Origin of the sequence: Leptospira ognonensis, from assembly GCF_004770745.1 — a bacterium.
Lineage (GTDB): Bacteria > Spirochaetota > Leptospiria > Leptospirales > Leptospiraceae > Leptospira_A > Leptospira_A ognonensis.
In genome coordinates, this window is the sequence record NZ_RQGD01000020.1 from 1 (window position 1) to 57,671 (window position 57,671).

The window sequence follows — 57,671 nt, forward strand, 5'->3', positions numbered from 1 at the left end:
GTTCCCTTCCGGGCCTGTTACAATTACCGTTTTTCCATCATTGGGAATGTACCCGCACTGTCAATCCTTTTTTATCATTATTAACCCGTTTTTATCACAAGAAATACCATTCCGGATGTTGGCAGAAGGCGAAAGATTTGAATAGGAAGGAAAAGAGAACGAAACAAAATTCAAACCAAACAAATTTCCTTAAAGAGTCCCCTCGCCCTAAAATATCTCACCGTTAGGTTAATCGAGTTGACCTTAACGCAGAAACATTTTACGCATGTTTTATGAACGTAAAAGTTATGCGAAGTTTCACTTTTTTCCTTTTCATTTTTCTTGGATGCAAAAACGCCTCCGGAAATTCAAAATCCATATTGCTCGCGCTTGGTGGGGCAGTCATTGCGACAACAACAGCCAGTCCCTCTGGCACGAATAACGGAGAAGGACAAAATTCCGATTTACCTCAAAGTTCTTCAGGTTCCACCTCCTCTACAAATTCTAATTCAAGCAACCAAACATCGAATGCAAGCACCACTACTGATAGTTCCACAGTAAATGGGAGCAGTTCAGATAATTGTGTAACTTCCACCAATGTTTTGTATGTAAATGGGGATACTGGAAACAATTCTAATGCAGGAACAAAAGATTTACCATTATTAACCATCCAAAGAGCCACGAATGTCGCCACATCGGGACAAACGATTTGCATCATTTCAAGGGCAGGAAACGCAAGCTATAATGAATCAGCCCAAATCCTTGTCTTACCATCAGGTGTGAATCTAAAGGGCGGTTATTCCTCAAGCCTTGTCCGCGACCTAACTGCAAATCTCTCGAAGATCACCTCAAATCGTATCGGAATCCAGATTAATAATTTAAATGCTGCTGTCGAAATCTCTGGCATAGACCTGATTACGACTCCACCTGGAGACGCAGCAAACTCAACTATCGGCATACTGGTATTAAATGGAACCTCCTCACTCACTTTGAAAAGCAGTAAGATTGAATCAACATCCGTTCCTGCGACACTAAGCGCAACACCTGGTTCCAGTTATGGACTTGTTGCCTACCAACTCAACCAATTGTCGATCCTATCTTCTCATATAAAGGCAGGAGACGGCGGAAACGGAGCCGATGGTGCCAATGGGACAAACGGCGTCTCGGGAGGAGATGGTAGCCCGGGAGCACCGGGTCGCATTGATGATGAATCCCAGACCGTATTAGGTGGTAATGGAGGTGTGAATGCCTCCTTTTCCTCCTTGAATGGTTTTCGCGGGGGGAATGGAGACCAAGGCAATACTGCCACGGTCGGTCAAGCCGGTAGTGGACCATGTGGTGGTTCGGCGGGTACGAATGCGGATCCGGGTAACCCAGGATCCAATGCCACATGCACTGGTACTGATGGAAGCAACGGAACACCAGGTGCCAAAACAGGAAATTCGTTTGGCACAGTGAATATGTATTATTATCCCGCAAATGGAAGCGACGGAACTGATGGAATTTCGGATGGAACTCCTGGGAGTGGTGGTGGTGGAGGCGGCGGCCAAACGAGCACTTTTGTTATCGATGGAACCGGAAACGGTGGGGGTGGAGGTGGTGCCGCCGGATCAAAAGCGACAAAAGGCTTCAAACCAAGTGGGGGTGGCGCAAGCGTTGCGGTCTTTGTTTCTGAAATTACCAGCTTGTCTTTAGATTCCAATCACCTTCAATCAGGCAAGGGTGGGAATTCTGGAAAGGGTGGAAAAGGTGGGGACGGTGGAGCCGCAGGTCAAGGAGGTGCCGGCGGAACGAATGGACTCTCAGAAATTGGCCAGGGTGGAAACGGGAGTCGCGGAGGCAAAGGCGGCGACGGTGGTGCCGCATCAGGTGGAGGCGGAGGACCAAGCATTGCTTTCTTCTATAAGAATGTTGCAAACATCCTGAAAATAGAAAACAATCAATTCACAACAGGGAACGGTGGTTCAGGTGGAGATTCTTATATAGCAGATCCAGGAAACGGCGGCCACTCTATGGGAATCTATAAGGATGGTGGCGGGGCCTCAGCTGGTACGCTTTCCACATTCAATTTAGGGAATGCAGGAACACAAGGCACGAGCACTGACACGGGAAGAACCGCGAGTACTGGCACGAGAGCAAATACAAATTGATCCAGTTCTCATCTTGCATTCGATCTCCTTTTTTCGACGTCAGGTTCTTTGTAGGGTAAATTGTTTTGAAAAATAGGCTCGATTTTATTGAGGACTTATCTTTACCTCACTAGGAATGAACTCCTTTTCCAGCTCGGAAATCATTAGATGGTGTTTCTTTCTTGTGCCAATCGCGTTGGGAGCTATCTTGCAGGGGCCAATCCTGTCCGAACCCACTCAACCTAGTTACTCATCGGAGAAGGAAAGATTCGGATTAGCCAACCAACGTAGCCCGATTGGACGTGAGTTTTTTTCTCTTTTGCCTGGGATTCAGTACCGATCGAGTAATTTAATTATAAATGCGCCTAACGGATCAAAGCTTCGTATGCCTGATGAGGAAATTAGCGAGACAAAATTCTTTATGGATATTAAATCAAGGGATTTTCATTTCGGTGAAGTATGGGGTGTATTTTTACTCTATCAAAATTTTGATTTTGATCTCACAAAACAATCGATAAATAAATCATACGGAGGTTTTCTATCTACTGGAACGAATGTCTATGCCTCGAGTAACCGGGTAAATGATGTTGGAACCGAAATGAAAGGGAATATAACAAGCCTTATGCCAATTTTTTATATCGGTGATAAGGAACGAGAATTTTTTCGGATCGGACTCGGATTGGGACCAAGCAAAGTCCACATGAAGGGAAATCCCGATTTTTATAATGGATGGAATGCCGAAGCACCTGTTCTCGCACTGATCGGAAATGGATTACTTTCTGACAAAATCGATCGATACGGAGATATCGCCTTATTACGAAATGGAAAACCAGAATCTGATCCGATTAACACCTACCTACTTTCAAACCTTTCGCAACCAGGAAATTTAGAACTATTCGGTCTCTACCAATATAGCAAAGGGAATTTAGACATTTCAAATATGAACGGTTATACTCTGTTACTTATCTCGCAATACGCAGAGGGAAATTTAAATCCACTTCAAATCCTTTCACTCGCCGCTGTCTCTAAAAGTGATTTTAAATTAAAAGAGAAGTATGTCTCTAGTTTTTACTTTTTTTTCGAAATACCCTTTTATGATGTTACCTTTCGTTTTGGTTACGGAGGACCCATCTATTATCAGGAGGATTACCGTCTCAGGTTTCATAACGTTGATCTATCGGTCTTCGTTCCGATAGATATTTAAAAATGACAGGATTGAAAAAATTTGGAATGAAGTTCTTATCTTTTTTTTGTTAGTTCCAAGATCACATCTGCATACCAGGCACAATTCAGATTCAGTCTGTCATCTTCTTGCTTATCGCGGGTGACCATATCCATTCGTGAGGTGTGAATGCCTATCAAGTGCCACTCCGAATCCACTCTGATGACAACGGGCGCCCCACTCGATCCACGATGCATCTGCGCATCTGTCAAAAAATAACCTAATCCTTGGAACCGAATTCCAAACGAAGAAGCAATGAGAGCGTTCCTTGCGACGGGGAGCTTATGTAAGGTATCATAAAAACCCAAGGGAAAACCGGCAATCACCGCGGAGGTGCCGACTTCAACATCATCGGTCGCAGTGACCAATTGATCTTCATGAAATGCTTCTAAAAAAACTTTATCACCCAACGCCTTACGATCTAACTCTATCGCACAAACGTCTACGAGACCCCCAGAATCATATGCTTCCATCCATAAGGGTCGATTCTCCCGATACAAGGGTATGGAATAATCTGTTGTGATCGTGATGTTTTCTTCATTGATGTGTAAGTTTATGATGAGGATATTCGGACGATGCTGTGTCCCTTCATCGAGAACAACATGCCTTGCAGTAATCAAATACAAACGGTTTTCTCTTTCGAAAAAGAAACCTGTAGCACTTGTTAATTGCTGGGTTCCAAATTTTGTGATTACAGAAGTTACGGATAATAAGAGTGGTTCAATCAATGTTTTCGCCTATGTGCCTATTTTAATTTCTACATTCCTTTTGGCAAGTATAGGATAGATTTCAAAAGTGAGCCTGCGCCACGGATCGCAGCATAAATCCCGCCCACCATTTCATAAACGACTTTATGGACGGCCTTTAGCGGATATCCGGGTCATTACCTAATAGAAGTTGACAACTAACAGAAAAGTGAGGCGCCAAAAAAAAGGACTTAGGCTTTTGATAAAACCAATTTTGTAATCTCCGAAGGTGCTCCGATGCGAAGGGGCGGACCCCAATAACCGGTTCCTCGACTAACGTATATTAGCATATCTTTATATGTATGTAAACCAGCGACAAATTTCTGGGCCAGGTAAATCAAGATATTACCCGGAAAGTATTGACCGCCATGAGTATGCCCAGAGAGTTGCAAGTCATAACCAAGACCGGCAGCCTCAAAAATACTATTTGGTTGATGAGCCAATAAGATTTTGAAATCTGAGTTTTCGCCACCTTGGATTGCTTGCAATGGATTTGTTGCATGTTCTCTAACAATTGACCCTGCTTTCAAATCAGTAACACCTGCTACGGTAACGGTCGCTCCCTGATGATGAAGAACTTTATTTTCATTTATTAAAACCTGGATGCCTAACTTTTTAATTTCTGAGATCCAAGCATGAACTCCTGAGTAGTATTCGTGGTTTCCTGTAATATAAAACGTACCATATTTTGACTTAAGATCACCTAATGGTAACAAATGTTGTTTAAGCCGACTGGCTGGTCCATCCACGAGATCGCCAGTAATGGCCACAAAGTCAGGATCTAGATGGTTGATTCTGGCTACGACTCTATTTAGAAATTTACCTTTGATTGTCGGTCCTATGTGGACATCGGAAATTTGTACGATGGTGAAACCTTCAAGATCGGCATGTAAGTCTTTGATGTGAATCTTTACTAGAACTGTCTTAAGCTTTTGGTGGGTCTGATAAAAACCATAAAGAGTCAAAAGGATGGCTACGCCAATCAGACCAAGGGAAATGCTAAACTTAAAATACGTCCCCTCACCTACCTGAGGTAACGTGAACCATAGCGAAAGTTGTGTGAGACGAAAAAGTAAAGTAGCAAGATCCTTAAGAATCACGAGAGAAAAAAGAATCGTGAAAAAGCCGAGACCTGTAAAGGCAAAATAAGAAAAAAAGGACTGCACCCATTCACTCGCCGTGACTTGACTGAGAAAATATGATACGGGGATGATTAGGATAAGAACTATGATGGCGCCCCAAAATAGGTAGACGGAAAGACCTGAAAGAGAGAGCCCTTCTACCAATCTAATTCCAGTATAGATATATGCGCTTCCAAGTATCGTTGTAAAGACAGTAAGAAATTTGAGAAATGAAGTCATGTTAGAAATTTTTTTCCTTTGCACTGATTAGACTGCTTAATTTATAGAATCCAGCATGCATCACGAACAAATCAAAACAAAATCTGACGTTATTCTCATCGGCGCCGGGATCATGAGCGCGACTCTAGGTATTTTTTTAAAAGAACTCGATCCTAGCCTAACAATCACAGTTCTCGAAAAATTAGATGCCGCAGCCAGAGAAAGCACAAATGCTTGGAATAATGCTGGAACCGGACATTCAGCTTTTTGCGAATTGAATTACACACTCGAAAAACCGGATGGTTCCATTGATATTCAAAAAGCTCTGCATATAGCAGAAAATTACGAAATATCTAAAGAGTTTTGGTCCTATTTGGTTTCAGAAAAACACATTCTTTCTTCAGACCAATTCATTCACTCCGTTCCTCACTTTAGTTTTGTCTGGGGAGAGGAAAATGTAAGTTTCCTAAAAAAAAGATATGAAAAATTAATCACTGACCCTCTATTTAGTAAACTAGAATATACGGAAGATCGATCCCTCTTAACGGAATGGATGCCTCTTGTAATGAAACATAGGGATCCCTACCAAAAAGTCGCTGGAACAAGAATGGAACTTGGAACAGATGTGGATTTCGGAAATCTAACAAGAGCTATGTTTAAGTATCTGGGAAGTCTGGGAGGTGTAACAATAAGCTATTATGAACATGTAAAGGATCTAGAGCGTGAGCCAAATGGACTCTGGAATCTCACTTCTACAAACTTGATGAGCCATGAAAAAGAACACCATGAAGCAAACTTCGTGTTCATAGGCGCAGGAGGAGGATCACTCCCTCTACTTGAAAAATCCGACATACCTGAAGCGGAAGGATTCGGTGGATTCCCAGTCAGCGGGCAATGGTTGCGATGCAAAAACCGTGAGGTGATAGAAGCTCATTTTGCAAAAGTATATGGAAAAGCATCAGTTGGCTCCCCACCTATGTCGGTTCCGCATCTTGACACAAGAATTATGGAAGGAAGAAAAGAATTATTATTTGGACCTTATGCTGGTTTTACGACAAAGTTCCTAAAGAAAGGATCCTACTTTGATCTAGCAAAATCTCTGGAACTTGGAAATATTTTTCCGATGTTATCCGCTGGTATGCACAACCTTCCTCTTACAAAATACTTAATCGGACAAGCGATGCAATCTCATGAAGATCGAATAGATGCTCTCCGCGAATATTTTCCAGACGTAAAAAGTGAAGACTGGGAACTCGTCATCGCAGGTCAAAGGGTGCAAGTTATCAAAGCAGACAAAGAGGAAGGCGGTGTTTTGGAATTCGGAACCGAAGTCGTCGCTGCCTCAGATGGGTCTCTTGCAGCACTTCTTGGAGCATCGCCTGGTGCTTCCACATCGGTGGCTATCATGCTTGAGGTGTTAGCTGACTGTTTTAAAGAGAAAATTAAAACTCCAGAATGGCAGAGCCGGTTAAAAACGATGATTCCTATTTATGGGGAGGCGCTGATAGGCAATGCTGCACTCTGCCAAGAAAGCCGAGCAAGGACCGCAAAAGCTCTGCATCTAAAATCTTAGCTTTCGAGCGATGGGTGACTTCATTTCTATCTAAATTTTTTCTTTTGAATTTTATAGAAATGAAGGATCAGAAAATGACAAACAGTGGAGATTGTTAAACAGATCCATATTTGAAAAAAACTTAGAACAGTTTCAGGGAAAAATAAAACAAAGATGAAAGTGACTCCACAGAAAAAGTGGATACGATTTTGAAGGATGATCAGTCGAAACTTACCCGCAAAGAACGAAAAAGGCAAAGACAAAAGCATACCGATCTGAAATGGTAAATACATGGGTCCAGGAAACAATCTCTGCAATAGAAAATAAGAAAAGTAGTATGGTAATAATTCCTGTAAGTACAGCCTTCTCCATGGGATTTTGTTTTTGATGAATTGAAAAAACAAGATACTGTAAAGAAGCGGATAACATAAGAAGACTAAATTGCTCTTAGAGGAGTTAAAACTCTCTGCCTCCTTTTCGGATTCGATTCGGTATCCTTCCGGCAAGGCGTAGGATTTTATATACTCCTCCACCTCGGATCTTAACCTTGAGGAATTTCCATCCAGCTTTACAGAAAAACCAAGCATGCGACTCCGATTTTTATGATAGTATTTTAAAGGGATTTTTCCCTCCTTTAACTCCACCAGCTCCGAGATAGGGACCATCTGACCTTTTGTATTTTTAATTCGTATATTATGAAAGTTTTGTTTTGAATTTCTATACTTTTCAGAATAACGAACACGAATATCAATCTCCTTTTCATCGGAAAGAAATTTAGATGCGATACCACCTTGCAAAGCCAGATGCAATTCATCACCAAACATTGGTACTGTTAGATCTGAAGTTTTCATAGATTCAGATTTTGGTATTAATTGCAATTCTTCCCTCGCTTGTTTGTATCTCAATACTGCTTCGGAAACTCCATCGTAATCTTTAATTTTCTCAGTTAATTCCTTAGTGATTTCCTCGAGGACTTCTTGCTCTGGACCAATGACTTCAAATAGAATTTCTTGGAAATAATTTGAATTTGGCTCCGAGGGAAAATACAAAAAGCCATCACTTGTATTTCCAATCTCCGCCTTCATGCGGAGTAAAAATTCCTGATATGGTAAAATTCCGTCTTCCAGTGTTAGGAGAAGGAGGGAATGAGATGGGTCTATTTTGCTAATGACTTGTTTCACTTCTTCCATTTCATTCAATTTCTTTTCTACCTGGAGAGTGATTTCACTGGTATGAGCGAAGGAGGTACCTGATGGAAATTCTAAAATGGCGAAGGTTTGTTTTGCATCTGATTGTATGTTGTCATAAAAATCAACCCGTGCTAAAGAATAAAAACTGAACAGGAGAATGGAGATCGAAGTTATAGGCAAAATCTTGCGATCCGATAATAAGGAATCCTCCCATTTCTTTAGAATGGAAATTTGTTTTCTTGAAAAGTAACTCAGAAGTCTACGTAAAGTGAAATAGAAAGCATCTGAATAGTTTTTTAAGCCTTGGAATTTAAAGCAGGAATGAGCAGAGAGGATTGGAAAATAATAATCCATGAAATAGAAAGTGAGGATCATTTGGACACAAAGCATAAAATAAAAACGGAATACTACCGATGATAGAAAATTGGAGATCAAAAGAGAGATAAAAACTGCGATCAGCCAATGCAGAGATTTCGTTTTTTCTCTATAAAGAATGTTAGTCTGGCTAATACTGATTTCTTTGTTTCGCAAGAGATACCATAGGCAAGCTCCAAGAACAAATCCATACATTCCTGATAGTGAGAGGGATTTTGAAACCATAGAATGCATAAAACAAAGAGAAAAAAAGGAAAAAAATAATGATAACAAAAATAGAAAAAAGGGAAATGATGCTTTGTAAAAAAAAGTATGATAAAAACATAGAACTGTTAAAAAAATGGCGACTAACTTTAATATACCAAATGTGGTATCTCTGATTAAAAGAGATTCATCTTGACTGAATTCAATTTGTATTTGAGAGATATTTTTCTTATGAAGAATTTTATAGATTTTATCGGTAATGACGATTGGATCACTCGCATCATTCTTGTAGAGGAATAGAGAGACTTTTTCTTGTGCGTTGATCCTTGCACCGATTTCCTCGTCTCTCGGCAAAAAATTCACTTCTGCAATGTCTTTGAGATATACGATGCCACCAGCTGAATCCAAGCGTATGGGCAAATCACGGATGAAATGCATCTGTTTCCATCTTGCTCTTGTTTGCACAAGATAATCCAGTTTTGTCTGCCTGATTTTTCCAAGAGAATCGTTTTGGTTTGTTTCAGATATCCGGTCGACAATATTCCGTAAACTTAGTGAATAAGCTTCTAACTGTTTGGCGTCGCAAGATATTTGTATTTCTCGGATTTTCCCTCCGGCAATGAGAACTTGGCTCACACCTTCAATGGATTCAAATTCTGATTTAAAAGATTTTTCCACTAAATCTCTAAGTTCGTTAGGATTCATATATTTCTTTGAAAAGGAAAGAACCATTAAAGGCGAATGAGAGGGATCGTAACGATAAACCTGAGGTCTGTGGATATTTTTAGGAAATAAGGTTAAGATGGTATCGATCTTCTCTCTAAACTCTAAGGACTTAGTTTTTAAATTTTGATTTGAATCTAGCTGTAATTGGATTTGAGAAATTCCATCCTCAGAAACGGATGTCATTTTTCTCACTCCTCCCACCTGCGAAATGACTCTCTCTATGGGCCTGGTAATCTCAGATTCTACTTTGCTTGCATCTAAACCTCGAGCTTCCGTCCTGATAGCAATGCCAGGAAAGTGTGCTTTTTCTTCTCTCACGAAAGGTAGTTCAAGAATCGTAAGCATGCCAAATAGAACCGGTATCATACCGACCATTAACGATAAAGTCGGGCGACAAATCGAAAATTGCAAAAACCTATGGAACAAAAGAACTCGATTTCCGTTTCTCAATTATTAGGAACAAAATCGGAATGACAAATAAACTCAAAATTACAGAAGTTAACAATCCGAAAACGACAACAATCCCTAAGGGTGCTTGGAATTCTGAGCCCTTCGAAATTGAAAATAGGATAGGCAACATTCCTAGAATAGTGGTCGAATTGTTCATTAGGATTGGTTTGAGAACCGTGCTAGTTGCTTTTAACAAGGCTTTCTCCGGATCAGTTGACTCTTTTAAGAAGAGATGAAAGTATTCGAAATAGAGGGTCGCATTATCCACGACAACTCCGAGTAACAATATAAATCCCATAAATGAACTGATATTTAGGCTTTTCCCGCTGATCAATAACGCTGGTATTGTGCCTATGAAAATGAGTGGAATGGTCGCAAGCATGACGAAGGAAGTCAGATAGGATTCGAACTGACCGGATAAAAGCATGAAGATCAAAAACAAGGCAAGAAGAAAAGATAACAAAACCTCCCGAAAAGAATCTCCTAATTTTTCGTTTTCATCCCCGCTTCTAATCTTGATCTCACTTTTTTCAGCATAACGATTTATCAGAGTTTGAATCTCCTTTTTTAGTTGATCCACTTCTTCATCAAATCCGATTCGAACGTGATTTACTCTTTGATTTGCGATTCGAAAAATATTTGTATCCACTGCTCGTTTTGAAATATTTATAAATTGTCCCAGATAAACAGATTCTCCGTTAGGTGCAACAAACTGTAAATTTTGAATCTTTTCGATCGAATCAGAGGATCCTTTCTGAATGCCCAAGCGAATGGCAATCGATGTTCCGTTAACTTGAAGATCTGAGGCGTGAAGTCCTTTCAAGGAAAGTTTAACAAATGTTGAAACTTGGGAATTCGAGATTCCGAAACGAGCCATCTTGGATTGGTCATAATTGATTTGGTATTCGCTTGCTTTCGTTTCACTACCGAGAGTAACCCAGAAAACACCAGATAGAGTTAAAAGCTTATCTTTCAACAAGGCTCCAGTTTCAGCAAGTTCAGCCAATTCGTCCGAAATGATATCAAAGACAAGAATCGATTTTTTTTCAGAAAGAAGTTCCCCCAAAACATTTTCCCTCGCCTCAAAAATCACTTTTACTCCTTCAAACTTAGAAAGCCGATTCCTGAATCTTTCCACTACTTCCTTTGTAGTTTCATTTCTGCTTTCTCGCAACTGCAGAATCATTTCGGCCTCATTTGATTCAGCAACCGCAGTCGGATTCAAACGCAAATTTTCCTCAGAACCGCCTAATGTTGTCAAAATGGACTCGATAGATCTATCCTGTAAGAGAGAGGTTTCCAGATACGCAACAAATTGAGATAAAGAATCTAAATCACTTCCTGGAGGCAATTCAATCTGGATTGATATAACTCCGGTATCAATACTTGGCATATATTCTTTTGTTAACCAAGGAATCAGCATGAGACTCAGAAAAAATAATAGGAGTAGCGTAGAAAGAAAAAGCGTTTTGGCTTTGATAAGCGAAGAGAGAAACCTGTGAAATATTTTTATAATTTTCTCCTCTTGGTAAATTTTAAAAATAAATATATTGGATGTCACCGTTTTCCTATACTTATAAAGATAACTCGCCAATAGAGGTATAAATAAAATTGCTGTCATGAGACTAAAAGTAAGTGTGATGATAATCGAGAGTGCCATCTCACGGAAGATAATCCCAAGTGTACTTTTTATAAAACCGATGGGCAAAAAGACTATGATCGTTGTTGTGGTCGCTGAGAAGACAGAAGGTAAAACTTCCATTGTCCCTGCCAATATAGAATCATTTAATTTACTTTTAGTTTTTAAATTACGTTCGATGCCACTCAATACGACATTGCTAGAATCAAAAAGCATACCAATTCCTAAGGCAAGTCCTCCAAGACTCATCATATTGAAACCAATACCGAGAGAACGAAAGACAAGGAAACTTGGAAGTAAGGTGACCGGTATCGTAAATAATAGAATGGATGGACTCTCGAAATTTTTTAGAATGATAAGCAATGCAAAATAGGCCAGTATTGCTCCAATCACTAAATTCAGATAGAGTCCGTTTAATGATTCCTTAATGAATATCGATTCATCGTAACTGATCACTCCTTTAATCTCTTTGGAATACGTGCGATTGATTTGATTGACGACCAAACCAACTTCCTCAGCGATTTTCACAGTATTTTTGCCGGGCTCACGATACAGAGAGAGAATGACGGCTTCTTTGCCGTTATATTTCGCAAAACCACTTCGAGTTTTATACGTTTCAGTAATTTTTGAAATGTCGCCAAGTTTTGTATAACTAGTTTCCTGGCTCTGTATGATCAAATTCTCCAGATGGTTTTTTGTTTTAAATTCACCTAACAGACGAACAGGTAAATCTTTGTTTCCAAATGGTAGGTGACCTGCTGGAAAATTTTTATTATTCGAACTGATGAGTTGAGGTAATTCGTTGGCTTGGATTTTATATGCACGCAGTCGTTTCGGATCAATCTCAACAAAAATTTCCTTTTCATGACCTCCTCTAATTTCAACGAGAGCAATTCCGTCAATCCGCTCAAAATAGAGTTTTATTTGCTCATTGATAAAGCCCCTTAAATTTTTCTCATCACCGAGTGCTTCAGAATTAAAAACAATTTCCAAAAATGCCTTTTTCGTAGGATCAAATTTTGAAACTAATGGTTTTGATGCTTCGTAAGGTAAAACATCCCGAATCAGATCCAGTTTTTCCCTTATTTCTAAGATCGCGTAACCCATATCAGTTCCATTTTTAAATCTGAGGTAAACAAACGAATTTCCTTCTTTGGAATTGGATTCTACTTTTTCTACACCTTGGATCGTACCTACTATTTGAGAAATTGGTTTCGTGATGATACTTTCAATCTCCTCTGCGGAGGCATTTGGAAATGAAGTAATTATGGTGAGCTGTGGAAATTCAATGTTTGGGAGTAGGCTTAAGGGAATATCTTTAAGAGCGATCAAACCAAATAAGCAGACTCCTAGATAAAACATCAAACTGGCAATGCGACGCTCTAATATCAGCTTAATGAGATCTGAAATCATTGAAATTTCGGAACTACTGTGATTCCATCATATAAGCGGCTTAATGGGCTGAGGATAACAACCTCTCCCTCACTTAATCCTTGTTTTATTTGAATTCGATCCTCCCTCTTTTCTCCAAATTTTACGCGCTGCTTTATGGCTTTGCGGTCCTTCATCACGTAAATATCTCCTTCCTCCTCTTCCAAGGATGCAATGGCAGATAAAGGAATGAAAATCACATTTTGAATTTCTCCAATCTTAACATCAGCGCGGACAAACATGCCCGGCTTTAAATCAACTTGCTTGCCTGAAAGTTCAAGCTTGGCATCAACCGTATGTGATTTTTGGTCAACAAGCGGGTTTATCTTTTTTAAAACTCCTTTATAGTTTTTATCTGGAAGAGAATCGACGGAAATATTTGCGATTTGACCTTGCTTAATTTTTCCGAGATCTCCTTCATTTACGGCAAAGGAAACGTAAAGTCCTTGGCTAGAAATTACCGTGATTATTGGTTGCTGGCCTCCTCCCGCATTAATGAGTTCACCGGTTGTTCTATGGATACGAGCGATCAAACCGTCTATGGGAGAATACAAAACTGCCTCTTTGATGAGCATCTCCGTTGTTCTTAAATTTACCTCACTCGCTTTTAAGTTGGTTGCGGCAACTTCCATTTCCGAATGTTCCAATCGAGTGCTAAGGGTCTTTAGAAGTTCGATCTTTTCTTTTTTTAAATTAGGAAGCGCATAACCGGCATCAGTAATATCTTCATCACGAATTCCGACAAGAATCATATCTAAATCCCTTCTGGCGTTGTTTGCAGCAACTTCTCTCGCATGCAATTCCAGCTTCAGATTTTCATATTCTTCTAAGGCTATCACACCTTCATTGAAGAGAATCTCTTTTTTCCGAACAATCTCCATAAGCCTGAGGTATTCTTCATTTGTTTTGTTATAGACTGCGTTTCTTTTATCCGCCTCACCCAATTTGATTTCTAAATTTTTCCTCGCTATCTCGTATTTATCCTTGGATAATTGATAAAGAGCCTTGGCGGAATCATGAGACGCTTTTTGTTTTGCTAAATCCAATTCGAATGTCAGACTATCAAGTTTTACGAGTGGACTCCCCTTTTTGATCCTCTCGCCCTCTTTAACGTATATTGTTTCGATACGACCGCTAACTTTGGAGTGTACCTCTACTCTTTCCAGTGGCTCCAAAACTGCAGAATAACTCATTATGGGAGTTATAGATTCCTCTTTGATTGTCTGCGTTTGAACGCTTAATCCTTCTGCACCTATTTGTGAACTCGCTTCATCTTTATTTTTTGTTAGATTGTCATAGTATGAACTTATTGAGAGATGTTTTGAATAAAAGATTCGATTGAAAAATGGTAACTTCGCACGAAGGCCAGACCAGGTCAAATTAGTATAAAGGATTGTAATGCCTAGATAGATAAGTGTACTCACCACTAGTTTCGAAACGAAGGGAATTTTAGTCAGAAAGATAAATTTTTCCCTTATCATCTTAGATTCCCGTGACAATTCCAAAAATGAAATAGACGATTAAACTAAAGGGAACCAACCAAGAAAATGCCCCTCTTCTCTTATTCTGTCCAAAATAGCTATACGACCCTTTCACAAATATCCGCGTGGAAAAAATAGTCCCAAGGATGAACATAAATATCCATATCGATACTAACAGACTAAAGACAAATATTGATGCATTTTCATTAAAGGGGAAGATCGTATTGGCAATGAAGACAATGTAGAGGCAAGCAAGCAGAATCGACATTCCATGTAGACACAAGCCCATATGGACACGAAAGCTTCGTTTCCCTTCCTCCAAAAATCGAGCAAAAGCATAACTTAAAATTGATGTAAGTAACAAGATGATACTAAAGGAAGCAAGCACATACAACACATTCCAGGGATAAGAATTTAAAACTAAACTGAAAGAACTGTATCCTTTTTTCTCAAAATCCAATCTTATCATTTCATTTAAATTTGCGAAATAAGGATATCCTAAAAGGTAAATGAAAATGTAGATACCGACATAGAGCAAATAGGTGTAGACAAATAATTTAAGACCGAAGAGGAAAATTTCCTTTTCCGTTTTGTTCCTTTCATATACAACACTAAAATTAGGCGTAAAAAGATTCTTACATTGCTCTATATGGTATCCAATGGATAATACTTGTTTCATCATTTTATTTCCTCTTTTTCTCTTCGTTAAAAAATGCTAATCTTGACTGGTGGAATTGAACTTTTTCTTCGATGCCTAAGCGTTGGTAGATCCGATGGAGTTCTTTATGCGAAAGTATGATCACATCGGTTTCTTGTACAATCCTCTCATAACATTGTATTGCTTCTGGAATTTTTCCTAACTCCTCATGCAATTTGGCAGAAAGGAGAAGCAATTCTAGATTCGAACTATCTTTGTTCAAGGCTGCCCCTACTTCCTCTAACATTTTTGATCGATCTTTTTGGTAAAAAAAATCAGATTTGATTTTTAAGAGGAAGGCCTGATAGCCATAGGTATCATCATCTAACAAAGAAGAGAATATCTGACTTGCTTTTAAAAAATGTCCTTGGTAAAATTCGATTTTGCCGAGATACAGTGAGACATCTTTGTAATTCGGTTCGTAGGAATTTACATTCGTGAACTTTTTTTTAGCGCCCTCAAGTCTCCCCTTTATATATTCCAGCTTTCCCAGCTCATATTCCTGTTTCAGATCCGTGTTGTGATCCGAGCACGAAGAAAGCATTACAATCAATACAAGAAGGGAAACTTTCATTTGTTTGGTACCTCACGTGTATTTTTCGCCAATGCGGCGGCCACTGTTCGCAATTGTTCCGATTCTTTTAAGGAATCACGAACAGACTGCGAATGGATCATCTTGAGGATATTGCCTTCGTGATCAAAAACGTTTAAAAAGATTAAGTGATTCTGCTTTTCAGGTGATACCATATCTCCCGCATGGATAGAGTATATGCCTTGGATAAAATAATCGAAATGGTTGCTCTCAAAGAGAGATTGAATATCTGCTTTTTCCAAAAGTCTTTCGGAGGCAAATTGGATCTGGTTACTCTCACCTGCACTGCTCCTAAGGCTCGAGGGTAGTGATGAACGTTCGTTTCTTATTTCCACCTCTCTTTTTACTGGTTGGCTCGAATGATTTATGATTGAAACTCCATTTTGCATCAGTTCGAAAATATAAAGCTCTCGAAAATCGAGAGCCACCGTTTTGGGAGTCCTGTAGTCCCGAGCAATGACAGGTCCTATCAAATATTTTTGATTCGATGCATTTAGATGTATCGCCGAACGAACATGATACCCTTGTCCGTAACAGGCCATCAGAAAGAAGGAACAAAAAATTGAAAATTTCATCTATTTTGCCTCCATACTAAAATGAAATGAGGAAGAAAGCGGAACTTGGAGAACATCCCTCGCAGTCGTATCGACTGTGATCATATAAAAAGGATAGCCCGATTGTGTATCGTCTGAGCGTAATAAATTGAAGTCTCCCAAGGTGGAAGCATTACCAAACGCCGACGAACCATTGCAAGATGCTTCAAGTTCTGAAAATATTAAATTGATCACCCTGCAACCGTAAGGATATGAGGATTGACAATCTTCCCAGTTCCAACTTGCAAGCTGAAGGATCGTACCGGGTGGGGAAAGGCGTCTTAGGCGGATCGCATTTACCGTCTGGTTTAGATCCATATAATTCGAGAATATGATTCGAAAATTATCCGTGTTACTGTCGGCGCAAGAAGCGGAAGAGCCAATCGAACCACTTCCGGAATCTCCTGCACGAAATTGATATGCTGATGCGGAAAGTAAAGGCAAGGTATGATCCCAGAAACAATGGCCAGAGAGCCAGTTCCCTCCTAGAGCGTTTCCAGTTCCAGGAAGTGAGGTCGCGCATCCTTGTGATGCAACTCCTATCGCTTGTACAGTCGGAGCCTCATTGGCTCGTCCACCCGCCGCAAAACTATAAATAGATGCCGCTTCCACGTAGACTCTATCGACTGTGACAGCACCCGTACCTACGCTTACTGTATACCGTGTCCCATAACTAAGTTTTACATCAGGAACAAATGTCAGGGAGCGATTGTCTGTCGACCAAGAATAGGTTCCAGTGAGATTGGGCGAAATTGTGATGCTTGCTTGCGTTTGTATCTGATTCATGGCTCTTGAAAAAGTGATACGAATCGGATTCGAAGTTGGATTTCCCAAACAAGCGTTTGCAATGGCAGTTGTTGTTAAGTCTGCACTGGCGGCCACTCCCTGCAAACAATTCGACAAGGTATCAGCCTTTAACGTAAGGCTCGAGATCACTGGTAATAAATTTCCTGTGCCCACGTAAAAACTACCCGAAACGGGAGCTTGGAGTTTGATACCTTGGACATCCGTGCTTTGAGTAGATAAATTAAAATGAATCCTAGTTTTATAGACAAAAGGAAAATCAGGTAACACCCGCAATACTGTATCGGAGATCCATGTGTAACTTCCCATTAAGGAGGGAGAAAAAACGAGCGCGGCCATCGTTGCCTGCTTATCCATAGGCCGTGAAAAACGAAATATGATAGTATTCCCAATTGGAGTTCCCATACAAACATTGGTTAGTGAATCAGAAAGGAGATTGCTTTGAGTGGGTGAATCTCCGTTGCATCCTTCCGTCGTTCCAGTATGTATTAAAACTTCGCTTAGCGCGGGATAGGATCCTGCGGTTCCCGCTTCTCCAATAGAAAAAGAGGCACTTTGGATTTCGCGCAAATCGCTCCCACTCTTGGATTCACAATTTTTTGTTAATGTATAAGTATAGGTTCCATAATTCCAACTTGTTGAGGGAGTGAAGGTTAAACTATAATCAGTAAGTTCAAAATATCCCTGGGTGTTCGGTGCTATGGAAAAACTTTGCACACATGAATTAACGTTCATGGGTTTATCAAATAGGATTACAATTTTTTGCGAGCGAGGCAGACCAGTATCACCCATTCCAGGTATGGCCGATAAGACCTTCGGAGATTCGTCATTGGGAAGGAGCGTAAGCATCTTTTCAGTATCAGAATTCAAATGTTTACAGGAAAAATAGATATGCGCACAAAAAATCATCAGAAGATAAGACACCGTATTATTCATGTTACTCTTCCAAAAAGAAAGGATATTCATATTTTTTCCTTACCGACTTCGATTCGATTTTCTGTTTGTATTCCAAATCATTTCCCGAATTATTAGATCGATTCTCATTCTTTAAGAGTTCAAAAAGAACAGAATTGCCCTTATCTTTTTTGATTTCAAAAAAATTAATTTCCTCCTTTGCAATGGAAGTCGCATAACAATATTCGATACCCGATTCCAAATAACTTGCGAGTGAGGAAGTGACTTCCTCCACAGATTTAATCAGCTCAGATTCTGCGCTAAGCAGATCGACTTCTTTTAGAAAGCCGATTGCGAACTTAGCTTGGACCGAATTCCAGGTACGCAAAGATAACAGAAATTTTGAATTCGCAAGAGAGAGGAGCTGCCAAGCTTCGATCCATTTTTCCTTGGATTTAAAGGCTTCCGCCTGCAATGAAATTTCAGTTAATTTACTTGTTCGAAGGGCATCCGAAAGTGCGATTTTACCTTCATAGATCTTTCTACTATAACTCAAATCATCAAAAAGATTTAGTGTATTGCTATTAAAAGCATTTTCGCCCCTCCCAACGAACTGAGGCCCAAAACCAGGAATTCTTTGGATGCCTGTTCCGTCGGTTTGAATCCCATAATTTGTACTCGTTTGGTTGGTAGAACTTCCCAATTGCGTTTGCACCGAAAAACTAAATCCATACACTTCATTTTTAACAGGAAGCGCTCCGTTCACATTCTCCCCATAATAACCACCTACCGAGATTTTCGGCTTCCAGTGATTATCCATAATTTCCGTTCTGGTTCTCAAATTCTCGATGGCAATTCTTGATTTTTTGATTTCTGGTTTATCGCTGATGATACGGAATTCATCACCAAAGCTGAGATTAGGTGGGAAGAAAACATAATCACGAACTAGGGAATCTTTGATGACAATCGGAGTGTCTAAGGGCAAATTTAGCAGTCTCTTGATCTCAATCTCATTCTGCAAATGTAAAGATTTTGCCTTAAGCAATTTTAATTCAAGTTCCTGGACTTTATTTGCGATTTCAATCTCTTGTAAATCAGTAAGAAAGCCCTCTCTTCTTTCTAATTTTGCGTCCTTTAATTGTCTGATTGTCCTTTCGTATGATTTCGTGTAAGCAAACGATTTTGTTTCGCTGGCGATTAACCTAACATAGGCTTTGCGAATCTCCAGTAGGAGTTTTTCCCTGGCAATTTTCCAGTCCTCGTGATTGAGAAGTTCCTGCAATTTTACAGATTCAATTTCAAGCGAGGTTTCTCCACCATCAAATAGCAGCTGGTTCAATTGGAGACGGATGTCATTGTATTGGCTGTCCGGTTGGTTTACGTTTGCGTTTTTTAGGCCAAAGTAACTGATTCCTACTCTAGGGAGAAAGTTTCTCCACTTTTCTGTAGCCAGCATTTTGAAAACTTCCCGTCTGTCTTTTAAGCTCGCAAGAATCACACTATTCGTCAGTCCCACTGCCTCCGCTCCTTCCATGTCCAAGGGCAGCGCACTCTCTCCCGATAGATCCAGAGCCAAGAGAGTGATAACGAGTAGGATGCATGTTAGGCTTTCCAGATTCATCTATCTAGAAGAGGGAAGGAAATTCGAATTATTCCAAATTATTGCCTTTTTTTTGAAAAAAATCTGCAAAGAAAGTGCGCACTTTTTGACTTGAAAGTCCTCCAAAGCTTTGCAATATCTTCTGTATGAAGTTCATCCTTGTTTCCTTATTTGCGAGTGCTTTCCTATTTCCACTTTTTTCCGAAGAAGTCGGTGTCGTCTCTTTCGTTCAAGGTAAAATCCTTTTAACGGGACCCAGAGCTAAAGCAGGTGGGGAAAGCGTGCGCATCAATCAAATCTTAAAAAAAGAGGATACCATAGAAACAAAAGATGGAGTCTGCGAAATCCAACTCGCAACCCAAGCGACGATCCGCATGGAAAAATTTTCGAAATTATCTCTTGTCAATCTTCTGGATCCTAAAACAAAACAGACTACCGTGAGAGCGTATTCGGGAAAGTTGTTTGTGAAAGCTCACAAACAAAGTTCCTCAGGACAAAATAAGTTAACGGTCACGAGTCCAAGTTTTGTCGCAGGAGTGCGCGGAACCGAATTCATCGTAGCCTTGCCCGATGCGGGCGGAGTGAACTCTGACTTAAAACTACCGGATGGAGTTTACGTCAATGAAGGTACAGTCGCGGTTCAAAAAGATGAAAAGAGCAAGGAAATTCTCGTTAAAGAAAATGAAGAGATTGTTGTCACAGGTAAGGAACTCATAAAACAAATGCTTGCCGATTATGCAAAAGAGAAAATGAAAATTTTTGAATCCTTAGATCAGATAAAAGAAGAAAACTATAAATTAATTCGGGATCAAGCATTGAAGAATGAAGAAACCATGAATCAGATGAAAGGGAAACAAAACGAATGAAAAAATATTTATGGACCTTTGCCATTCTTACAATTTCCACATTAGCCGATTCATCACCTAACGTAAAACCAGTTTATCGTTATGCTTTTTATACTCTATCTACTTCCGCAGAAAGTTTGGAACTTTTACAGCATATAAAAGCGCAGGTCATAGCAACAAATCGTGGCGATGCCATTTTACAAACTAATTGGACGTTACCATATGAATTAACAAGCAAAGAAAACGGAGAAATGAATTTAAATGAATTAAAAAAACTACATCCATTAGAAAATCCTGAAAAAATCATCATATCACAATCTAATAACGGAGTCACTCAGCTTCAAATGGTGGATATAGAATCATCAAAGATAGAATATAAAAATTCTCTCCCGGATTCTGTTTCTAAATCCTTGCTCCAGGACTTTTATGCATACCTGGATAAAAAAAATATCTACCTTGCCATTTCGGAAAGAAAGTCTTCTCCTTCTGCGCCCATAAAGTTTTCGCAACTGAAGGCAAAATATGTAGCAGGCGAGCCAATCCGATTTGAACTCGAGGCAACTGGGGACAGTTACGTCTATGTTGTATTTATACCTGAATCGAAAAGTGCCGAACCTTTATTACTTTTTCCGAATCCGAACCAATCGGTAAATTATTTGAAAAAAGGGGAGCGTATCATGATACCGGAAAATAATTTGCTTCTGAAAGCCTCGCCGCCTTATGGACATGATAAGATCAAAGTATTTGCTTCAAAAGAAGAATGGACAGATTTCCAATTTAAAAATCAAAAAGGAGAATCCTTTTTTAAACTTTTACCTCCCGCCCTTACGGGAACGAAATCGGTCTCCTTACCTGACCTTATGGCAAGAACCATTTTAAATACACAAGTGACCGAATGGGATTTAGAAATCTCACCTAACTAAATTAACATACTAGTTTTGATGATTACCAGCGGATTTCTTCAATAATGTTATAGGAAGCATTTGAATACTGACCACCTATGTAATAGGCTCTGTTTTCATTTGGTATTTTTGTGAGAGTGCCCGAAGACTTGGGATAATTTAATTTTCCAATTTGACGCGATTTGTTTTTTTCCCAATCAATTAACTCAATGCTGTCTGTGACATTGGCGCCAATGAGACCACCAATGATGATATCCTGCGTCTCGCCATATTCCAAATTCGAAAATCCTGAGCGCCCAGCCTGTTCCATTACAAATTCAGATGTTTTGGTATTTAAGGCCAGATTCCATTTTTGAGCACTATCCGATTGTCCCGCAAATCGAAAATCTTCCGAACCGATCTTACAAACTACATTTCCAATCGCATCTACAGAACTACTAACGGTTGCTATACCTGAACTCACATTAAAAGTTTCAATGGCATCTGTTCCCGTTGCGCCGCCAAAAACAGAAAAGGTGGAATCATTACTAGAACAAATGGAAGCTTTTGCTGTCCTTGATTTTTGCATATTGAAAGAGGCACTAAACGCATTAGAACTTTCAGAATATTTTTCTATTGAATTTGAACCGGTACCGGTGCCGCCAATTATATAATGGATAGAACCTATCGTATGCGTTAAGAAATCTCGCCTTTGCGCCGTTAGATTCGGTCCACTTGAAAAGGTTTCAGAAATTGGATCAAATAAAAAGGAAGTAGCTACATTCACACTCGATGCATTCACTCCGCCTACGATCAGAATTTTCTGATTCGAAAGTAAAACGGCCCGATGCAAAGAAAGAGCAGGCGCAATGCCTGCTGACCAAGAGATTAAATTTTCAATTTGAAGCGTTTCAGGGTTAAATATTTCAAGTGTATTTAATGCAGTGGTGGCACTGTTGGTAACCCGTCCTCCAAAGACATAAATCTTCCCATTAAAATAGACACTCGCATGATTCCTTCGTCCTTGGGATAAATTTGCTACGATTCTTGCTCCAATCATATTAATTTTTACAAGAGAGTCACTGAGTGTATTGCCCGACATATCCGTTATATTTCGTAAAGTTAAGGTAACCTCGCCTCCGTTTCGATTAACGTTTCCTAGAATAAAGATTCGGATTTTATTTCCATCTAACTTCGCAATTTCTGAAATGATTAAATCACCTCCTCCGATTCCCCCAAAAGAATAGTTCCCGACTGCCAAATGGTTTTTCATCGGCTCGGAATACTCTAATTCGATGAAACCTTTATCAAAATCACTTAAACCGACAAGACTCGTTCCGAATTCTGTTTTGACAGTGGGGTTGGTCTTATCTACCGTAATCTCATAGTTTGGTTCTGAAAGGGTTCTACCATTTGTGTCCAATAAAAAATCAAAATTGATTTGGATTTTTCCTTCCGTAACGGTTTCCAATGGCAGTAACTCTAGCTTAAAATTGTCCTTTCTAATCAAACTAAAATTCTTTTCCAATTCTGCGTGAGAATCGGTATTGATAGGTTGCAAAATTGTTTGGCATTCTATGACTATAGAACTTACGGTTTGGACGATCGCGCCATTCTCAGGTGAGAATTTACAATTTAAATTTCTAGGATTCAATAACAGCTGTGTCATTAAACTAACATTATTTGCTTCCATATCATTGGGACTCACAGATGGATTGATTTTACAATGATACATCAGGATGAAAACAAAGAGGATGAAAATCTTATTTCGTTTCATAAACCCAAACTGAATTGCTCGAAGGATTCGAAAGATTCAAACCACCAGCAATTTTAATGTATCCTGAAAAATTAGTCGCACCGCCAAAAATATAATGTTTGTTGCCTAGAGATACCGTCGCATTGCAAAATTTTGGTTCTGGAATTTGTATGCCTTGCTTAAAATTTTTATAATCCTTATTAAAATGTATTACTTTTTCCAAGGGTGCAGAACTACTATTGCCACTAATTCCAGATAGGATGCTGTGATAACGAGTGTCCGATGAAAAAACAGTTTGACCTAAGGATTTTTCCAATCCGCCGATTGTGCTAATAGCATTCGTCTCCTTATTGAAAATTTGTACGTTTAAAGAGCGTAAACCGGAACCCAAAAGGAAATTTTCTCCGGAGACCGCCACAAAACTTTCGACATAATTATTCTGAAGAGTTTTAAGTGTAACCACTGATTGGTTTGTTAAATCATAACTTAACAAAGAAAAGTTATAAGCAGTCGTTGCATCCAACCTATCAATCAGTCCACCGAAAACTAGAATTTTCCCATCGCTCGAACCAATGGCTGTATGCGAGTGAAGATTGGTAGGTAAGGTAGAGGTTGCCGTAGTAAAAGAGTTACTCTGCGGAGACAAGGTTTCAATGGCATTGGAAATTCGAATATCGGCAGTAATATTTGATACGACTGTCATACCGCCTGTAATAACGACTGTTCCATCTGAGAGCTGCACGCTGCCAAAATTAGTCCTCGGTTGGTTCAAGGATGACCCTACGCTCACGGTATCCGTCACGGGATCATAGAGATATGCATTAACACTGACAACTCCAAATTTACCAATCGCCGATGGAAAATACGAGTTCTCATATCCACCAACAAGAAGGATTTTACCATTTCTCAGTTTGAAGGATTTATGATAGAACAAAGGCTTGGTTAAGGTAGAATTTACCAATCGAAAAGATTCGGTTTTAGTATTAAACACTTCTAATGTATTCGAGATTACACTTGAGTTGATCCCTCCACTCAGTAAAATATTTTATTCATCTATGGCAATAGCAGAAAAATCGCACCGCCGTTCAATCATGTTGCCTACATTTCGAAAACCATAAACATTGATTATGATTTCCTCACTGGGTACCAAGATGCCCGCATAATCTCTTACACGTCGAGGGATCACTTTTATGATCATTGGTTTGTCTGTATAGGATTGAAAGAATAGACGATAGTTCATTTCATCCGATTTTAAAATTTTTAAAACCTGAATCTCACTTGGATCTGAAAAAATGAATTCATAATTTGATAAGTCCTCTGCACCAACGACAGCTTCCGAATAAGTGAGGATCACATTTCCCTCAGACAAATCGACCGAATGCACATTTTGCATCTTGCTTTCTGTTGTTATAGAAGGTACATTTTGATCCAAAACCCAAAATGCTTCGCTAGCAGGAGGAGTTAGGTTGTATTTAGTTTTGAGATTTACTAGATCAAGAGAAAATTTTCCTTCCTCTCCCTGAAACGAGATTTCGTAGGATTTGTTAGAAACTTTAACAAGCGTATAATCGATTCTAATTGCATTATTATAAAGAATCAAATCTTCTTTGGATAGATCCGAAACTTCATACTTTAACATAATTGCGATTTTTGACAAATCATTTGTCACTGTTCCCAATTGGGGAACAAAGGATATATCGGAAGAATTCTGAAAGATAAGCAAATTGGAAAAAAGGCTATTTGCTGAGGAAGGATCAATTCCATTTAATTTCGGATCTATCCTACAACTTAAGAGGAAAATAATCAAAGTAAATAATATCCGTTTACTCATTGTATTCAATGACCTCCATAGCAGGAGTGTCTCTGGAATTTGCACTGGATGTATTTCCTTGGCTGCCACCAACGATTAAAATTTTATTGGCAGAAAGAGGAATGGTGCAGTGACCATAACGTGCATTTTTTAAACTACCGATTCGTATGGATACGTTATTTACTGATCCAATCAAACGGATGTCACTTCTAGACTGCGATTCAATAGGACTATTTAAAAATCCTCCTATATCCAATATATGGTTCTCTCCCCATGTCACGGAACCTGCATAATGTGTTCCATTGTCCGCGACAGATAATGCTTCAAATTTGGAAGTGTTGGCTTTCCATTTTTCAGGAACAGCGATTCCATTTTTTCCACCAATCGCGAGCAATTCATTGCCAACATTTACAATCCGAAGAAGACTTCTTGCCACTGATAGCTTACCTTCTGTTCGTATCGAATAAGGAGATGTTAATGAAATCGTTTCAATAGAATCTGTGGGTAAATTATTGCTGATCTCACCCCCACCAATCCATAATTTGGATTGATATTTCGTAAACCCAAAACCTTCTCTTCCTAGAGCAAGGGAAGGTCCGACTGAGATCGTATTTAAGTTTGGATTGATGATACTAGTCGATGTGTGCTTGGATGCAGCAGCTGATTGTCCGCCAAATACGAGTATATTATTATCATCAGTTAATACCGAATCATGTGAATACCGAACAGCCGGCAGAGTAAAAGAGGCATTCGACGATAAAAAAGGGCTAACACGAATCCACTCTGCCGTATTCAAACGGTTAGTAGTGGTGTCTGATCCTTTTAATCCCCCCGCAACCAAAATACGGCCGTCCGTGGCAGCCGTGGCCGAGAAAAAGACTCTTGCTGTGTTTAAATTTCCTATTAGCGATGAACTGAAGTCTGTTAGATTCACCTTCTCTACGGTAGTCGAAGGAATTCCATTCTGCCAACCACCAATAACGAGCAATTCGGAACTATTGATTCTTACGCACTGACTAAAAGTTCTCGGAACCAAAAGATCGCCGATCTCTTTGATCACGGGGATCTTGAAGTTAAATGTAGACTGAATGAAATGATTATTCGTATCTTTTATATTTGCAACTTGCAAGGATAGATTGCTATAATTTGCATCTGGAATTCCAAGGAGGGAAAGTCGATATAACGTTTCGGAAATCTTTACTGATTTTACTATGACAAGAGTTCCTTTGGCACTTCCACTAAAGGTAAAGTTATTGGCATTCTCAGCGCCTAAAACCTTTTCACTGAAATTTACATCTATATATTTATCAAGAATGAATTTTGGATACTCACCAACCTGATTTAATACAGTTACTGATGGCTCACTGGAATCAACCAAATAGGTAAGACTGAGTGTATTGATAGGCAAATCAGCACTTACACCTTGAACTAAAAAAATTATCTTTAATTCGCCTTGCCAATCCTGACTTATAAAATTAATTTTAATACTTTGTCTGTCTATAAATTCAAAGGTAAAATCAGAGAATACGTTCTCATTTAAGCTCATTTCTATTTTCGTTTTCGATATGTCTCTATTTTCATTTAGCGATTTAAAAATGATGCTTGTCGGAACGGATGAGAGTGTCCCTTCTTTAGGATCCACATCATATGAAAATTGGTTTAGTAGAGTTGAGACTAAAGAAGCTGATATATAATCTTTGCTATTCGGATCTGTCAGTCGACTGACATCCTGAACGGAACATTGAAATAAAAAGAAGATTATAAATAGTAATTTAAAACGAAGTTTGAAAAAACACATACGTCTTATCCTCTATAAGATTAGCTGAGGAGCTAAGGATGCGCTCTCTGGAAAAGGTAGCACCAATCATTCTTTCCGTTGGATCTCTCTTTAAAAAATAAAAATCGATGATATTGTAAACTTGATAGATTAGAAAAAGATTTCCAACGGTTTCCATTTGTTTGATAGCAGATTGGTATTCTTCACGAGGTCTGGCGATAAGAGTTTCATTGATCAAATATGTCTCAAGGAGTTGGCTCGAAGGCGGAAGCCCAGGCGTTTCAAGATATTCTCTTTTCGTTTCCTGGAGATGAAAATAGCTATAAGTCATTAGACCGTACAGAAATCCACTCCCCCACATCATATATTTTCCCTTTGTCGTTTCCCCTCGAGAATACTGCCCCCAACCAGGAAATGCCAAGCTTTGGAGCAAGTAACGTGAGCTATATGGATCATTTATTTTTAAATCAGCAATACTAAACTCAGGATTACTTGCATGCGTTATGATTTGGTCATCCGATTTCTCACCAAAATACTTCACATAAGGCTTTTGATTCTTTTTGTTTTCACTTGACCAATCTTTAAGTGCATTCGTTACATAATCACTTAACTCAGTAAAGGTTATTTCTGCGTTAAAATTTGAATCGGCGCGTCCTTCCATTCCATATATCAAATATTTGGTAAAAACTCCATAGGCAGATTTGTCATCTTCATAACTAAAGTAACCAAGCTTCGTGGAATAGAAAACTGCTACTTGATCGACATCCGAAAAGGAAACATTGGATAAAAATTTCGGTCCAATCAGTTGTGTTGTTTTGTCAGGGTTACGGCAGGCATCCAAGATAAACAAAACTTTCTTTAAACCTTTCGCACGTGTCCTCGCGAGAAGATCATCCACAGAGATAGATGTTCCTATGATACTTTTTAAACTAGAGTCTGATGTAAGTAAGTAATTTTTCTCATCATAATCTGTCATACCATGGCCAGAAAAATAAAAGACCAAACTATCTCCTGATTCCATTTCATCAAGCATCCGGTCAAACTCAGCTTCAATCTCATACTTTGACTGCGATTGGGGGCTTTGTCCGATTGTTTGGATCTGTTTAAAATTACCATACTTGAGAAGGACTTTTGCTACGCCAGCCGCATCATTTTCTGCTTTATCTAAGTTTCCAATATTCGGATCATTATAATTATTGATTCCGATAACGAACGCAAATTTATTTCCTTCTTCTTTACGACGATTGTTATCTTCTGATATGCCTTTTTTTTTTGTCTGTGCATCCAAAGGATACTCGGTCAAAAAAAGAACCAGAAGTAAAAACAAAGGAGTGAGTCGATTCGAGAATGGCAGCATATAATTTTAAGGTAAATGACCCATCCGAATCATTTCATGTATATCCTATTGTATCTCGTTCGCTTGGTTCTTTGTCAAACTAGATTCCGAAAACGAAACCAAATTCAATTTCAAAATGTCAAACGAAACCAAATGATTTTGGTTGGAAAGAAAACTTGACATCTTATAAGAATTCAATCAAATTAATGAATTATGAAACGAATTTTCAGCATAACATTTATCATTCTTCTTTTTTCCGGGATAGCAGTTTGCAAGAAATCGAACCAGAACCAGGATAAAAATCCCCTTCTCCTCTTTGGACTTCTTCTCACCCAAAATTCATCTGCGTGTACTCCACAATCTGGCTTTACGATTTGTATTCCTAAGGGAATCGCGGAGTAAGTATGCGAAAGTTCCTCTATCTAATTTTGTTTTTGTCAATGACCTTTCGATTTTCCGATATTGGAATGTTTCCAAACAATTCTCCGCTCATTAATAATATAACAGATGCCATGCGATTCGACATAGGAACAGAGCCCCTGTTTGCAGACTCTAATTCCTGGGGATTCGTTAGGCAGTCGGCCACCTGGGCTCGAGGAAACTCAAATCTTATGGATCAGTTGATCGCCGGGCTCAAAAAAGCAGGATACTTTTCCAATTCTAATCCCGTTACACAAACCTTTACGAATGTCACACTTGATGGTTTGGGTTCGACCACGATCCGCATCAAACTTAACCAACAAGCATCGCCTATTTCAGGAATCACTTCCACGGCTTATACAGGCTCAAAGTCATTTAATCATTTTCTTGAGATTTCAAAAACCAGCAATACCACTCCAAGCTTGCAGTTATTTTTTGATGATCCAAATACCTTACTCGGAAATGATGGAGCACTCATTTACTATCGTATTGGAGATTGGAATTCCGCTCAATTTGCAAACGTGGGAAGCGTCATTACCGAGAGTTATACAGCTAATGAATCTAGTTACGGAACCAAATTCCAAGCCTACACCTGGAAAAATGGACCCGAAAACGCGAGCTGGCCTAGCGATATTGGGCGTGTGGTGTTAACTGAAGTTGATTCAGGAAAACAATTATGTTTTAGGTCCGTTGTGCGTTTCAAATTCAGTAAGTTAGCGGAGATTAGTCCAAGCCAGACCACTTCTCTAAATAACCTAAAGTCTGTTTGTGGGGGATCGGATCAAATCTATTACGGTCTTGCTTATATGCAAAAGTTCGATAGTCCTTTTTATACTACAGCAAAAGCAAGTATATCACCGCTCACTTCAAATGGTACGTTTCCTGAAACCATCTGCAATCTCTCATCCTCAATCACTGGTGCCAAACTTTCGTATGGAATTTTTGATGTAAATGGATTTGTGAAAGATAATCTCTCTGCCTCGGAAGTACCGAGCACTTACCCAAGTCCCACCGTTGGAGGAACCGATTTTATGTCAGTGGATGAGGCATTTAGCCGAACTGGTATCGATTCAACAAGTGTACTCGCCTCAGGTAAACCAGCGGCTAGACAGTATGAATATACAAGTAAAAATTATCTCGACAGCCTAACTGGCACAGAAGGTGAGAAGCTAGCATTTAAAACGGGTATTTAGTCTTTCGGATTTTCCGTTCGATAGATCGCATTCGACAGGATAGAACCCGTGAGTGCGATGATTTCCACACGGATGAAAGGATCCTCATTTGAGAATTGATAAAATGAAACATTGGTATCAGGATCTATTTTTTTCATTGCCCCATCTTTTCCGATCCAGCGAATTTCTAGATAACGCTCTTTCGAATCTAATTTTACAAACCCATTTGTATCAATCTTCATATTAGGAAGATTAGGATCCTCTGCTTCACGAAAATACTTTTTAACACAATAAAAAGACCCCGCACCTAGATCCTTGCGAACCGATTTCGGATTCGTCTCGCCCGATGCCGTTGCAATATAACGCTTCAAACTTTCTCCCTCTCTGCCCCTCTGGAGTAAGATTGTTTGTAATAAATCCTTCCACCATGGTTGTCCTAACGACTTTGTAATTGATTCAGGCAGATAATGGAGATCATCTGAGGCCATGCAATGAACTTCGCGTCCTTTAGAAAGGAGTGTATCTAAAATTTTGGAATCATCACCAAATGGAGAGTAAACTTCAACGGCATTATAATTTTGAATCTGAACTAAATCTTCCCTTGTAAAAGAATCATTTAGCTTTGGATGTGCAATGATTACATAGCCACCAGTTTCTTGCATCTCTCCAAATGTCCAACTTACGTTATCCCTACGTGCATAAATGGGAAACAAATCCGAAGTTGTTTTTTTACCACCAATCACAATGGCATGCCTTTTTCGTAGGTTTCTACCCCATTCAAATCCTGATAATTCAGTCTCGTCTGAAGCATCCTCTTGAATCTGATCATAATCAGTGAAGCTCAGAACAGAGAATCCGTTGTTTCTATAAACTGATTCTATATCCTGTTTGGAGTGTCTTTCCGGTGTATACCAGATACGATCTGAGTGAATGTGCAATGCCACTTTCTCAGAAGCATCTTTCCAATTTTGTTTTTGGTATGGGTTATAAAAATGGGAGCCTGAAAAATCCTTCGGTAAACTTTGAATCGGATCTCTCAAAAAGATAACAGTAGATAGTTGGTATAAAACAAAGAGAAAAACGAGGATACTCATCCCGTAGGCAATCAGCCTAAGTTTTGTCTGCCGCTCGCTTAATTTCGAAGTTTTCAAGTTTTTCGGGTCTGGAACCGTTAAAAGCATGTTTCAATGTGCCATTTTCTCATGCCAATTAGATTCCATTTTTATTACAAAATGAAGACAATCATGGATCCAAAAGTTTCTTGTTTTCAGAATCTTATGCCATTCGATCCATGACCTGTGAAATTACTTTCCAAAATACCACGCATTTATCTACTAACGGCTCTATTTTTTCTTTTTTTGCTCTCCTTTAATGATAGTCCTCTATATGACCAAGACGAAGCCGCGTATGCAGGATTTGCCAAACAGATGTTAATTACGGGCGATTTCGTGAAACAGGAATTTCCGTTTTCAGAACCACACAGAAAGCCGCCTCTTCACCTTTGGGTCACAGCTTCTGCCTTCCATCTTTTTGGGATCAGTGAATTTTCACTTCGTATTTTCCCATCGCTTTGGCTTGCTCTCACGTGTTTACTTACTTTCCAGATCGCAAAACATTTGTTTAACCAATCAGTCGGTGAGGTGAGTTTCCTTATACTTGCTACTTCTCTTTATTTTCCCTTAAATGGAAAAATTGGTCTCGTGGACGGTCTGTTAACTTTCACAGAAACATTAGGTCTATTTGCACTCGTGCAATTGCTCATCCCAAAATCTAAATCTTCGATTTATTGGGTCATTCTCTTTTGGATTGCGATTTGCCTAGGAGCCCTGACCAAAGGACCTCCGATTTTTATCTTCCTTGGCGGGATTTGTTTCCTATGTTTGTTCCATAAACAAACAAGAGCAAACGTTCTTCAATTGAGGCCTTGGCTGTTTTTACCACTCGCCATTGTTCCTCTAGTTTACTGGGGGTATTTGGCATGGCAGAGAACCAATGGAGAAATGATCCGATGGATGATAGACTGGTATATTCTAAGAAGGGCATCCGATTCTGTTTTTGGACAAAGTGGACCTCCAGGGACTTACTTCTTGTTATACTTTGTCACATTGTTGCCGTGGTCGATTTATCTACCTTCCGTTTTAAAGGCGATCTTTCGATATTTGGTCCAGATAAAGGATTCCTTTCGTAAAAAATCGGAATCTATTTCTGTAGAGGGCTTGATTTTAGTTTCGGGTTTATTTTTCGGTTGGGTCTTTTTTGAATTTTTAATGAGCAAACTTCCCTCTTACACTTTGGCCGCCTATCCTCTACTCTCGATCCTGATCGCAAAATCATACACTGATGCCAGTTCAGAATTCTTAAAAAAAACAGTCCTAGCATTTGCCATCCTCTTAACTGTAGCCCTGCATCTGTTTGTTAGCCCTCTAGTCAATACGTATCGAATGGATTCTAAGATCGTTGCAACCAAATGGAATCGATCCATTCCCAATCAGGAGCCATTTTATTCGCTAAAGAATTATGCCCTACCGAGTTTCGCTTTTTATTTGGACCATCCCATTATTGTAATGAAAGACATTCAGGATTTCAAGATTCTTCCTAATCGAAGTTATCTCTTGATCGATCCTGAGATGTTTATGATTCTAACTAACTTTGGCTTAAAAGCAGAAATCATTGCCGAGGAGGAATCCATTTTTGCCTATGATCGGAACAAGACCATTTCTCTGTTGATCATACAAATTAAAAATGAATCTAGCTTGGCTAAATAAGGCAGATCCTCTTTTTCCATTGCGAAGAGGATCCCTCCCAAAAACGATGTAGAAGCAAGTGGAATTCCACAAGTCTAACATCTGAGGTATTTATGTTCCCTGATTTTATTGAAGACAATTTATTGGAAAAAGAAATAGCCATCTTAGGTCAGATGGACGCAAATTTAAAAACCTTAGATTCTCTTTTAAAATTGCCAAACCTCACCTTCGCAAATTTTCTAAAACCATACCAATCCATCCAGACCAATCTCTCCGACCTGAGCACTGAAATTTCGCATCTCAATTCAGTAAAAAATAGCGAAGAATCCCAGGCCGTTTACGCCAGAATTCTGCCAAAACTCACCGAGTATTATACCAATTTAGGACAAAATGAAGCCATCTTTTCTGCTCTCTTAAAAATTGAATCCTTAGATCAAAATTTAACTTCTGAACAAAAACAGGTTTTAAAAAATGAAATTCGAGACTTTCGTCTTTCTGGAGTAGGACTCTCCGCCGAAAAAAAGGAAGCATTTAAACAAATCCAGATCAGGTTATCAGATCTTTCCAATCAGTTCTCACAAAACGTGCTCAATGCGACTAATTCCTTTGAGATGATTCTAGAGTCTGAAGATGTGATTGGTATGCCAGAAGGTGATCTTTTATCAGCAAAGACAGAAGATGGAAAATACAAATTTACCCTTCACTTCCCAAGTTATATTGCTTATATGACTTACGGACCAAATCGCGAAAAACGAGAAATCCTATACCGAGCCTCGACAACAAAGGCACCCGAAAATGGCAAAATTCTTGAAGAAATTTTAAGACTCAAGAAAGAGCAGGCTGAACTTTTAGGATATCCCTCGTATGCTCATCTAAGCCTTGCTACTAAAGTTGCGGAATCGCCGGAACAAGTTTTAGAATTCCTTCGAAAGTTAGCAGAAAAGTCAAAACCTATCGCCTTACATGAGTTTGAAATTCTTAAAAAATTTGCAGAGTCAGAAGGCTGCCCTGATCTTAAATCTCATGATGTGATATTCTACAGTGAGAAATTGAAGAAATCATCCTTTCAATATGAGGAAGAAAAATACCGACCTTACTTAGAAAAAGAATCCGTAGTTCGTGGGATGTTCCAATTTTTAGAGTCACTTTTAAGCATTCAGTTTCAAGAAATCAAAACAAGAGTTTGGCATCCGTCTGTTCTCTGTTATGAGATATTGACTCAAAACATGGTTCGTGCTAGGCTTTATCTCGATTTGGAAGCAAGAAGTGAGAAAAAGGGTGGAGCTTGGATGCATAATTGGAAGCCACATTTTATCGATGAGACTGGACAGGAAACTTTGCCCATTGCCTTTGTTGTCGGAAATTTTCCTGTTGCCTCCAAGGATCAGCCTTCCCTCTTAAAGCCCTCCGATGTTGTCACACTCTTCCATGAACTAGGACATGCGCTCCATCATCTCTTATCCCGAGTCAATGAAGCATTTGTAAGTGGAGTGAATGGCGTGGAATGGGATGCAGTAGAATTTCCCTCTCAATTCCTTGAAAATTTTGTATATGAACCCAAAGTTCTAGCATTGTTTGCAAAACATTATCTCACAGGGGAGACCATCCCACAAGAATACATTGATACCAAGGTCAAAGCTAAAAATTTTCAATCGGCACTGGGCGTTGTTCGCCAATTAGAATTTGCCATTTTTGATATGCTGATCCACGAAGGTAGTCCTTCAGAAGCAGAAGTACAAGAAATCTTAAACAAAGTTAGAGAGGAGGTAGCAGTCATCACACCGCCTAACTATAATAAATTTCAGAATTCCTTCTCTCATATTTTTTCTGGTGGATATGCAGCGGGCTATTATTCCTATAAATGGGCAGAACTTATGTCAGCAAATGCATTCTACAAATTTGTAGACCAAGGAATTTTTTCAGAAAGTCTTGCAAACCAATTTCGCCAAGACATTCTCGAAAAGGGTGGCTCAGAATCTGCCATGGTTCTTTTTAGAAGATTTTATGGAAAGGATCCTGAACTTGAAGCATTACTTCGCTTAAATGGAATCGCTGCTTAAAAGTTTAATCGTATCTGCAAAATGTTCCGCGGTATCTGTTGACTTTAGCAAAACTCTTGTTTTGCGATTTTTGTCGAGCACATAAACATATGTAGAATGATCGATGGTCGATCCGTCTTTGGTCTCTGCTACATAAGCCGCATACTGTTTTACGAGCTTCGCAGTAATTTCGCTTGGGAAGGAATATCCATTGGAAGAGTCTAAATAAAATTCTACATACTTTTGGACCACGTCACTTCCATCCCGAACAGGATCGATAGAAATAAAGATCGTCCGAAATGATTTTTTAGTTTCGGAAGGTAGATGTGACTGAGCAAGTTTTATTTTTGAGAGCATATTCGGGCAAAAATCGGGACATTGCGTATAACCAAAGAATACGAGAAGGACAGGTTCGGAAAAATCTTTAAGGCTGACCATTTTACCCGACTTGTCCGGATAGGAAAAGTCACCACCAATGGGGAGCGGTGCTCCCAAATCCAACTTCGGTTGGCAATAAGTTACGACCGAAATCAAAATCACTAGACTTAAAGCGCCTTTCATTCTGTTCATTTGACTACTCTAGCGTAAGATTCTTTTTTTGACAGGTCAGAAAAAGAAAAAGTAATACGCAAATTTTCTCCTTCTATGAGCTTCCTGGTTCTACCAAAAAGCATTAGGTGGCTTCCTCCTGGCTGAAACGAATACTTACGATCCGCAACGAGGTGGATTGGATAGGGAATTTGAATCATCCGCATGATTTGATTCTCATCAATCTTGGATTCGTGCCATTCGACACGTTCGAAACCATCACACTTGACTCCAATTAACGTCTGATTCACTTTAGAATCAATCAAAAGCGTGCCATAAGCAACTGAGGAATGCACATCCTCTGGGAGTAATTTGACCTCGAAACCATTTGGTGCACTTCTACACGAAAAAAACAAAACTACTTGAAATAGTAGCAGAATTGTCAAATTTGTTATATTTATCTTTCCCATAAAGAGAACTCACATGAAAATTCTTGGCAAGTGGCTTGTAGCCACACTACTCGTCCTACTTTCGTTCCTTGCATCTACCTACAAGTGGAAAGCACCTGAATATTCCTTCAACCAGGTTTCCACCTATGCCGATTTTGACGAGTATTACAACAAAGAGTTAGAAACAAGCAAGGCCGAAAAGACTCGCCCAGACAATGAGGAAAAGCTCATCCGGTATTCAAATGAAAAAACTCCCATTGCGATTCTCTACATTCATGGATTTGGTGCGAGCAGAATGGAAGGAGAAGAAGTCGTAAACCAAGTAGCAGATGCGTTTCAAGCAAACATCTATTATGTTCGACTTCCTGGCCATGGAACAAATGTCGAAGACCATAAAAATACACCTTTCACAAGCTATCTTCAGGATGCAGAAACTGCACTACTCATGTCTTCGGCCTTAGGAGAGAAAGTAGTTTTGATCGGAACAAGTATGGGTGGACTGATCTCAACATATTTAGCCGCAAAACATCCCGATAAAATAGCGGCAGTGATTCTAGCATCTCCCTTTTATGAATTTCCAGATCCAACTGCGAATGTTTTCAAATTTTCCTGGGGAAAAACTTTCATTCATTTAGTTATGGGCGAAATTCGAAAATCGGTTGAGCAAGATTCCAAAAATGATTCCTATAATTACTGGTATAAAGATCAGTATTATGATGCCATTCAAAACATTATGGATCTAAAAAGATTTGTAGAGAAAGAAAATTCTCTTTCGAAAATTGAAGCCCCTGTTTTACTGTTTTATTTTTACAAATCAGAAGCGATGCAAGATCGTTCGGCATCAGTGAAAGCGATGCTATCTGCTTTCGATACCATTCAAAATTCCCCTAAGCACAACCCATTAAATAAAGCGGTGAAAATCGAAGATGGAGATCATGTACTATTCTCAAAATTTGCTAAAGTAGATAAGCCACTTCTCCTTAGAGAAATGGTAACCTTCATCACCGCATCAACAGGCGTCGAAACTGCAAAACCTAACTCAAAGAAGCCCAAAAGATAAGAGTATCGATTCGTAAAGTTCATCTACAGATATTGGTTTTGATCGAACCAATATCCCTTCTTTTCCTAGAACATCTTCATCAAGTCCGTCTGTATTCCCAGTATAAAGAACTGCCACCAAATTTTCGTTAGAATCGCGAATCTTACGAATCAAATGGAGTCCATTCAGATCCTTCATGCGATAATCAGAAATTACGAAATCCGGTTTTTGAAATTTCAATTCCTGCAATGCGCTCGTCGAGGATTCAAACAAAGATGGCTTAATATTTTTTAAAGAGAGCACTAGTGCCAGGGACTCTCTCGCGGGTGCATCGTCTTCAATGATCCAAAAAACTAACTCTTTTAAACGATCCCAAACATTTTCATTTTTTAGAGTGGAATTTATAGACTTAGGAAGAATCCCCTCTGACTTTTCCTCTGCACATGGGAGGATCAGGGAAATTATGACCGAAGTTTCACCAAACTTTTCAATGTTGAGATCCCCTCCCCAATTGTTCACGTAACGTTTGATCAGATGGAGACCTGCCCAACGGGACTCATCTTCCTCAAAAAATGAACTTTCAAATTCTTGAAAAACCGAGGCATCTGCTGCATGTATTCCAATGATTTCTATTTGTACGAGTACCTTGGGACCATAATCAACGACTATCTGCTTCGTGTTGATTTCAACGGTTCCCACCATCGAAGTATCCCAGCTAAAAACAGATCCAGAAATGATTTCTCCTAAAATTTTTGAAATACGAACTGGGTCGAGTTTTACCAGCAATGGTTCTTCAGAAAAGAAAAATTCAAGTTCCACACTTTTTGGCGCTTCTGCTACTAAAATAGGAATACTTGATTGTATCACTGCAGATACATCTACGACTGAGATTACATCGGCTTCTGTACTTTTTGAAAATCTAAGAATTTTATGAATCATGGAACGAGCGCTATCTGCTGCCTGACCAATTTTCTTAAAATACTCTCCCATCCGATACTGATCCATAGATTGCTTTTGATCCGTGCCTAAAATTTCTTTACCAAGTTGTGAAAAAACATGGATCGGTTGGAGATAATTATTCAAATCATGTGCTAAGTTAGCGGCAAGATTCCCTATGGTTTCCATTTTTTGAGAATGTAAGATATAGGATTCTACACGTTTTTTTTCCGTGAGATCATCTAACAAAACGTAATAAAAATCGGGTTTTCCTTCAGCATTTCGAAAGGTGTTGGTTCGGCGATAGATATTAATCTTACGACCGTCCTTTCGTGTTAGTGTAGCCTCTCCAATCTCTAAACCGTCTCCAAGAATCGTAAAGTAAGCCAATTCATTTTCAGAAAGGATGTCTCCCTTCACTCGTTTTAAATTTAAATTTGTAAGTTCTTTAATCGTATAGCCAGTGATTTCCGTAAATCTTTGGTTGATACGAAAATACCCACCTTCCCAATCCTGCAATGCCATACCTACGGAAGCGTTTTCAAAGAGTCCCAGAAATAATCTGATTTGCTCCTGGACATTTTCTTCCGTGACCTTCTCGTTTGTCACATCATAGACAAAACCAATCACGAGGGGCTCCTCACTCAGAGAAGGAATTGAAATCAAATTCTCACTAAAATGAAACCACTTAACAAGCGATTGTTCTGGGAAAATAAATCTAAACGTAATCTCTCTTTTTTGATTCATTTTTAGATTTGAGACTTTTTCCATCTCAATATCCCATAATTTTAAATCATCAGGATGGACAGACGAAGATAGATCCGATGTAAAATATTCTGATTTTTGTTTCTCTCTAAAAAAAACAGTCTGAAAATATGGATTTGTATAGAGAAACTGATTCGTTTTCGAATGGAATAAATAGACGCCTCCGGAACAGACCTGCGGCAGGAGTTTAAAGAATTCTATCATTCCGCTTGCTTCCAGGTTCATCTGCATATATATTGTTCCAAAGGGGAAAATATGATCCAAATTCCAATCACTTTCATTCCGCCGCTCGCATTTTTCAATCTTGGTCCTTGGGAAATTGCTCTTATTGTTTTCTTAGCACTTTTGTTTTTTGGTGGCAAGCGCTTACCATCTCTTGCAAAAGATTTAGGCTCAGGCATAAAAGAATTTAGAAAATCATTGATGGGTTCACCTGAGGATGAAGTAACAAACGCTTTACCGAAAAACGAGCCTGTGGTAGAGAAAGAAGCTCCCAAATCCCGTAAAAAGAAAGCTTAATTTTCAGAATTGGCAGCGATCAAAAAACAAAAACCACTTCCACTTCCCGAGAACTCCGAAACTCGGGAAAAAATTATGACTCTCGGCGAGCATCTCGAAGAGCTCCGGCAAAGATTGATCTACTCTATCTTGGTAGTGTTCTCCTTTATGATTGTCACTCTATACTTTGGAAGTGAAATTCATTCTATTCTAATTTCTCCATATCGAAACGTACTCGGACCAGACGCACATTTTTTCCAAATTCAATTGATGGCGCCGTTTTTAATTTATTTAAAAACGTCCCTTCTATTATCAGTGTTAGTTGCGCTTCCGATACTTTTGTACATACTGTGGGGATTTATCGTGCCAGCGGTGGACCAAAAGACGGAACGTTGGGGCAAGTTCATCATCCTATTCTCCACATTGTTATTCTGGTCGGGACTCGCGCTTTGTTGGTTTACAGTGTTTGAAGGTTTTTTGCGTGTCTTTCTCGTGGTTCTCAGACCTGAGGGGATTGATCCTTACCTTCCTATCGATGAGTATTATGATTTGTTTTTCAATCTTCATCTTGTCTTTGGTGCCTCTTTTCAGCTTCCCATCGTACTCATTCTTTTAGGCAGACTTGGCGTGCTTTCATCAAAATTCCTTTTTTTCCGATGGAGAGAAAGCGTACTCATCATAGCCGTCATTTCCGCCGTATTATCGCCTGGCCCAGACGTTTTCTCGATGATGATGTTACTCCTACCATTAACATTTTTATTTTTTCTCTCCGCGATCATCATGATGTTAATGGAAAAAGCCGATTAAAATATATGAATATTCGGAATCTACGAATTAGAGTAAAAATCCCTATTCTCATCGGCCTACTTTCGTTCATTTTATTCCTGTTTCATTTTCTATTTACAGAATTTGCCTTTTCCCATTTTCAAAACCCTGCTGGCAAAAATACTCTTACATTCAAATTATTAGGTTTGTATCTCTCATTGGTATTTTCTGGGTTAATCGCTGGGTTCACCTACTACGTACTTGGTTATATCTATAATGTTTTCAAACACGCTGCCTCCGAAATACAGGACTTAGACATACATTCTGAACACGAATCCGATGGATCAGAAGAATCTGATTTCCTGAGAACCCTAAAGATTTCTCTCTTCCAAGCCCAAAACGCCACCTCATTTCCCGTCGAAGCTTCAAGAAGTCAGTGGGAGGAAGGACGCTCGCTTCATATCAGTAAGCTCATGCCCGACATGGAATTGAAAAAAATACCAGGCTGGGACATCTCCATCTTTCCTAGTTTGATTAGAAGTGCGAACAGTGATTACATTCACATCATCAGAACTAAGGATGGTTTTGTCGGTATTTTAGCAGGATTTGTCGAGACTGGCATTACGGAATCTGCACAGAAGCTTTTCATTCATGGCTTGATTTGTACCTTCGAAAATACGCAGGAAACTAGTACGAAGGTAATGGAGAAGATAGAAGGAGCACTTCACGGCCTCAATCTAAATAGTCTGAAACTGAGCATCTTTGGTCTCGGCGAAGATCGTGATAAACTTCACTTTCTACATTTCATGGACATGCCTATTTTTCAATTCTCAAACCATGGCATCCAAGTCATCGAAGGTAGTGGAGATGACAGTTGGCATGCCATGCATACGCACGAATTTGCAATCGCTGACGAAATCAACGTAGGTGATTACCTGGTTTGGGGAACCGACCGGGCACTAAAAGAATTCAGTCTAACATCATTCGAGATTATGGAAGAATTTGTGGATTATTTACTCGACCTCAACCCAAAATCATCGAGAGAAATGTTACTTGCGATCGCAAAGAAGATGACAGCATTGGGTAAGGAAAGAAATCTAATCAATCCCATGAACAATCTCAGCATTGTGGTAGTGAGAAGAACTAGATAGTCAGTTTTTAGGAACTTGAATGTTCACATGCGTTCCCTTCCCGATTTCACTGGTAACTCTAATCTCTCCCTCGAGTAATTTTAAATATTCTCTTGCTATAATCAGACCTAAACCAGTTCCATTTTCACCCTCTGTACCTGGATTTAAAAATTTTGATTCAATTTTAAATAGTTTCTCGAGATCCTGCTGACTCATACCAACACCGCCGTCAATAATGTCGATTTTTAGCATGCTATCTTGTTGGGATAATTTACAAACGACTTCATCGAATCGGTTTGAATACTTCTTTGCATTGCTTAAAACATGAGTTAAAATAGAAAATATAACTCTATCATCGGAATGGACTGATAGATTTTCTTCAGAGATGATTTTCAAAACGACTTTTTTTTCATTAAATTTTGGTATGAAAGTAAACTTCAACTCGTCTACAAAAGAGAAAAGTTCAAAATTTGATCGATTGATTTTGAATTTTCCAGTCTGCAATTTCCCCCATTCAAAGAGATTATTGATTAACTTAAACGCCTGATCCGCACTATTGCTAATGTTTCTAGCGTAATCTTCGACTTCCAAAATATCTAAATTCTCTTTATCACCTAACGCATCAAGTAGGAGTTCTGACATTCCTATGAGTCCAGAAAAAGGAGATCTTAAATTATGTGAGATGATAGAAAAAAAACGATCCTTTGTTTGATTTAAATTTCTTAATTCTTCCTCAGAATTTTTAATTCGGACCAAGGACTGTTCAAGATCTTCCTTGAGTAATTTTCTCTCAATTATATCCCTCACATCCAAAAAACCTTCAATTGCTGATAACTTGGTCTTGGACCAAGGTTCTGATTTACCCTTAACAGTCTGGATAAACTTTTCGAAAGATTTCCTTGGCGAAACGCCTTCTGTAGAAATTGAAATATTATGATCTGGATTCCCACCCCAAAGAATGGTACGGGGCAGCTCTTTTTTTAACCATATAAGTCGACAACCTAACAGAAAGGAAATAGGTAACGCTAAAACGCCAGGGAAAAAATGGAATTCCTCACGCTCAAAATTTGGAAGAAACCCTAGCTGGTCTGTATAAAACATTTTCTGATTGTGATTCTTATCTAAAAAATCCAGAATCTCGTTTAAGACCGAAACCGAAGGAGTCTCACCAAATGTTTGCACTTTCCCTTTCCATTGAAAGACAAATCCATCTGCTTTCATGACTTTAGAAAGGAAGGGAGCTTCCTTTTCGAATATCGTTGTTATCTCTTCAATCGGACTTTGATTGATTTTTCCAATCAGTTGTAAGAGATGCTTCTCAATCTCTAAGGAAGAGACACTAATTTCATTTCTTAACATCAAATCAATTTGAACAGAAACAAGATTAGCGAATATAGATAAGTAATTTTTTACGGAAGGTCTCGGAACACTTGTTTTCAAATTATGGCAAATAATTAAACCCCATAGCCTCCCCTCACAGACAAGTGAGAGCGAAACCGAAGTGTCGATTCCCATATTTGATAAATATTCCATATGCTGTGGATGCGGCGCACGTAAACCCGCACCACCTAAATTAAAGCTAAATTCCGAATATTCTCTATTTCTAATAATTTTTAATATGCGATCAGCTTTCCTTTTGACGACTCGAATTGGATTATTTTCGAACATCTTACGTGCTGGAAGTGGGATATCTGAGGCCGGAAAATGGAATCCCAAAAGTGAATCAATATTTTCCTTTTTGGATTCTGCGATGACTTCCCCCGAAAAATCTTCCTTAAACTTATACAATACCACTCTGTCAAAATGAGCCAACTTCTGTATCGTTTTCACGGAAAAGTCATATACTTGACTAAGGTCTTTTGATGACAAAATGGATGCCATATATGAGTTAAAATCTTGAGCGGCATTGACGGCAGGCCTTTCTTCTTCAGCTTCCACCTCTAATAGAATGAATGCATCAATCTTTCTCACGTTTACAAAATAGATTGTTTTTCCTTTTGTAAAAACGAGTGATAAAACATTGTTTTTTACTTGAGCCAGCTTTTCATCCAATTCGATTAAATGGTCATTCAATTCTGGCAAAAAATGATCTATCGAGTGATTTAAAACATCATCAGGAGGACGATTTAGGTAATCTTTTACATTTTCTCCAACGGCAATAATAGTTTTTGTTTGAGGAGATAGAATGATGAGCAATCCAAAGTCTTGTAATTCATTGATTAAATGAATCGGCTCCGAATCGCAAATTCTAGATTTTTCGTCTAACATCAGAGTATTGGAAAATATACTTCAAAGTTTACTTTAATTGTCTCGGACTCAAGACTAGTAAATTCTTTTACATTGTTCAGCGATACATCACCACCTAACTTCTTTACAAGCTCTTTAATCAATGCCAAACCCAATCCAATATCCATACTTGCAAATTTTTCAAACACGAATTTGTTAATGCGAAAGAAAGGTTCAAATACTAAATTACTATATGCCAAGGGAATACCTACAATATCATTACTTTTAGTCGGATCATTGATAATCGACACAAATAACTTCTTGTCTTGGACTCGAAAGAGCGTATAAATTTTAGATCCTTGCTCTGAAAATTTAAAGGCATTCATATAAGCTTCTTTCATCAATTGCCTATACGATTCTATATGAAAGTCCAGAAAATACTCCGAGTAAGACTCTCTAATATCTCCGATAACAATACCAAGTTTATTTATATTGGCTAACTCCTTAGATTCCTCAGCCAGTGAGCAGGTAAGATCATAAATATCCTTTGCTGACACTTTTTCTAGTATCAACTTGGACTCTGAAATTTTGGTTATGTTTTCTAGATTTAAAAAGGTTTTATCAATGATACTTATATTATCCTTTAACAAATTATAAATATCTTTGCTAATTATATATTGATCGCCTTCTTCTTTTGCTTCTAACTGTACAAGCTCAAGTATTGCCATTAGATTTCCGAATCCCCCGGTTTGACCCAGGTTATGCCTCATACTTTGAATGATATTATTCTTAAAGGCATCAGCGTTTTTATTTGATATATTGTTTTTGTATTTGATCCAGTCTAGTTGCTCGGTTAGCCGTAACTCCTTTTCACTTTCCAAAACATATTGCATTTTTTGTAATTCGTAACTTTTGAAAGCGTGTTTTACTTTTAAGATGATTTGAGCTGCATCCGTGGGTTTGATCAAATAATCAAAAACTCCTTTTTTCATAATCTCGATGATATGCTGTGATTCAAACAAACTCGTAAGAACAATGATAAGAGGAGGAACTTTAAAATCGCTGGAATGGATCTTATCGATGAGCTCTTCTCCGCGAAGGAGAGGCATATCTAAATCAGTAAGTACTACGGGAAAAGTCTGTTTTTGAAATTCTTCCCAGGCTTCCTTTCCGTTGCTAGTCGCCACGACATCAATGCCACTGGAAAGAAGTGCCTTTGTAAGAAAATTTTTGACAGGTGTATCGTCTTCAGCGAGCAAAACCTTACAGTGCATCTGCAATCCTTAATTAAGTAACAGGCTATGTCACTCGTTCAGGCAATCAGACGAATGTTTCTTTCAAAATTATGTAAAAAAATCCCGAAAAATAATTTTTAAAGGAAAAAGCTTTTTAAGCGATCTTTTCGATATCACCCTTTAAAATCGTGATTGGAGGTTCATTTTTTCTCACCGTATCTTCTGTAAGGATCACTTCCATCACATCCTTACGAGACGGGATTTGAAACATGAGGTCCATCATGATGTCTTCGACAATAGCTCTTAGGCCTCGTGCACCACTCTCACGTTTGATCGCAGTTTCTGCAATGGCCTTAATGGCTCCTTCCGTAAACTTGAGTTTTACATTTTCAATATCAAACATCTTTTGGTACTGTTTAAGAAGGGAATTTTTTGGTTCCGTGAAGATTGATTTTAAAGACTCCACAGTCAATTCATCCAAAGTAGCAACAATCGGAAGTCTTCCGATAAATTCTGGAATCAATCCAAATTTCATAAGATCATCTGGTATCACATGATGGACTAAGTTTTCAGTGACCTCGATGGCCTTCCCCATTTCATTGACTGCTTCGCCAGAGTGAAAACCGATCGACTTCACGCCAACTCTCTGTTTAATGATCTGATCGAGACCTACAAAAGCACCACCACAGATAAAAAGAATGTTTTTTGTTTCGACAGGAATGTATTCTTGGTGCGGGTGTTTCCTTCCACCTTGTGGAGGGACATTGGCCACGGTTCCTTCGATGATTTTTAAGAGTGCTTGTTGAACGCCTTCACCAGATACATCTCGCGTAATCGATGCCGAGTCAGATTTTCGTGAAATTTTGTCGATCTCATCAATATAGATGATTCCCATTTCCGCACGTTTCACATCATTATCTGAATTTTGTATCAGTTTTAGAATGATGTTTTCCACATCTTCTCCCACATACCCTGCTTCCGTGAGTGCTGTCGCATCAACGATGGCAAAAGGAACCTTTAGAATGCGAGCGAGTGTCTGTGCTAGTAGGGTTTTTCCGGATCCCGTCGGGCCGATGAGCATGATGTTTGATTTTTCTAACTCAACATCTCCCGCCTTACGATCGTTATGAAAAATACGTTTGTAATGATTATAAACTGCAACCGAGAGGGCTTTTTTTGCCTGCTCTTGTCCGATCACATACTGGTCTAAGATTTTTTTGATTTCTAGGGGTTTTGGAATTTCGCCAACAATAGCAGTTTTTTCACCACCTTGTGGCTCTTCGGCGATGATTTCATTGCATAAGGAAATGCATTCATCGCAGATATAAACCCCAGGACCAGCAACGAGTCTACGAACCTCATCTTGGGCTTTCCCGCAGAAGGAACAATGTAGTTTTTCACGGGTATTGCCTGTGCTCGTAGGTCGTTTGGTCATATTGCCCCCTTTAGGCTTGGATCTGTTTGCGCTCTTGGATCACATTGTCGATGATGCCGTATTCTTTGGCTTCTTCTGCGCTCATGTACATATTGCGCTCTGTGTCTTTCTTGATTTGTTCGGAAGTTTTGCCGGTATGCTTACCATAAAGGTCGATCAATTTGTCTTTAATCTTTACTATTTCTCTAGCAGAAATTTCAATATCGGAGGCCTGACCACCTGCACCGCCATAGGGTTGGTGCAACATAATCCGCGAGTTTGGCAGAGCCGATCTCTTGCCTTTTGCCCCACCCGCGAGAAGTAAAGCCGCCATAGAAGATGCCTGCCCTATGCAAAGAGTTCTCACTTCTGGCTTGATGAGTTGCATGGTATCATAAATGGCCATCCCTGAGCTCACATAACCACCTGGGCTATTGATGTATAAGTAGACATCCCGTTCTGGGTTCTCTGCTTCCAAAAATAGGAGCTGAGCGGAAATGACATTGGCATACGCCTCGTCAATGGCTGATCCTAGGAAGATAATCCGATCTTTCAGGAGTCTTGAGAAAATGTCATACTGACGCTCTCCCCGACTCGTTTGTTCAATCACATAAGGCATTAATGTTGACATATTTACTCTTTCCCGCTAAGTAACTTCTCTGCTTCTTCGGTGGAAACCGATTTGGGAGATTTCTTATCTACCTCACCGTAAACAAACTGGTCAATTTTATCAAACAGGAATTTGTCTCGATAAAATGTTTCCGCCTTCTGTTTTTGGACTTCTTTCAGTAGGGATTCGGCAGAAATACCTTGCGAAGTAGCTTCTTTTTCGAAACCCGCCGCTAGTTCCTCATCAGAGATCGTGATTTTGTTGTCCTCACCAATTTTATGCTTCAAAAGGTAAGTTTGGATGCGTTTTTCTGCTGCTTGGGCAAAAGAAGCCCGAACCTCCGATTCTTCTTTACCCAATCGTTTTGCATATTCTGGCAGAGTGGTATGCGGGAGCCTAAACTCGTGGATGAAATTATGGAAAACACCATCTGTCTCTTCCTCAATGAGAGACTGAGGGATAAGAAATTTTGTCTCTTTTAGGATTTCCGCATAAGCTTCATCGATGCCTTTTTTCTTCAACGCATCATTAAACAAATCTTCTAGTTGTTTTTTCGTTTTGTTCTTTAATTCTTGTAAGTTGGCAGAACCATCTAATTCGGAAGCGAAGTCGTCATTGATTTCAGGATAGGAAACGCGATAAAGCGCAGTGACTTTCACCTGATAAACAAATAATTTACCAGCCGATTCCGGAGACGCAGGGAAAGAATCAGGATAACGGAAGTTAAACTCTTTTTCTTCATTTAATTTCATGCCCACGAGTTCAGAATCAAAACCAGGTGGATTTTGAGGTGCACCCATCTGAAACTTTCCAGTTTGTGTCGCCTCTGGAAATTCTTTGCCATCTTCTTTGAATTTATACTGAATTTCTAAAAGATCCGTCATCTCCACTGCTTCGCCTTCTTCTTTCAAAGTATTGCGAGCCATGTTTTTTTGCATGCCCTCCAATTCCTTTTGAAGGTCCGCGTCCGTGATTTTAATTTCCTTTGGTTGGATTTTGATTTTCTTTAACTTCGGAAGAGTGACTTCAGGTTTTGTGTCATAGGTAGTTTTTGCTTTGGCGCCCGCTTTTCGATCAAAACTTTCTACTTGAAACTGAGGGATACGAATTGGCTTATGCTCTAGCTTATCGAATAAATCAGCCATGGCGTTATTGAGCATGATGTTCGCAGCATCATCCATCACACTATCACCAAGCACTTTTTCTACCATATGGAGAGGGGCCTTGCCAGGGCGAAAGCCAGGAACCTTAACCTTTCCACTGGCGCTTTCATATGCTTTTTTATAAGCTACGTCTACTTCGTTAGCAGAAAATGTGATCGTCAAATCACAGGATGCATTGTTGTTTTTTTTTGCTGTAAATTCCATATAGTGTTCCAATATTAAAATGAGTAAAGGGAGGGATAAAAAGAGCTAGGGACAGTTTTCCAGAGGACATATTCTATGCATTCCCCATGCTCTCATCTTCTGTTAGCGGGAAACGGGACTTGAACCCGCGACCCTCTCCTTGGCAAGGAGATGCTCTACCGCTGAGCTATTCCCGCGAGAGATTTGAGTATCACCATGATTTTTCCAAACAGTTCTTCGGCAAGGAAAAAATGTCGATGAATCCTCAATTTCTATGTGGTAAAAACTAAGTTTATTTGCGAGGAAATGGGCAAACCATGGCACGGCTGCCCTACGCTTTGATGGTGCGAATTTGAGCCTACCTGGCTTTAGTTAATCTAGATGCAGCTTTCTTAATATAAGGATATACTGTATTTGCTACCAGGACATGCCCTTCTTCTGTGGGATGAATTCCGTCCTTTTGATTTAATTTTCTAATTCCAGCGACCCGCTCAAGAAGAAACGGAACAAATGTTAGTTTTTCTGATTTTGCCAGAGTTGGATAGATCGAATCAAAATCGTCCCGAAATCCTTTTCCTAAATTTGGTGTTGCCCTCATACCCATAAGCACTATCTCACATTTTGGATATTCTTTTTTAATTTTTAGCACCAGATCTGTAAGGTTGGTTCGTGTGACACTCGGAGGAATTCCACGTAACATATCATTGGCGCCTAGCTCCAAAACAAATATATCTGGTTTTTGGCTAAGAACCCAGTCGATTCTGCCAAGCCCGCCGGAGGAAGTATCACCCGAAACACCGGCGTTTGTCATTTCATAGTTCAGTCCCTCTTTTTTCAATCTCGCATGAACCAAGTAGGGCCACGATTTTTCAAAATCAACTAGTCCATATCCCGCCGTTAAAGAATCTCCAAAAAAGATAATGCGAGGAGCATCAGAATGGTCATTTTGATTGGCATTGGAAACTGCTTCTTTGCCAAGGTCGAGGTTTGATTTCTCGCCGCATCCAAGGATGAGGAAAACAAAAATGAATATAAATTTCATACTTTTAAAAACTAAAATAGAAAACATAGGCTTGCAATCAATTTATTCTTAATAAAGTTGAAAGTATCTATCTTGATCTTCTAAATGACGAAAGGGAAATCATTCTTATGTTTGAAATCGGATTAGGTCAGTGCGAAGATATCGATGTTGAAAGAGCGACGTCAATTGCGTTAGAGAGAGCCTTACTGGGGATAGGTGGATTAACCCCTCAAGTTGCTTTGGTATTCGCTGGCCAAGAATTTGATCATAAAAAGATGCTCCAAATCATTCAGGATAAATTTAACAATTTAAAAACAATTGGCTGCACCACGGCTGGCGAACTGACAAGCGACTTCGGATTTAGCGATGATTCGATCATCATCATTTTATTTGCATCTGATGAAGTCGAGATGGGTATCGGAATCGGTTTCGATCCTTCCCACTCCTCCGAAGTCATCGCTAAAAAGGCAGTAGAAGCTGCTCGAAATGATATCAAATCTAAAGAAAAACTTTGTATTGTGCTTACAGATAGTTTTTCCATTTCTGCAAACGGTGTCATCCATGAATTAAATCTTCTATTAGGAAAGGAGTGTAAAATTTTTGGCGGAGTTGCTGGCAAACCTTTTGGCTCCGATTATTCTTTAAAAGTATTTTATAATTCGGAAGTACACACCGATGCCGCAGTCGTTTTGTTATTTGGTGGACCTTTACATTTCGCCTATTCCATTTCAAATACTTGGCGCCCTATCGGTCGAAGAGCTCTGGTTACCAAAAGTGATGGAAAAATTGTTTATACAATTGATGATATAAACGCATTAGATTATTACCATTATTACTTAGGCGAATATTCTTTTCCAGCTCCAGAATTCCCACTCGCCGTTTACGAAAAAGGCTCCGATCAATTTTACCTTCGAGTTCCCGGTGGTTACGATGAAGCAACAGGATCTATACTCTTTGCAAGTGAAATATTCGAAGGATCAGAAATCCAAATTACGGAAGCCTCCCGTGATTATATTCTTAATGATTTAGAGGAAAGTAGTAAAATTGATACATCTATTCAAAGTTCATTTATACCAAGAGCTGCCTTTGCCTTTTCTTGCATTATGCGAAAACACATCCTCGGCACTCAGGTGAAACGAGAAATCGAAATCTTAAAGGACACCTTGCCTAAAGATTTACCCATTTTTGGCTTTTATACATATGGGGAGATCGGACCTTTTATCGGAGAAAACAAAAGTCATTTACATAATTGTACGATGATCAATCTACTCATCGGGACGAGTACCCTCCCTACAAAATCTGCTTTATCGAATCTAGGCAATCATGCATCAGTTAACATTACGACGGCGATTGATATTTCCAATGAGTTAAAAAAAGAGAATCGATTTCTGCATATTAAGTTGGAACGAGAAACAGAATATAGAAATAACTTAGAGCGAGTCAAAGACTTTCATAGTTCTATGATGAAAACCGTAAATAAAGAAATCGAGTCGGCCAAACAATTGATTCAAACCAAGAATACAGAATTAGAATTATTAAATCGTGAGCTAGAATCTGAAAAAAAGAAATCAGATGATTTATTAAAGAATATTTTACCAACAGAAATTGCAGACCAACTAAAAAAAGACGGTAGAGTGGTTCCCAATTACTTTGAATCTGCTTCCATTTTATTTACAGACTTCAAAGACTTTACGACAATTGCAAACCAAGTTGATCCAGAAGAGTTAATATCCGAGTTAGATTATTATTTTTCTCATTTTGATAAAATTTCTGAGAAATATGGCCTGGAAAAATTAAAAACTATTGGGGATGCCTATATGTGTGCTTGTGGCCTTCCGGAAAGAAGGAACGACCATGCGATCGCAATTGTGAATGCTGCCTGGGAGATGCAGGAATTTATGAAAGAAGATCAGAGTGAAAGAACCAGGCTTGGGCGTCGCATCTGGAATTTACGAATTGGGATTAATTCTGGATCCTTGATTGCTGGAGTGATAGGAAAAAAGAAATTTTCTTATGATATATGGGGAGATGCAGTCAATATCGCAGCAAGACTGGAAGCCAATGGCGAAGCGGGTAAAATCAATATCTCCGAGGACACCTATGCTCTGATCAAAGAACAATTCCACTGCCAGCCAAGAGGAAAAATATATGCAAAAAATAAAGGAGAAATCGAAATGTATTTTGTTTTAAATAAAAAATCAATTGCGTAACTTTTCTTTTAACATCTTAGATGCAAGGGCAAATCCACCATCCGCGCCATCTACAAAATGCACTTCTTGTGATTCACCCGCTTTTAAAATACAAGTCATTAACGAACGATTTGAGACATGCATTCCGTATAAAATTTTTCCTTCCTTCGAGAGATCATTTAAATACTGTTCTAGGGCATGTCTATTTTTCGGTGAACTACTGATTACCATTTTTAACGTACCATCAAATTTTCTAAAATCAGCAGACATTACCTGGTATTGTTTGAGTCGTTTTAGTTCATAATGCCCGGAGCGTAGCGGCAAATTATATTTCATGGAAATATTTACAATTAACATCTCTAAATGAATCTTCATTAGGCGAAGGAAATATTTTACACCTTTTTTACCCCCTGAATGTGCCAGAGCCTCCTTTTGTAGGTAAGGTCCTGAGTCTGGAGCAAGGTATTGAACCGAGATTGGATGGTACTCAACCTCATCACCAAACTCTGCATTTATAAAATTTAATACTCTTGAAATGACCTTTGCAGCCTTATCATACTCCGAATCTAATGGTTGCAAGATCAGCGATATCACTTCCCCTTTCGCACTAGGTATATCTTGCCACCGACAAGTAAAACCCGTAAAATCGGCACTGGTAATTTTTTCTGTTTCTCTTACGAGAAAAGATTCGTCCCCGCCTGTTTTGATCCATTTTTCTGCCAGTGCAAGCCCATCGCCATATATGGAACATTGGTTATAGTGAGGGGATGCGTTAAATTTGCTAACGTATAATTTTGCCCCGCTTTCATATAACTGCTGTACGGGTACGATGCCTGCTCTCAATTCCAATCCATAAACAGATTTCACCTGCCCTATTGTATCGGCGATGGCAGAACGAATGGGAAAAAGGAACTGAATGGGAAGTAAAAAAGTGACCCCATCTCCACCGAATACAAAAGGAAAATCCATATGCCCATATACATTGGCAACAGCAATGGCAGTCAGTCCTCCGGCCGTATTTACATCTTTATAGCGACCCTCAGCGATTGCCTTTGTAGAGCCTGCGATATCTGTAATCAGTATGAACCAATCATCAGGCACTGAGGCAAATTTATTTTTTTCAAAAGAGGATTTAAAATCCGGATGTGCTGGGAGGGATTGGTAAAAATGATCCACGATGCTTTTTAGACTGCGAAGCATACGGAGAGAGCGGCACTTTTTCTTTCTTGTCAGGAACGATCGTCTCCAAAACTCTTTACGACATACTATGAATAGAATCTTCTACCGAATCATTTTTTCCTTATTCCTTATTTTTGGATTTATCGGATCATCTTACTTTTTCAACTTTTACCTTACTGAACTTGCGGCTAGCGAAAGAGATTCATTTTTAAATGCGAAAGCATGGGAGCTCACAAACAATCTCTCGCCTGAAGAGTTGGTCGGTCAAACGATCCATATTGCCATTCCGAACAAAACTGTGGATGCTGTCGCATTGGAAGAGATCAAAAATACCAAACCAGGTGGGATTATCTTATTCGGTAAGAATCTAGGTAAGAAGGAAGAGATCCTATCTCTTACTGATAACCTACAGAAGGCGGCAACAGATGAAAAACTCCCGCCATTTCTGATTTCAACAGACCAAGAAGGCGGACGTGTATTCCGCGTGAAAGACGGTGTCACCGCCTATCCTGGAGCTATGGCAGTCGGACAGACAGGAAATGAAGCTTGGGGGAGGACAGTCGGCTTTGTTACTTCCTTTGAACTTAGAAAACTCGGTATCAATTTCCTTTTTGCGCCTGTCCTTGATATCAACAATAATCCTTTCAACCCTGTCATCAATACGCGTTCCTTTGGATCCGACATATCTCGCGTGAACACAGTTGGAGTTGCCTACGAACAAGGTGCACGCTTAGGCGGAGCTCTACCTGTGATTAAACATTTTCCAGGACATGGAGATACTACCGTTGATAGCCATCTAGGTTTACCAATCATCAAAAGAACTCTTTCCGAACTAGAATCACTCGAGCTTGTCCCTTTCAAGAAGGCGATCGAATCAGGCGCGGAAGCGGTGATGACCGCACATATTGTCTACCCTTTAATAGATGATAAATATCCAGCCACTCTTTCTAAAAAAATTTTAACAGGTATTTTGCGAGAGAAACTTAGGTTTGATGGTATCATCATTACAGATGCCATGGAAATGCATGCGATCTCAAAAAATTACGAGAAAGAAAGGCCTGGCGTTCTCACGATTCTTGCGGGTGCGAATATCGTATTATTAACAAGTTGGGGGGAAACCGCACGTAAATTTAAAGAGCAGCTACTTACAGCTTATAATGCAGGCGAATTCCTCTATAAAGACCAAAACGGAGTAGAAAAAAATATACTTAAGGAGGCTGTTTACAGACAAATCAGAAAGAAACTTGAATTAGGATTGTATAATGCTGACTCCAGCCATCCAGGCGTAATGAGCGAAAATCAAAATTTAAAAGATTTTCTGGAAGCCAAAGAACTCGCGCGCCAAAACCAGTTTAAGGAGTATGAAAAACAAGGGTTTTATCTAAAAGAAATTACCAAGGATTCAATACGCGCTTTTCCGGATACGTTCCAGACTCGCAATCCTGCGAAATCCTCTTCTATACAATTTGTAAAAAATCAATTACTTAAAAAAAGCCTAACTGGTGTAAAGGTTGGAAATATCAAAAATCTAACAAAAATTGCTGCCTCCAAGGAAATCACAAACTTATTGTTTGATTCGAGTTCTGAAAATGAGATAGGTCTGGTAGCAGCGCTTGCAAAAAAGCACCCTACCAAAAATTTCGTAGTTTTCCATGGTGGTACTCCTTTCGTGAAGCTACCACAAATGAAAAATTTACAATACATTCTGTCCTTTTCCTTAACTTCACATTCCTGGGAAGCAATGGGAGAGCGGTATCTATCGGAGGAAGCGATTCCTAAAGTAGATTTAATCTTACTGCCCAAAGAGGGCAAATCTCCTACGCTCGGAGCCTTCCCTCAAGGAATTTAGGAAAGTATTTCTCTTTGTCCGCCTCTTTTTTTGATTTCTTCATAGATTGTTTTACGCAAGGTGTCATCAGCATCAACGAAGCGAATCAGAAAAAGTTCTGACTTCTGTTTTACAGGAAACATTTTTCCCCTAACATCAATTGTCGGTCCATCTGGAAAAGAAAAGTGAACCTCCCAGAGATCTTGTACTTTCCAAATCTCACTTGAAACGCTGGATGGAAATTCAAAAGTTAACCCTCTATCGGAAATCCTTTCAGATAAGGCAGTAAAGCTTCTTGCCGTTTCGGGCAATTTAAATTTATCCGATTTGCCTGAGGACTGTTCTTTTGAAATTCTTTTTAACAATTCATATTGCCTGTCCAGATTTTCTTCAGATAACAATAGCTTGTTTTTATCAAGATCAATTCCGCCCGCTTCATTTTCTTTTTTCGGCCAAGGACTTATGATGAGAGAATACTTGGCAAGTAACATCAAATGTGCCTCACCTTTTCTTTCGATATTACCATTAAAGTGAAAAATTACACCTTTTTCATGTGTTTTGGTAATTATGCCCGAAAGCAAATAACCACCGCTACTCGGTCTAAAGACATACAATTTTGCTTCTTTACCTGGGACTAGAAAATCTTTCGATAAAGCCTTGCTGGAAAGGAGTAATTCTTCATTCGTCTTTTGCATGACATGAGTTAGTTCCTCTCTTCCTTCTCCCTCTAAAGCACAAATTTCGCCGACTAAAATGTCTTCGAGACTCGTAATCTCTTTTTTAAACTCTTGGGAGGATCTAAAAAGTTTATCAAAAAGATCTACTTCCTTTTCCGAAGGATTGGATGTTGCGCTTAAAAAATAACGATACAGTGCGTTTTTAAACTTCCCTCGATTTTCTGCTTGAAGATACTGTTCTGCCAATTCAGAGGTAAGCGTATCGTAGAACGATTTTAGAATATTTATCTCAGCTTGGTTACACTTTCGTGCATGGGCAAACTTCTGAAATTCATTCCAATAGCTAAATACATTCTTTTGTTTCTTCTGTAGAAAATTCATGACACGTGCGTAAATAAAGGCACCGAGCAATATCAGGAAAATATAGAAAAAATAAACATTATGGAAGGAAGGCCATATCCAAGGGAGTTGATTTGCAAGATTCATAAAATACTTTTCCTCTGATCAGCTTTCGATATCCTGGGAGGTAATCGTGAGCTCATCCTATTTCAAAATTATCGGCAAAAATCCCTTACACGGAAGCGTCATTCCGCAAGGCAATAAAAATGAGGCCTTACCGCTGCTTGGAGCCCTTCTACTCTGGGAGCAGGACGTGATTCTGGAAAATCTTCCAGAAATTGCAGACGTTTTAAAGCTCATGGAAGTGCTCAAGCGAATCGGGGTCGAGATTTCTCCTCTAGATACACCAGGCAGTTATCTTTTCCACAAGAAAAACACGGTCAAATCGGATCTTCCCTATGATCTCTGCTCCCAACTTAGAGGTGCAGTCACTCTCGCAGGCCCTATCCTGGCACGAACAGGCAGAGTCTTTCTTCCGAAACCTGGTGGAGACAAAATCGGCCGCCGTCGGATGGACACTCATCTTTTGGCCTTGGAAGCCTTAGGAGCAAAGATAGAGGTGTTTCCTGATGGCTATGAAATCACCGCAGACCGCCTCTTTGGCAAAGATATCCTCCTTGATGAGGCTTCCGTAACTGCCACAGAAAATGCTGTGATGGCGGCTGTCTTCGCGGAAGGTGTGACGACCATCCGACATGCTGCCTGTGAACCTCATGTCCAAGGTCTTTGCCGTTTCCTGAACCTGGCAGGTGCAAAAATCACGGGCATCGGTACGAATGTCCTTCAGATCGAAGGTGTCACAAGTCTCAGTTCTCCTGATGGTTGCTTGCGATACAGAATCGGATCTGATTACTTAGAGATAGGCTCATTTATCAGCCTAGCCGCCGTCACGGGAGGTGAAATTCTCATCCGAGATGTCAATTTAGAAGACATTCGCATGATCCGATTGGTATATTCCCGCCTTGGGATTGAAGTCAGAGCAGTCGAAGGTGGGATCCTCGTACCTCCAGATCAAAAGCTAGAAATCATCCCCGACTACCATGGGGCCACCCCCAAAATTGACGATGCCCCTTGGCCAGGTTTTCCTGCCGATATGACTTCTGTTGCTCTCGTGACAGCAACCCAATGCCGTGGAACCGTTCTGATCCATGAAAAGCTATTTGAATCTCGGCTCTTTTTTGTGGACAACATCATCGCGATGGGAGCCCAAATCATTCTTTGCGACCCCCATAGAGCCATTGTCATCGGTCCCTCGCGGCTATATGGCCAAAGAGTCGCGAGCCCAGACATTCGCGCGGGAATGGCGATGATCATCGCGGCTCTTTGCGCGGAAGGGACAAGCGAAATCCACAACATCGTCCAAATCGATCGTGGTTTTCAGTCCATAGACACCCGATTGCGATCCCTCGGTGCCCAAATCGAACGCATCACAGAGTAGTAAATCGCAAGCAAGCCCGTGAGGGCTTTTTTTTTACCCACTGAGACATACCTTGGAAAAAAACGTAGCACCTGTTAGTTATTTTTCCTAATATGAAATTTTCCCTGCCAGTCAGAAAAAGAGGACCTTCCACCCCCGGCTCCCTTTTTGGATCTTCGAAACAAGCATCTGATTGGCTCAAGTTTTGCAAACAGACTGTTAGGGTATCTTTTTGCACCGAAATACCTACCTTCGGAAATAATTGTAGCGAGTGTTAGGTAAAATTCCAAAGGTGAAAAATTACAGAACCTGTCTTTGATAAAGATTGCGTCCCAGTTCCCACCTTACAGAGTCAATTTATGACCCCTCACCTCCTATCCCGTTACACCAAAGCCTTAACGGAGTTACACTCATGAAGCGAAAAGACCTGTTCCGCGACGGAATGAAATCCGTAATGAAGTTTGCCTTCACCAAAACGGATGATGTCACCTCTGCCATTAAGGAAGCATGGTCGGAGGAGAAAAAACCGCCTTCGGAAATTTTTCTAACACCCGTTAAAAACATTTCCGAACCCAAAAAAAAGCCAAAAAGGAAAAATTCTATCTTTCGATCTCTTTCGCTTCCTCCTGGAGCGAGTAAAGATTTCTTTTCGCTTTGTACTGGTTGCAACGAATGTATTTTTTCATGTCCTTACATCGTCTTATTCCCTGTTACATCAGAAGAAACCGGAAAGACTTTTCCCTTTTTTGATCCAAACGCAAAAGCATGTCATCTTTGTAGCGATTGGGCATGCATAAATGCCTGTCCAGAAGGAGCTTTGGTTAGTTACGATCTGTCCGACACAAGTCCGAAGTTCGGAAAAGCAAAAGGTATCGGTGAACATTGCATAAACGGAAAAACAGGAGAAAAAACTTGCGAGGCTTGTCAACTGGCCTGCCCTATCGAAAAAACAGTGAATTTCCGAGCAAATTTGCCATTTTTTGCCACTTCAACGTGTACTGGATGTGGGTTATGCGTCGAAGCATGTCCAACTTTTCCCAAGGCGATCCAAATTTCGCACCTAAGTAAGATTAAATTAACATAATATTTTACAAAAGACACCTACTCGATGTTTCACCAATTAAACTATCTGAGATTCTTAGTAAAACATCGAATAACTAGCTCCTTCTAACGCCTAGCGTCAAAAAAATGTCAATATCGAAAAAAAAAAGTTGAAATTATACCATGCTAACCGTTAAACTATGTATAAAGACAAAACAAAGTTTCGTCTAAAAAAGAAATTCAAGATTTTTAAAAAGGAAAAGAAAGCTATGGAACCACTTAAAGTAGGACCAGGACAAATTGATAAAATTGCAGATGATCTAAAGAAAGATCCAGAGAAATCGATAGGAAATTACCTATTCAAAGGTTTTAGAATTCAGATTTCAAAATACAAAGCTTCTGGTGCTGAAAGAGTTCAACAACTTTATAAGAGAAGAAGAGCTAACGGTCTTTGCATCGTTTGCGGAACAAAAGTAACTCGTAAAAACCCACTTACAGGAAAACTTTATAGACTTTGTGATGAGCACCGCGCTCAGATCGATCAAAAAAATAAAG

Annotated in this window: 44 protein-coding genes and 1 tRNA gene (1 of these 45 running past the window's edge); 17 read left to right on the forward strand and 28 right to left on the reverse strand. The window is 39.4% G+C overall.

From position 1 onward, the window contains the following. Positions 1-272: 272 nt before the first annotated feature. Both EHQ58_RS05240 and EHQ58_RS05245 read left to right on the forward strand, forming a co-directional pair. On the forward strand, positions 273-2,129 hold the full coding sequence (locus tag EHQ58_RS05240; protein ID WP_135622829.1) for a hypothetical protein: 1,857 nt from the start codon (positions 273-275) through the stop codon (positions 2,127-2,129). Between the two features lie 115 nt (positions 2,130-2,244). Next, positions 2,245-3,312, forward strand: a complete 1,068-nt coding sequence (locus EHQ58_RS05245; protein ID WP_167883543.1) for a hypothetical protein — start codon at positions 2,245-2,247, stop codon at positions 3,310-3,312. 35 nt (positions 3,313-3,347) lie between these two features. Here EHQ58_RS05245 and EHQ58_RS05250 read toward each other — a convergent pair whose 3' ends face one another. After that, positions 3,348-4,058 carry a trypsin-like serine peptidase gene (locus tag EHQ58_RS05250; protein WP_135622831.1) on the reverse strand — a complete coding sequence of 237 codons (711 nt, stop codon included), beginning with the start codon at positions 4,056-4,058 and terminating at the stop codon, positions 3,348-3,350. 209 nt (positions 4,059-4,267) lie between these two features. After that, positions 4,268-5,437 carry a metallophosphoesterase gene (locus EHQ58_RS05255; protein WP_425460473.1) on the reverse strand — a complete coding sequence of 390 codons (1,170 nt, stop codon included), beginning with the start codon at positions 5,435-5,437 and terminating at the stop codon, positions 4,268-4,270. Between the two features lie 55 nt (positions 5,438-5,492). Here EHQ58_RS05255 and EHQ58_RS05260 point away from each other — a divergent pair, with 55 nt between their 5' ends. Further along, positions 5,493-6,989 carry a malate:quinone oxidoreductase gene (locus tag EHQ58_RS05260; RefSeq protein ID WP_135622832.1) on the forward strand — a complete coding sequence of 499 codons (1,497 nt, stop codon included), beginning with the start codon at positions 5,493-5,495 and terminating at the stop codon, positions 6,987-6,989. A gap of 26 nt (positions 6,990-7,015) precedes the next feature. On the opposite strand, the gene EHQ58_RS05265 is transcribed toward EHQ58_RS05260, so the two are convergent. From EHQ58_RS05265 to EHQ58_RS05300, 8 genes are read right to left on the reverse strand one after another with little or no spacing between them, the layout of a single operon-like run. Beyond that, complete coding sequence (locus EHQ58_RS05265; RefSeq protein ID WP_342776215.1) at positions 7,016-9,913, reverse strand: efflux RND transporter permease subunit; 2,898 nt, start codon at positions 9,911-9,913, stop codon at positions 7,016-7,018. Beyond that, positions 9,879-12,965 (reverse strand): efflux RND transporter permease subunit, encoded by a 3,087-nt coding sequence (locus EHQ58_RS05270; protein ID WP_135622834.1) that lies wholly within the window; start codon positions 12,963-12,965, stop codon positions 9,879-9,881. The genes EHQ58_RS05265 and EHQ58_RS05270 overlap by 35 nt, the downstream gene beginning before the upstream one ends. Further along, a complete protein-coding gene (locus EHQ58_RS05275; RefSeq protein ID WP_135622835.1) occupies positions 12,962-14,464 on the reverse strand; it encodes an efflux RND transporter periplasmic adaptor subunit in 1,503 nt (500 codons plus the stop codon). Before EHQ58_RS05275 ends, EHQ58_RS05270 begins: the two co-directional genes overlap by 4 nt. A 1-nt stretch (position 14,465) precedes the next feature. Continuing rightward, positions 14,466-15,143, reverse strand: a complete 678-nt coding sequence (locus EHQ58_RS05280; RefSeq protein ID WP_135622836.1) for a hypothetical protein — start codon at positions 15,141-15,143, stop codon at positions 14,466-14,468. Positions 15,144-15,147: 4 nt separating this feature from the next. Next, the gene (locus tag EHQ58_RS05285) at positions 15,148-15,735 is read right to left on the reverse strand and encodes a tetratricopeptide repeat protein (RefSeq protein WP_135622837.1); all 588 of its coding nucleotides are present in this window, start codon (positions 15,733-15,735) and stop codon (positions 15,148-15,150) included. Continuing rightward, the gene (locus EHQ58_RS05290; RefSeq protein ID WP_135622838.1) at positions 15,732-16,328 is read right to left on the reverse strand and encodes a hypothetical protein; all 597 of its coding nucleotides are present in this window, start codon (positions 16,326-16,328) and stop codon (positions 15,732-15,734) included. The genes EHQ58_RS05285 and EHQ58_RS05290 overlap by 4 nt, the downstream gene beginning before the upstream one ends. After that, positions 16,329-18,116, reverse strand: coding sequence for an Ig-like domain-containing domain (locus tag EHQ58_RS05295; protein ID WP_135622839.1), 1,788 nt, complete (start codon positions 18,114-18,116; stop codon positions 16,329-16,331). Further along, positions 18,088-19,665, reverse strand: coding sequence for a TolC family protein (locus EHQ58_RS05300; protein WP_135622840.1), 1,578 nt, complete (start codon positions 19,663-19,665; stop codon positions 18,088-18,090). Before EHQ58_RS05300 ends, EHQ58_RS05295 begins: the two co-directional genes overlap by 29 nt. Before the next feature lie 125 nt (positions 19,666-19,790). Between EHQ58_RS05300 and EHQ58_RS05305 the strand changes: the two genes are divergently transcribed. Beyond that, positions 19,791-20,510, forward strand: coding sequence for a FecR domain-containing protein (locus EHQ58_RS05305; protein ID WP_135622841.1), 720 nt, complete (start codon positions 19,791-19,793; stop codon positions 20,508-20,510). Next, complete coding sequence (locus EHQ58_RS05310; protein WP_135622842.1) at positions 20,507-21,412, forward strand: DUF4384 domain-containing protein; 906 nt, start codon at positions 20,507-20,509, stop codon at positions 21,410-21,412. Before EHQ58_RS05305 ends, EHQ58_RS05310 begins: the two co-directional genes overlap by 4 nt. A 22-nt stretch (positions 21,413-21,434) precedes the next feature. Here EHQ58_RS05310 and EHQ58_RS05315 read toward each other — a convergent pair whose 3' ends face one another. Genes EHQ58_RS05315 through EHQ58_RS05335 form a run of 5 tightly spaced genes read right to left on the reverse strand, consistent with a single transcriptional unit; the run spans position 21,435 to position 28,070 of the window. Then, the gene (locus EHQ58_RS05315; RefSeq protein WP_135622843.1) at positions 21,435-23,147 is read right to left on the reverse strand and encodes a Kelch repeat-containing protein; all 1,713 of its coding nucleotides are present in this window, start codon (positions 23,145-23,147) and stop codon (positions 21,435-21,437) included. Continuing rightward, complete coding sequence (locus EHQ58_RS05320; protein ID WP_135622844.1) at positions 23,134-24,117, reverse strand: Kelch repeat-containing protein; 984 nt, start codon at positions 24,115-24,117, stop codon at positions 23,134-23,136. The genes EHQ58_RS05315 and EHQ58_RS05320 overlap by 14 nt, the downstream gene beginning before the upstream one ends. Before the next feature lie 54 nt (positions 24,118-24,171). Beyond that, the gene (locus tag EHQ58_RS05325; RefSeq protein WP_135622845.1) at positions 24,172-24,957 is read right to left on the reverse strand and encodes a hypothetical protein; all 786 of its coding nucleotides are present in this window, start codon (positions 24,955-24,957) and stop codon (positions 24,172-24,174) included. Continuing rightward, the gene (locus EHQ58_RS05330) at positions 24,950-26,734 is read right to left on the reverse strand and encodes a Kelch repeat-containing protein (RefSeq protein WP_135622846.1); all 1,785 of its coding nucleotides are present in this window, start codon (positions 26,732-26,734) and stop codon (positions 24,950-24,952) included. Before EHQ58_RS05330 ends, EHQ58_RS05325 begins: the two co-directional genes overlap by 8 nt. After that, a complete protein-coding gene (locus EHQ58_RS05335; RefSeq protein ID WP_135622847.1) occupies positions 26,709-28,070 on the reverse strand; it encodes a caspase family protein in 1,362 nt (453 codons plus the stop codon). Before EHQ58_RS05335 ends, EHQ58_RS05330 begins: the two co-directional genes overlap by 26 nt. Before the next feature lie 383 nt (positions 28,071-28,453). On the opposite strand from EHQ58_RS05335, the gene EHQ58_RS05340 reads away from it, so the two are divergent. Beyond that, positions 28,454-29,662 carry an LIC_12337 family protein gene (locus EHQ58_RS05340; protein ID WP_135622848.1) on the forward strand — a complete coding sequence of 403 codons (1,209 nt, stop codon included), beginning with the start codon at positions 28,454-28,456 and terminating at the stop codon, positions 29,660-29,662. Here EHQ58_RS05340 and EHQ58_RS05345 read toward each other — a convergent pair. Beyond that, positions 29,659-30,822, reverse strand: a complete 1,164-nt coding sequence (locus EHQ58_RS05345; RefSeq protein ID WP_135622849.1) for a phosphoesterase — start codon at positions 30,820-30,822, stop codon at positions 29,659-29,661. The two genes, EHQ58_RS05340 and EHQ58_RS05345, sit on opposite strands and share 4 nt — an antisense overlap. 117 nt (positions 30,823-30,939) lie before the next feature. Between EHQ58_RS05345 and EHQ58_RS05350 the strand changes: the two genes are divergently transcribed. Beyond that, positions 30,940-32,406: an ArnT family glycosyltransferase gene (locus EHQ58_RS05350; RefSeq protein WP_135622850.1), complete on the forward strand. Its 1,467-nt coding sequence runs from the start codon at positions 30,940-30,942 to the stop codon at positions 32,404-32,406. A 92-nt stretch (positions 32,407-32,498) separates the two neighbouring features. Next, positions 32,499-34,445 carry a M3 family metallopeptidase gene (locus EHQ58_RS05355; protein ID WP_135622851.1) on the forward strand — a complete coding sequence of 649 codons (1,947 nt, stop codon included), beginning with the start codon at positions 32,499-32,501 and terminating at the stop codon, positions 34,443-34,445. Here the strand turns inward: EHQ58_RS05355 and EHQ58_RS05360 are convergent. Continuing rightward, on the reverse strand, positions 34,425-34,994 hold the full coding sequence (locus EHQ58_RS05360) for an SCO family protein (protein ID WP_246047174.1): 570 nt from the start codon (positions 34,992-34,994) through the stop codon (positions 34,425-34,427). The two genes, EHQ58_RS05355 and EHQ58_RS05360, sit on opposite strands and share 21 nt — an antisense overlap. Further along, a complete protein-coding gene (locus EHQ58_RS05365) occupies positions 34,991-35,398 on the reverse strand; it encodes a copper chaperone PCu(A)C (protein ID WP_167883544.1) in 408 nt (135 codons plus the stop codon). The genes EHQ58_RS05360 and EHQ58_RS05365 overlap by 4 nt, the downstream gene beginning before the upstream one ends. A 37-nt stretch (positions 35,399-35,435) precedes the next feature. On the opposite strand from EHQ58_RS05365, the gene EHQ58_RS05370 reads away from it, so the two are divergent. Continuing rightward, positions 35,436-36,461: an alpha/beta hydrolase gene (locus tag EHQ58_RS05370; RefSeq protein ID WP_135622853.1), complete on the forward strand. Its 1,026-nt coding sequence runs from the start codon at positions 35,436-35,438 to the stop codon at positions 36,459-36,461. Here the strand turns inward: EHQ58_RS05370 and EHQ58_RS05375 are convergent. Continuing rightward, complete coding sequence (locus tag EHQ58_RS05375; RefSeq protein WP_135622854.1) at positions 36,441-38,372, reverse strand: ATP-binding response regulator; 1,932 nt, start codon at positions 38,370-38,372, stop codon at positions 36,441-36,443. The two genes, EHQ58_RS05370 and EHQ58_RS05375, sit on opposite strands and share 21 nt — an antisense overlap. A 24-nt stretch (positions 38,373-38,396) precedes the next feature. Between EHQ58_RS05375 and EHQ58_RS05380 the strand changes: the two genes are divergently transcribed. The 3 genes from EHQ58_RS05380 to rktP are packed head-to-tail and all read left to right on the forward strand — an operon-like array spanning position 38,397 to position 40,555. Then, complete coding sequence (locus EHQ58_RS05380; RefSeq protein ID WP_135622855.1) at positions 38,397-38,660, forward strand: Sec-independent protein translocase subunit TatA/TatB; 264 nt, start codon at positions 38,397-38,399, stop codon at positions 38,658-38,660. Between the two features lie 9 nt (positions 38,661-38,669). Next, the gene (gene tatC / locus EHQ58_RS05385; protein WP_210412784.1) at positions 38,670-39,446 is read left to right on the forward strand and encodes a twin-arginine translocase subunit TatC; all 777 of its coding nucleotides are present in this window, start codon (positions 38,670-38,672) and stop codon (positions 39,444-39,446) included. A 5-nt stretch (positions 39,447-39,451) separates the two neighbouring features. After that, complete coding sequence (gene rktP, locus EHQ58_RS05390) at positions 39,452-40,555, forward strand: Arg-Lys translocation region protein phosphatase RktP (RefSeq protein WP_135622856.1); 1,104 nt, start codon at positions 39,452-39,454, stop codon at positions 40,553-40,555. On the opposite strand, the gene EHQ58_RS05395 is transcribed toward rktP, so the two are convergent. From EHQ58_RS05395 to EHQ58_RS05425, 7 genes are all read right to left on the reverse strand, one after another. Continuing rightward, a complete protein-coding gene (locus EHQ58_RS05395) occupies positions 40,556-42,802 on the reverse strand; it encodes an ATP-binding protein (protein WP_135622857.1) in 2,247 nt (748 codons plus the stop codon). It lies immediately after the preceding gene. Further along, on the reverse strand, positions 42,802-44,034 hold the full coding sequence (locus tag EHQ58_RS05400; RefSeq protein ID WP_135622858.1) for an ATP-binding response regulator: 1,233 nt from the start codon (positions 44,032-44,034) through the stop codon (positions 42,802-42,804). Before EHQ58_RS05400 ends, EHQ58_RS05395 begins: the two co-directional genes overlap by 1 nt. A gap of 115 nt (positions 44,035-44,149) precedes the next feature. Next, a complete protein-coding gene (clpX, locus tag EHQ58_RS05405; protein WP_135622859.1) occupies positions 44,150-45,430 on the reverse strand; it encodes an ATP-dependent Clp protease ATP-binding subunit ClpX in 1,281 nt (426 codons plus the stop codon). A 10-nt stretch (positions 45,431-45,440) separates the two neighbouring features. Next, entirely contained in the window at positions 45,441-46,040 is a 600-nt protein-coding gene (clpP, locus tag EHQ58_RS05410; RefSeq protein ID WP_135622860.1) for an ATP-dependent Clp endopeptidase proteolytic subunit ClpP, read from the reverse strand. 2 nt (positions 46,041-46,042) lie between these two features. Beyond that, positions 46,043-47,386, reverse strand: coding sequence for a trigger factor (tig, locus tag EHQ58_RS05415; RefSeq protein ID WP_135622861.1), 1,344 nt, complete (start codon positions 47,384-47,386; stop codon positions 46,043-46,045). A gap of 104 nt (positions 47,387-47,490) precedes the next feature. Further along, positions 47,491-47,562 (reverse strand) — tRNA-Gly (locus tag EHQ58_RS05420). 161 nt (positions 47,563-47,723) lie between these two features. Beyond that, on the reverse strand, positions 47,724-48,407 hold the full coding sequence (locus EHQ58_RS05425) for an arylesterase (RefSeq protein WP_135622862.1): 684 nt from the start codon (positions 48,405-48,407) through the stop codon (positions 47,724-47,726). 107 nt (positions 48,408-48,514) lie between these two features. Between EHQ58_RS05425 and EHQ58_RS05430 the strand changes: the two genes are divergently transcribed. Then, complete coding sequence (locus EHQ58_RS05430; protein ID WP_135622863.1) at positions 48,515-50,596, forward strand: adenylate/guanylate cyclase domain-containing protein; 2,082 nt, start codon at positions 48,515-48,517, stop codon at positions 50,594-50,596. Here the strand turns inward: EHQ58_RS05430 and EHQ58_RS05435 are convergent. Next, a complete protein-coding gene (locus EHQ58_RS05435; protein WP_246047175.1) occupies positions 50,585-51,775 on the reverse strand; it encodes a DUF3095 domain-containing protein in 1,191 nt (396 codons plus the stop codon). The two genes, EHQ58_RS05430 and EHQ58_RS05435, sit on opposite strands and share 12 nt — an antisense overlap. 67 nt (positions 51,776-51,842) lie before the next feature. On the opposite strand from EHQ58_RS05435, the gene EHQ58_RS05440 reads away from it, so the two are divergent. Then, positions 51,843-53,603: a glycoside hydrolase family 3 protein gene (locus tag EHQ58_RS05440; RefSeq protein WP_135622864.1), complete on the forward strand. Its 1,761-nt coding sequence runs from the start codon at positions 51,843-51,845 to the stop codon at positions 53,601-53,603. Here the strand turns inward: EHQ58_RS05440 and EHQ58_RS05445 are convergent. Beyond that, positions 53,600-54,745, reverse strand: coding sequence for a hypothetical protein (locus EHQ58_RS05445; protein WP_135622865.1), 1,146 nt, complete (start codon positions 54,743-54,745; stop codon positions 53,600-53,602). The two genes, EHQ58_RS05440 and EHQ58_RS05445, sit on opposite strands and share 4 nt — an antisense overlap. Positions 54,746-54,791: 46 nt before the next feature. Between EHQ58_RS05445 and murA the strand changes: the two genes are divergently transcribed. The 3 genes from murA to EHQ58_RS05460 form a co-directional block, all read left to right on the forward strand. Continuing rightward, positions 54,792-56,096, forward strand: a complete 1,305-nt coding sequence (gene murA / locus EHQ58_RS05450; protein WP_135622866.1) for a UDP-N-acetylglucosamine 1-carboxyvinyltransferase — start codon at positions 54,792-54,794, stop codon at positions 56,094-56,096. A gap of 391 nt (positions 56,097-56,487) precedes the next feature. Next, positions 56,488-57,159, forward strand: a complete 672-nt coding sequence (locus EHQ58_RS05455) for a 4Fe-4S dicluster domain-containing protein (RefSeq protein ID WP_135622867.1) — start codon at positions 56,488-56,490, stop codon at positions 57,157-57,159. Positions 57,160-57,385: 226 nt separating this feature from the next. Continuing rightward, positions 57,386-57,671 carry the 5' portion of an LIC10235 family protein gene (locus tag EHQ58_RS05460; protein WP_135622868.1) on the forward strand. It continues 29 nt past the right edge of the window, so only the first 286 of its 315 coding nucleotides appear in the window; the start codon lies at positions 57,386-57,388; its stop codon lies off the right edge, out of view.

Coding starts and splice junctions, on each gene's coding strand:
- EHQ58_RS05240 (WP_135622829.1), top strand. CDS start 273: ATGAACGTAAAAGTTATGCGAAGTTTCACTTTTTTCCTTTTCATTTTT.
- EHQ58_RS05245 (WP_167883543.1), top strand. CDS start 2,245: ATGAACTCCTTTTCCAGCTCGGAAATCATTAGATGGTGTTTCTTTCTT.
- EHQ58_RS05255 (WP_425460473.1), bottom strand. CDS start 5,437: ATGACTTCATTTCTCAAATTTCTTACTGTCTTTACAACGATACTTGGA.
- EHQ58_RS05260 (WP_135622832.1), top strand. CDS start 5,493: ATGCATCACGAACAAATCAAAACAAAATCTGACGTTATTCTCATCGGC.
- EHQ58_RS05270 (WP_135622834.1), bottom strand. CDS start 12,965: ATGATTTCAGATCTCATTAAGCTGATATTAGAGCGTCGCATTGCCAGT.
- EHQ58_RS05275 (WP_135622835.1), bottom strand. CDS start 14,464: ATGATAAGGGAAAAATTTATCTTTCTGACTAAAATTCCCTTCGTTTCG.
- EHQ58_RS05280 (WP_135622836.1), bottom strand. CDS start 15,143: ATGAAACAAGTATTATCCATTGGATACCATATAGAGCAATGTAAGAAT.
- EHQ58_RS05285 (WP_135622837.1), bottom strand. CDS start 15,735: ATGAAAGTTTCCCTTCTTGTATTGATTGTAATGCTTTCTTCGTGCTCG.
- EHQ58_RS05290 (WP_135622838.1), bottom strand. CDS start 16,328: ATGAAATTTTCAATTTTTTGTTCCTTCTTTCTGATGGCCTGTTACGGA.
- EHQ58_RS05295 (WP_135622839.1), bottom strand. CDS start 18,116: ATGAATATCCTTTCTTTTTGGAAGAGTAACATGAATAATACGGTGTCT.
- EHQ58_RS05300 (WP_135622840.1), bottom strand. CDS start 19,665: ATGAATCTGGAAAGCCTAACATGCATCCTACTCGTTATCACTCTCTTG.
- EHQ58_RS05305 (WP_135622841.1), top strand. CDS start 19,791: ATGAAGTTCATCCTTGTTTCCTTATTTGCGAGTGCTTTCCTATTTCCA.
- EHQ58_RS05310 (WP_135622842.1), top strand. CDS start 20,507: ATGAAAAAATATTTATGGACCTTTGCCATTCTTACAATTTCCACATTA.
- EHQ58_RS05315 (WP_135622843.1), bottom strand. CDS start 23,147: ATGAAACGAAATAAGATTTTCATCCTCTTTGTTTTCATCCTGATGTAT.
- EHQ58_RS05325 (WP_135622845.1), bottom strand. CDS start 24,957: ATGAGTAAACGGATATTATTTACTTTGATTATTTTCCTCTTAAGTTGT.
- EHQ58_RS05330 (WP_135622846.1), bottom strand. CDS start 26,734: ATGTGTTTTTTCAAACTTCGTTTTAAATTACTATTTATAATCTTCTTT.
- EHQ58_RS05335 (WP_135622847.1), bottom strand. CDS start 28,070: ATGCTGCCATTCTCGAATCGACTCACTCCTTTGTTTTTACTTCTGGTT.
- EHQ58_RS05340 (WP_135622848.1), top strand. CDS start 28,454: ATGCGAAAGTTCCTCTATCTAATTTTGTTTTTGTCAATGACCTTTCGA.
- EHQ58_RS05345 (WP_135622849.1), bottom strand. CDS start 30,822: ATGCTTTTAACGGTTCCAGACCCGAAAAACTTGAAAACTTCGAAATTA.
- EHQ58_RS05355 (WP_135622851.1), top strand. CDS start 32,499: ATGTTCCCTGATTTTATTGAAGACAATTTATTGGAAAAAGAAATAGCC.
- EHQ58_RS05360 (WP_246047174.1), bottom strand. CDS start 34,994: ATGAACAGAATGAAAGGCGCTTTAAGTCTAGTGATTTTGATTTCGGTC.
- EHQ58_RS05370 (WP_135622853.1), top strand. CDS start 35,436: ATGAAAATTCTTGGCAAGTGGCTTGTAGCCACACTACTCGTCCTACTT.
- EHQ58_RS05375 (WP_135622854.1), bottom strand. CDS start 38,372: ATGCAGATGAACCTGGAAGCAAGCGGAATGATAGAATTCTTTAAACTC.
- EHQ58_RS05380 (WP_135622855.1), top strand. CDS start 38,397: ATGATCCAAATTCCAATCACTTTCATTCCGCCGCTCGCATTTTTCAAT.
- rktP (WP_135622856.1), top strand. CDS start 39,452: ATGAATATTCGGAATCTACGAATTAGAGTAAAAATCCCTATTCTCATC.
- EHQ58_RS05395 (WP_135622857.1), bottom strand. CDS start 42,802: ATGTTAGACGAAAAATCTAGAATTTGCGATTCGGAGCCGATTCATTTA.
- EHQ58_RS05400 (WP_135622858.1), bottom strand. CDS start 44,034: ATGCACTGTAAGGTTTTGCTCGCTGAAGACGATACACCTGTCAAAAAT.
- clpX (WP_135622859.1), bottom strand. CDS start 45,430: ATGACCAAACGACCTACGAGCACAGGCAATACCCGTGAAAAACTACAT.
- clpP (WP_135622860.1), bottom strand. CDS start 46,040: ATGTCAACATTAATGCCTTATGTGATTGAACAAACGAGTCGGGGAGAG.
- tig (WP_135622861.1), bottom strand. CDS start 47,386: ATGGAATTTACAGCAAAAAAAAACAACAATGCATCCTGTGATTTGACG.
- EHQ58_RS05425 (WP_135622862.1), bottom strand. CDS start 48,407: ATGAAATTTATATTCATTTTTGTTTTCCTCATCCTTGGATGCGGCGAG.
- EHQ58_RS05430 (WP_135622863.1), top strand. CDS start 48,515: ATGTTTGAAATCGGATTAGGTCAGTGCGAAGATATCGATGTTGAAAGA.
- EHQ58_RS05435 (WP_246047175.1), bottom strand. CDS start 51,775: ATGCTTCGCAGTCTAAAAAGCATCGTGGATCATTTTTACCAATCCCTC.
- EHQ58_RS05440 (WP_135622864.1), top strand. CDS start 51,843: ATGAATAGAATCTTCTACCGAATCATTTTTTCCTTATTCCTTATTTTT.
- EHQ58_RS05445 (WP_135622865.1), bottom strand. CDS start 54,745: ATGAATCTTGCAAATCAACTCCCTTGGATATGGCCTTCCTTCCATAAT.
- EHQ58_RS05455 (WP_135622867.1), top strand. CDS start 56,488: ATGAAGCGAAAAGACCTGTTCCGCGACGGAATGAAATCCGTAATGAAG.